At 66.7% G+C, this 54941-nt stretch carries 58 protein-coding genes (1 of these 58 only partly in view); 10 read left to right on the top strand and 48 right to left on the bottom strand.

The window, feature by feature from the left end:
• A protein-coding gene (gene cobT / locus AC1DR6_RS09500; protein WP_476828948.1) for a nicotinate-nucleotide--dimethylbenzimidazole phosphoribosyltransferase crosses the window boundary here: on the bottom strand, positions 1–600 show its 5' portion. It extends 420 nt beyond the left edge of the window; 600 of the gene's 1020 nt are visible here — the first part of the coding sequence; its start codon is at positions 598–600; its stop codon lies beyond the left edge, outside the window.
• A 110-nt stretch (positions 601–710) separates the two neighbouring features.
• Here cobT and AC1DR6_RS09495 point away from each other — a divergent pair, with 110 nt between their 5' ends.
• Positions 711–1556, top strand: coding sequence for an adenosylcobinamide-GDP ribazoletransferase (locus tag AC1DR6_RS09495; protein WP_476828947.1), 846 nt, complete (start codon positions 711–713; stop codon positions 1554–1556).
• Positions 1541–1753: a DUF1289 domain-containing protein gene (locus AC1DR6_RS09490; protein ID WP_476828946.1), complete on the top strand. Its 213-nt coding sequence runs from the start codon at positions 1541–1543 to the stop codon at positions 1751–1753. Before AC1DR6_RS09495 ends, AC1DR6_RS09490 begins: the two co-directional genes overlap by 16 nt.
• A 73-nt stretch (positions 1754–1826) precedes the next feature.
• On the opposite strand, the gene AC1DR6_RS09485 is transcribed toward AC1DR6_RS09490, so the two are convergent.
• The 7 genes from AC1DR6_RS09485 to AC1DR6_RS09455 all read right to left on the bottom strand — a co-directional run bounded on the left by AC1DR6_RS09485 (position 1827) and on the right by AC1DR6_RS09455 (position 8945).
• Complete coding sequence (locus AC1DR6_RS09485; RefSeq protein WP_476828945.1) at positions 1827–2660, bottom strand: sulfite exporter TauE/SafE family protein; 834 nt, start codon at positions 2658–2660, stop codon at positions 1827–1829.
• Between the two features lie 91 nt (positions 2661–2751).
• A complete protein-coding gene (dusA, locus tag AC1DR6_RS09480) occupies positions 2752–3744 on the bottom strand; it encodes a tRNA dihydrouridine(20/20a) synthase DusA (RefSeq protein ID WP_476828944.1) in 993 nt (330 codons plus the stop codon).
• A gap of 135 nt (positions 3745–3879) precedes the next feature.
• Entirely contained in the window at positions 3880–4788 is a 909-nt protein-coding gene (locus AC1DR6_RS09475; protein WP_476828943.1) for a DUF72 domain-containing protein, read from the bottom strand.
• Between the two features lie 81 nt (positions 4789–4869).
• Positions 4870–5700, bottom strand: coding sequence for an ABC transporter permease (locus AC1DR6_RS09470; RefSeq protein ID WP_476828942.1), 831 nt, complete (start codon positions 5698–5700; stop codon positions 4870–4872).
• Positions 5701–5703: 3 nt separating this feature from the next.
• On the bottom strand, positions 5704–6594 hold the full coding sequence (locus AC1DR6_RS09465) for an ABC transporter permease (RefSeq protein WP_476828941.1): 891 nt from the start codon (positions 6592–6594) through the stop codon (positions 5704–5706).
• Positions 6591–7658 (bottom strand): ABC transporter ATP-binding protein, encoded by a 1068-nt coding sequence (locus AC1DR6_RS09460; RefSeq protein ID WP_476829006.1) that lies wholly within the window; start codon positions 7656–7658, stop codon positions 6591–6593. The genes AC1DR6_RS09465 and AC1DR6_RS09460 overlap by 4 nt, the downstream gene beginning before the upstream one ends.
• Positions 7659–7754: 96 nt before the next feature.
• A complete protein-coding gene (locus AC1DR6_RS09455; RefSeq protein WP_476828940.1) occupies positions 7755–8945 on the bottom strand; it encodes an ABC transporter substrate-binding protein in 1191 nt (396 codons plus the stop codon).
• Positions 8946–9108: 163 nt separating this feature from the next.
• On the opposite strand from AC1DR6_RS09455, the gene AC1DR6_RS09450 reads away from it, so the two are divergent.
• Complete coding sequence (locus AC1DR6_RS09450) at positions 9109–9804, top strand: GntR family transcriptional regulator (protein WP_476828939.1); 696 nt, start codon at positions 9109–9111, stop codon at positions 9802–9804.
• Between the two features lie 61 nt (positions 9805–9865).
• Positions 9866–11062 carry a mannonate dehydratase gene (uxuA, locus tag AC1DR6_RS09445; protein WP_476828938.1) on the top strand — a complete coding sequence of 399 codons (1197 nt, stop codon included), beginning with the start codon at positions 9866–9868 and terminating at the stop codon, positions 11060–11062.
• 69 nt (positions 11063–11131) lie between these two features.
• On the opposite strand, the gene AC1DR6_RS09440 is transcribed toward uxuA, so the two are convergent.
• From AC1DR6_RS09440 to AC1DR6_RS09420, 5 genes are all read right to left on the bottom strand, one after another.
• Positions 11132–11719 carry a HupE/UreJ family protein gene (locus AC1DR6_RS09440; RefSeq protein ID WP_476828937.1) on the bottom strand — a complete coding sequence of 196 codons (588 nt, stop codon included), beginning with the start codon at positions 11717–11719 and terminating at the stop codon, positions 11132–11134.
• Positions 11720–11875: 156 nt separating this feature from the next.
• Complete coding sequence (gene ureG / locus AC1DR6_RS09435) at positions 11876–12508, bottom strand: urease accessory protein UreG (RefSeq protein ID WP_476828936.1); 633 nt, start codon at positions 12506–12508, stop codon at positions 11876–11878.
• Positions 12505–13179 (bottom strand): urease accessory protein UreF, encoded by a 675-nt coding sequence (locus AC1DR6_RS09430; RefSeq protein WP_476828935.1) that lies wholly within the window; start codon positions 13177–13179, stop codon positions 12505–12507. Before AC1DR6_RS09430 ends, ureG begins: the two co-directional genes overlap by 4 nt.
• 11 nt (positions 13180–13190) lie before the next feature.
• Positions 13191–13949, bottom strand: a complete 759-nt coding sequence (locus AC1DR6_RS09425) for an urease accessory protein UreE (RefSeq protein WP_476828934.1) — start codon at positions 13947–13949, stop codon at positions 13191–13193.
• Between the two features lie 108 nt (positions 13950–14057).
• Positions 14058–14513, bottom strand: a complete 456-nt coding sequence (locus tag AC1DR6_RS09420; protein WP_476828933.1) for a winged helix-turn-helix transcriptional regulator — start codon at positions 14511–14513, stop codon at positions 14058–14060.
• A 40-nt stretch (positions 14514–14553) separates the two neighbouring features.
• Here AC1DR6_RS09420 and AC1DR6_RS09415 point away from each other — a divergent pair, with 40 nt between their 5' ends.
• A complete protein-coding gene (locus AC1DR6_RS09415) occupies positions 14554–15174 on the top strand; it encodes an FMN-dependent NADH-azoreductase (RefSeq protein WP_476828932.1) in 621 nt (206 codons plus the stop codon).
• A gap of 60 nt (positions 15175–15234) precedes the next feature.
• On the opposite strand, the gene AC1DR6_RS09410 is transcribed toward AC1DR6_RS09415, so the two are convergent.
• The 8 genes from AC1DR6_RS09410 to AC1DR6_RS09375 form a co-directional block, all read right to left on the bottom strand.
• A complete protein-coding gene (locus tag AC1DR6_RS09410; protein WP_476828931.1) occupies positions 15235–15492 on the bottom strand; it encodes a hypothetical protein in 258 nt (85 codons plus the stop codon).
• A 72-nt stretch (positions 15493–15564) separates the two neighbouring features.
• Positions 15565–17301, bottom strand: coding sequence for an urease subunit alpha (gene ureC, locus AC1DR6_RS09405; RefSeq protein WP_476828930.1), 1737 nt, complete (start codon positions 17299–17301; stop codon positions 15565–15567).
• A 129-nt stretch (positions 17302–17430) separates the two neighbouring features.
• Complete coding sequence (locus AC1DR6_RS09400; RefSeq protein WP_476828929.1) at positions 17431–18342, bottom strand: DUF1003 domain-containing protein; 912 nt, start codon at positions 18340–18342, stop codon at positions 17431–17433.
• A complete protein-coding gene (locus tag AC1DR6_RS09395) occupies positions 18339–18959 on the bottom strand; it encodes an urease subunit gamma (RefSeq protein ID WP_476828928.1) in 621 nt (206 codons plus the stop codon). Before AC1DR6_RS09395 ends, AC1DR6_RS09400 begins: the two co-directional genes overlap by 4 nt.
• Positions 18956–19285 (bottom strand): hypothetical protein, encoded by a 330-nt coding sequence (locus tag AC1DR6_RS09390; RefSeq protein WP_476828927.1) that lies wholly within the window; start codon positions 19283–19285, stop codon positions 18956–18958. Before AC1DR6_RS09390 ends, AC1DR6_RS09395 begins: the two co-directional genes overlap by 4 nt.
• 10 nt (positions 19286–19295) lie before the next feature.
• On the bottom strand, positions 19296–20144 hold the full coding sequence (locus tag AC1DR6_RS09385) for an urease accessory protein UreD (protein WP_476828926.1): 849 nt from the start codon (positions 20142–20144) through the stop codon (positions 19296–19298).
• 126 nt (positions 20145–20270) lie between these two features.
• A complete protein-coding gene (locus tag AC1DR6_RS09380; RefSeq protein WP_476828925.1) occupies positions 20271–21161 on the bottom strand; it encodes a PfkB family carbohydrate kinase in 891 nt (296 codons plus the stop codon).
• 4 nt (positions 21162–21165) lie between these two features.
• Positions 21166–21615, bottom strand: a complete 450-nt coding sequence (locus AC1DR6_RS09375) for a VOC family protein (RefSeq protein WP_476828924.1) — start codon at positions 21613–21615, stop codon at positions 21166–21168.
• A gap of 186 nt (positions 21616–21801) precedes the next feature.
• Here AC1DR6_RS09375 and pepN point away from each other — a divergent pair, with 186 nt between their 5' ends.
• Both pepN and AC1DR6_RS09365 read left to right on the top strand, forming a co-directional pair.
• On the top strand, positions 21802–24447 hold the full coding sequence (pepN, locus tag AC1DR6_RS09370) for an aminopeptidase N (RefSeq protein WP_476828923.1): 2646 nt from the start codon (positions 21802–21804) through the stop codon (positions 24445–24447).
• Between the two features lie 276 nt (positions 24448–24723).
• Positions 24724–26946, top strand: coding sequence for a PAS domain-containing sensor histidine kinase (locus AC1DR6_RS09365; RefSeq protein ID WP_476828922.1), 2223 nt, complete (start codon positions 24724–24726; stop codon positions 26944–26946).
• Between the two features lie 114 nt (positions 26947–27060).
• Here AC1DR6_RS09365 and AC1DR6_RS09360 read toward each other — a convergent pair whose 3' ends face one another.
• The 4 genes from AC1DR6_RS09360 to AC1DR6_RS09345 all read right to left on the bottom strand — a co-directional run bounded on the left by AC1DR6_RS09360 (position 27061) and on the right by AC1DR6_RS09345 (position 33592).
• Positions 27061–30018 (bottom strand): bifunctional [glutamine synthetase] adenylyltransferase/[glutamine synthetase]-adenylyl-L-tyrosine phosphorylase, encoded by a 2958-nt coding sequence (locus tag AC1DR6_RS09360; RefSeq protein ID WP_476828921.1) that lies wholly within the window; start codon positions 30016–30018, stop codon positions 27061–27063.
• 12 nt (positions 30019–30030) lie between these two features.
• Positions 30031–31569, bottom strand: coding sequence for a sensor histidine kinase (locus AC1DR6_RS09355; RefSeq protein ID WP_476828920.1), 1539 nt, complete (start codon positions 31567–31569; stop codon positions 30031–30033).
• Positions 31553–32236 (bottom strand): winged helix-turn-helix domain-containing protein, encoded by a 684-nt coding sequence (locus AC1DR6_RS09350; RefSeq protein ID WP_476828919.1) that lies wholly within the window; start codon positions 32234–32236, stop codon positions 31553–31555. The genes AC1DR6_RS09355 and AC1DR6_RS09350 overlap by 17 nt, the downstream gene beginning before the upstream one ends.
• Before the next feature lie 171 nt (positions 32237–32407).
• Positions 32408–33592, bottom strand: a complete 1185-nt coding sequence (locus tag AC1DR6_RS09345) for a trypsin-like peptidase domain-containing protein (protein ID WP_476828918.1) — start codon at positions 33590–33592, stop codon at positions 32408–32410.
• A gap of 237 nt (positions 33593–33829) precedes the next feature.
• Between AC1DR6_RS09345 and AC1DR6_RS09340 the strand changes: the two genes are divergently transcribed.
• Positions 33830–34297 carry a hypothetical protein gene (locus tag AC1DR6_RS09340; protein ID WP_476828917.1) on the top strand — a complete coding sequence of 156 codons (468 nt, stop codon included), beginning with the start codon at positions 33830–33832 and terminating at the stop codon, positions 34295–34297.
• On the opposite strand, the gene AC1DR6_RS09335 is transcribed toward AC1DR6_RS09340, so the two are convergent.
• From AC1DR6_RS09335 to AC1DR6_RS09250, 18 genes are all read right to left on the bottom strand, one after another.
• A complete protein-coding gene (locus AC1DR6_RS09335; RefSeq protein WP_476828916.1) occupies positions 34287–34763 on the bottom strand; it encodes a cytochrome c-type biogenesis protein in 477 nt (158 codons plus the stop codon). The two genes, AC1DR6_RS09340 and AC1DR6_RS09335, sit on opposite strands and share 11 nt — an antisense overlap.
• 5 nt (positions 34764–34768) lie before the next feature.
• Positions 34769–36745 (bottom strand): heme lyase CcmF/NrfE family subunit, encoded by a 1977-nt coding sequence (locus AC1DR6_RS09330; protein WP_476828915.1) that lies wholly within the window; start codon positions 36743–36745, stop codon positions 34769–34771.
• Positions 36746–36752: 7 nt separating this feature from the next.
• The gene (gene ccmE, locus AC1DR6_RS09325) at positions 36753–37214 is read right to left on the bottom strand and encodes a cytochrome c maturation protein CcmE (RefSeq protein WP_476829005.1); all 462 of its coding nucleotides are present in this window, start codon (positions 37212–37214) and stop codon (positions 36753–36755) included.
• A 41-nt stretch (positions 37215–37255) separates the two neighbouring features.
• A complete protein-coding gene (gene ccmI, locus AC1DR6_RS09320; RefSeq protein ID WP_476828914.1) occupies positions 37256–38359 on the bottom strand; it encodes a c-type cytochrome biogenesis protein CcmI in 1104 nt (367 codons plus the stop codon).
• 61 nt (positions 38360–38420) lie between these two features.
• Entirely contained in the window at positions 38421–39833 is a 1413-nt protein-coding gene (locus AC1DR6_RS09315; RefSeq protein ID WP_476828913.1) for an ATP-binding protein, read from the bottom strand.
• 9 nt (positions 39834–39842) lie between these two features.
• Complete coding sequence (locus tag AC1DR6_RS09310; protein ID WP_476828912.1) at positions 39843–40511, bottom strand: response regulator transcription factor; 669 nt, start codon at positions 40509–40511, stop codon at positions 39843–39845.
• Positions 40512–40548: 37 nt separating this feature from the next.
• Positions 40549–40875, bottom strand: a complete 327-nt coding sequence (locus AC1DR6_RS09305) for a PepSY domain-containing protein (protein WP_476828911.1) — start codon at positions 40873–40875, stop codon at positions 40549–40551.
• Positions 40876–40939: 64 nt separating this feature from the next.
• On the bottom strand, positions 40940–44857 hold the full coding sequence (locus tag AC1DR6_RS09300) for a baseplate multidomain protein megatron (RefSeq protein WP_476828910.1): 3918 nt from the start codon (positions 44855–44857) through the stop codon (positions 40940–40942).
• Complete coding sequence (locus tag AC1DR6_RS09295) at positions 44857–45288, bottom strand: NlpC/P60 family protein (protein WP_476828909.1); 432 nt, start codon at positions 45286–45288, stop codon at positions 44857–44859. The genes AC1DR6_RS09300 and AC1DR6_RS09295 overlap by 1 nt, the downstream gene beginning before the upstream one ends.
• Positions 45285–46166 (bottom strand): DUF2163 domain-containing protein, encoded by an 882-nt coding sequence (locus tag AC1DR6_RS09290; protein WP_476828908.1) that lies wholly within the window; start codon positions 46164–46166, stop codon positions 45285–45287. The genes AC1DR6_RS09295 and AC1DR6_RS09290 overlap by 4 nt, the downstream gene beginning before the upstream one ends.
• Before the next feature lie 7 nt (positions 46167–46173).
• Positions 46174–46812 (bottom strand): phage distal tail protein, Rcc01695 family, encoded by a 639-nt coding sequence (locus AC1DR6_RS09285; RefSeq protein ID WP_476828907.1) that lies wholly within the window; start codon positions 46810–46812, stop codon positions 46174–46176.
• Positions 46813–46829: 17 nt separating this feature from the next.
• Positions 46830–47423 (bottom strand): phage tail tape measure protein, encoded by a 594-nt coding sequence (locus AC1DR6_RS09280; RefSeq protein ID WP_476828906.1) that lies wholly within the window; start codon positions 47421–47423, stop codon positions 46830–46832.
• Positions 47424–47458: 35 nt separating this feature from the next.
• Positions 47459–47659 carry a phage tail assembly chaperone gene (locus tag AC1DR6_RS09275; protein ID WP_476829004.1) on the bottom strand — a complete coding sequence of 67 codons (201 nt, stop codon included), beginning with the start codon at positions 47657–47659 and terminating at the stop codon, positions 47459–47461.
• On the bottom strand, positions 47656–48000 hold the full coding sequence (locus tag AC1DR6_RS09270) for a gene transfer agent family protein (protein ID WP_476828905.1): 345 nt from the start codon (positions 47998–48000) through the stop codon (positions 47656–47658). The genes AC1DR6_RS09275 and AC1DR6_RS09270 overlap by 4 nt, the downstream gene beginning before the upstream one ends.
• A gap of 10 nt (positions 48001–48010) precedes the next feature.
• Positions 48011–48421 carry a phage major tail protein, TP901-1 family gene (locus AC1DR6_RS09265; RefSeq protein ID WP_476828904.1) on the bottom strand — a complete coding sequence of 137 codons (411 nt, stop codon included), beginning with the start codon at positions 48419–48421 and terminating at the stop codon, positions 48011–48013.
• 28 nt (positions 48422–48449) lie between these two features.
• Positions 48450–48860: a DUF3168 domain-containing protein gene (locus AC1DR6_RS09260; protein WP_476828903.1), complete on the bottom strand. Its 411-nt coding sequence runs from the start codon at positions 48858–48860 to the stop codon at positions 48450–48452.
• Positions 48857–49162, bottom strand: coding sequence for a phage head closure protein (locus AC1DR6_RS09255; RefSeq protein WP_476828902.1), 306 nt, complete (start codon positions 49160–49162; stop codon positions 48857–48859). The genes AC1DR6_RS09260 and AC1DR6_RS09255 overlap by 4 nt, the downstream gene beginning before the upstream one ends.
• Before the next feature lie 32 nt (positions 49163–49194).
• Positions 49195–49764: a head-tail connector protein gene (locus AC1DR6_RS09250; RefSeq protein ID WP_476828901.1), complete on the bottom strand. Its 570-nt coding sequence runs from the start codon at positions 49762–49764 to the stop codon at positions 49195–49197.
• 66 nt (positions 49765–49830) lie between these two features.
• On the opposite strand from AC1DR6_RS09250, the gene AC1DR6_RS09245 reads away from it, so the two are divergent.
• Positions 49831–50592: a S1 family peptidase gene (locus AC1DR6_RS09245; protein WP_476828900.1), complete on the top strand. Its 762-nt coding sequence runs from the start codon at positions 49831–49833 to the stop codon at positions 50590–50592.
• A 64-nt stretch (positions 50593–50656) separates the two neighbouring features.
• Positions 50657–51505, top strand: a complete 849-nt coding sequence (locus AC1DR6_RS09240) for a S1 family peptidase (RefSeq protein WP_476828899.1) — start codon at positions 50657–50659, stop codon at positions 51503–51505.
• Here AC1DR6_RS09240 and AC1DR6_RS09235 read toward each other — a convergent pair.
• Genes AC1DR6_RS09235 through AC1DR6_RS09215 form a run of 5 tightly spaced genes read right to left on the bottom strand, consistent with a single transcriptional unit; the run spans position 51502 to position 54827 of the window.
• On the bottom strand, positions 51502–52749 hold the full coding sequence (locus AC1DR6_RS09235; RefSeq protein ID WP_476828898.1) for a phage major capsid protein: 1248 nt from the start codon (positions 52747–52749) through the stop codon (positions 51502–51504). The two genes, AC1DR6_RS09240 and AC1DR6_RS09235, sit on opposite strands and share 4 nt — an antisense overlap.
• Positions 52750–52772: 23 nt before the next feature.
• Positions 52773–53282 carry an HK97 family phage prohead protease gene (locus AC1DR6_RS09230; RefSeq protein WP_476828897.1) on the bottom strand — a complete coding sequence of 170 codons (510 nt, stop codon included), beginning with the start codon at positions 53280–53282 and terminating at the stop codon, positions 52773–52775.
• The gene (locus tag AC1DR6_RS09225) at positions 53279–53452 is read right to left on the bottom strand and encodes a hypothetical protein (protein ID WP_476828896.1); all 174 of its coding nucleotides are present in this window, start codon (positions 53450–53452) and stop codon (positions 53279–53281) included. The genes AC1DR6_RS09230 and AC1DR6_RS09225 overlap by 4 nt, the downstream gene beginning before the upstream one ends.
• Positions 53449–53649 (bottom strand): hypothetical protein, encoded by a 201-nt coding sequence (locus AC1DR6_RS09220; RefSeq protein WP_476828895.1) that lies wholly within the window; start codon positions 53647–53649, stop codon positions 53449–53451. The genes AC1DR6_RS09225 and AC1DR6_RS09220 overlap by 4 nt, the downstream gene beginning before the upstream one ends.
• A complete protein-coding gene (locus AC1DR6_RS09215; protein WP_476828894.1) occupies positions 53646–54827 on the bottom strand; it encodes a phage portal protein in 1182 nt (393 codons plus the stop codon). The genes AC1DR6_RS09220 and AC1DR6_RS09215 overlap by 4 nt, the downstream gene beginning before the upstream one ends.
• Positions 54828–54941: the final 114 nt, after the last annotated feature.

Raw genomic sequence — 54941 nt, 5'->3', positions numbered from 1 at the left:
CTTCAGGCCCTCATCGTCGAGCCCGGTGCCGCGGCCGCACCATTGCGCGGCGTCGCCGCCATACAGCGCGGCATAGATGGCCGCAGCCGATGTGGTGTTGCCGATGCCCATCTCGCCGAGGCAGAGCAGATCGGCTCCGCCGGCGAGCGCTTCCATGCCGAAGGCCATGGTGGCGACGCAGGCGCGCTCGTCGAGCGCCTCAGTCTGCGTGAAATCGCCGGTCGGCAGGTCGAGCGCGAGATCGAACACCTTGAAGCCGAGATCATAGGCGGCGCAGATCTGGTTGATCGCGGCGCCGCCGGCCGCGAAATTCTCCAACATCTGGCGCGTCACCGCCTGCGGAAAGGCCGAGACGCCCTGCGCCACCACGCCGTGATTGCCGGCGAAGACGCAGACCAGCGGCCGGTCGACACGCGGAGGCGCCTTGCCCTGCCAGGCTGCCAGCCATTCGGCGATCTCTTCCATGCGGCCGAGGCTGCCGGCCGGCTTCGTCAGTTGGGCGTCGCGCGCCCGCACGGCATTGGCGGAGGCCATGTCGGGGCCCGGCATGGCGGCGATCAGCTCGCGGATATCGTCGAAGGGCAGTCCCGAAGCGGCCATGTCTCGTTCCATCGCGGATGCAGCACCGGCGCGCGACCATGGCGGCGCGGTTGCCCCTGCTGCTATAGGCTCAGGGCTGGGATGACAATCGAGGGGAGCAGCGAGCGGCCATGGCCGAAGCCGAGGACAGGGCCCAGAAGGCCGCGCCGTATTGGCCGGGCTGGCTGATCGCGACGGCGATCTGCCTGCGCTTCTGGTCGCGGCTGCCCGTACCGAAGCTGCCGGGCGAAAGCGAGCTGCACGGCCTGCCGGACTTCAGACTGATCCCGCGTGCCCTGCCCTTCGCGGCTCTTCTCATCGTGCTGCCGGCCGCTCTTGTCGTGCTTCTCGCGGGGCTGGCGCGGCTGGACGGTCTGGTCGTCGCGGGACTGGCGCTGGCCACCCTCGCATTGACGACCGGGGCTTTCCACGAGGACGGCCTGGCCGATACCGCGGACGGGTTGTTCGGCGGGCATACGCCGGAGCGGCGGCTGGAGATCATGAAGGACAGCCGCATCGGCGCCTATGGCGCGATGGCGATCGGCCTGTCCCTGCTGCTGCGGGCAAGCCTGATCGCGATGATCGTCGATCGCGCGGGTCCCTGGGCCGGCGCGGCGGCCGTGCTGATCGCGGCGCCGTGGTCCCGCGCTCAGGGCGTGCTTCTGCTCGCCAAGGAGCCGCCGGCCCGCAGCAGCGGCGCCTCCGCCGCCGTGGGGACGCCGCAGGCGGCAACGGCCTATCTCGGGCTCATTCTCAGCGCCCTGCTGGGAGGCGCATTGACGCTGGCGGCCCGGATTCCACCGACAGGGCTGCTTCTGGGGTTGTTGCTGGCGATCTCGGTCGCGGCCTGGCTGACACGGCTGGCGCGCCGACTGATCGGCGGTCAGACCGGCGATATCGTCGGCGCCATGCAACAGCTGACCGAAATCGCGGTCTATCTCGGGCTTGCGCTGGCTATCGGATGGAGCGCGCGATGACGGCGCTCTCCACGCCTTGCGTCCACATTTGCGTGATCGATCCGGCAAGCGGCCTGTGCGAGGGCTGCGGCCGCACGCTCGCCGAGATCGCGCAATGGTCAAGCCTGAGCGAAGCAGAGCGGCAGGCGATCATGGAGCTGCTGCCAGAGCGACTGCATTTAAGGGCGAATGATCCGGGGCATCATGTTCGGGTTTGACCCGAGCATCTCGGACACCAGCGCCCTTTCGTCATGAGATGCTCAGGTCAAGTCCAAGCATGATGCGCGGCCTTCAATGCAGTAGCGACCAAAGGAAGCGGCCGGCGACCACCAGCAGAAACAGGCCGAATGCGACCTCCAGCCGTCGCTTCGACAGCCGATGCGCCATACGGGCGCCGATCGGCGCCATCCAGACCGAGGTCGGGATGAACAGGACCATCCCGATCAGCGAGACATAGCCGAGCGAGAGCGGCGGCAGAACGTCCATCTTCGGCCAGCCGGCATAGATGAAGCCGAGCGCGCCGGGAATCGAGATCAACACGCCGAGACCCGAAGAGGTCGCGACCGCCTGATGAATTGGGCGGCCGTAAAAAGTCATGAACAGGCTGGAGAGCTGCCCGCCGCCGATGCCCATCAGCGCCGACAGCACGCCGATGACGCCGCCATAAGCCACCATGACCGGCTTGCCCGGCATCTCCTCGCCGAACTTCCAGCGATCTGCAGCGAAGAGCAGACGCAGCGCCGAAAGCGTTGCGACGACGACGAAGACGATCTTGAACAGGTCGGCTGGAGCGAAACGAGCGATGTAACTGCCGACAAGCACACCCAGCACCACCGGCAGCGCCCAGATTTTCAGAATCGAGAGGTCGACCAGCCCCTTGGCGCGGTGCGCGTTGAAGGAGCGGATCGAGGTCGGAATGATGACCGCCAGCGAGGTGCCGACGCTGAGCGGCATCCGCACCTCCTCGGGCACGCCGATGACGCGAAAGACCTCGAACAGCACGGGAACAACGACAGCCCCGCCGCCGACGCCAAAGACGCCGGCCAGCAACCCCGTCGCCGCGCCGGCCAGCACGAGCGAGACGGCAAGGAAGGCGAGATCGCCGAGAGGGATGCCAGCAAGCATGGAACATTCCGGTGGGCAGTTGTTCCGTTTGGGTCATTTCCCCCGCCGAGGCAAGGGCTTCGGCTCATGCCGGAACGACGCGCGTTGCCCGTCAGGCAGCCTCCGCGTCGTGGCGCGAGACATGCGCCGTTGCCGCCCGGAGATCGGCGAAGGTCGCATCGGCCTTAACGCAATGTTCGGCGAGGTGTCGGCGGAACAGGCGCGCGCCCGGCCGGCCGGGGAAAAGCCCGACAAGATGGCGGGTGAAGGCGTGCAGCCTCCCGCCGCGCTCCAGATGCGCCGCGATATGCGGCTCGAGCGCTTCCAACATCGCGAAGGCGTCCGGCACCGGCGCGTCTTCGCCGAAGAGCAGCGGGTCGACCTGCAACAGGATTTCCGGGTTCTGGTAAGCCTCGCGGCCGATCATGACACCGTCAAGCCTGTCCAGATGCGGTAGCCATTCCGCAGGCGCCTTGATGCCACCATTCAGGCTGACCGGCAGATCGGGATTGGCGGCTTTCAGGCGATAGGCGCGCTCGTAATCGAGCGGCGGGATCTCGCGGTTTTCCTTGGGCGAGAGCCCTTGCAGCCAAGCCTTGCGGGCATGAACGACCAGCGCATCGACATCGGCGGTGCGAATTGCTGCGGTCAACTCGTCGAGCGCGGCCTCGGGATCCTGATCGTCGACGCCGAGGCGGCATTTCACCGTGACGGGGATGGGAACCGCCGCCTTCATCGCCGCGACGCATTCGCCGACCAGCGCCGGCTCGCGCATTAGGCAGGCTCCGAAGGCGCCGCCTTGGACCCGATCGGAGGGGCAGCCACAATTCAGATTGATCTCGTCATAGCCGAAATCGGCGCCGATCCGGGCGGCCTGAGCCAGCAGCTTGGGGTCGTTTCCGCCGAGCTGAAGGGCCAGCGGGTGCTCCATCGGGTCGAAGCCGATGAGGCGCTCGCGGTTGCCGTGGATCACTGCCAGAGCCGTGACCATCTCACTGTAGAGCCGGGCGTGGCGCGACATCGTCCGGTGGATGATGCGGCAGGCGCTGTCGGTCCAGTCCATCATCGGCGCGACGGAAAAGCGATGGGGCGAGAGCGGTGTCATGAATCCAGGAACTCGGCATTGCCGATCGAACGCGAAGCGCGCCTCATAGCGCAATCGACCCGGCGATGCGAGGCCCGGCGCGGATCGTTGTGACCGCGTCCGGTCGGACGCGTACCGATGTGGCTGCTCGATGCCTCACCGCCTGACGAGAGAGGCGGCAGCCGCCTCGTCCGGCTCCAGGCCCAGCCGCTTCATCAGCGCCAGAGCATCGCGTGGCGCGCGCGGCGTCATCGTGTTGTCGAAATAGACATAAACATCGCGCGGGCGGCCGTCCGGCCCGGCAGGGTCGATACGGTCGTCCCGGCCGGCATCGCGCCCTTCGGCCCAGGCCGAGATCAGCGCAGCCCAGTGGTCGAGCGCCCGATCGTCATAGCCGCTGCGGTAAAGCTGTTGCGAGCCGTGAAGGCGGATATAGGCGAAATCGGCCGTGAGATCGGTCCAGAGTGGCCAATCGACGGCATCGGCGCAGACGAGCGCGATGTTGTGGGCGCGCAGCAGAGCGATGAAGACCGGGTCGCGAAAGCTCTCATGCCGCACCTCGACCGCATGGCGTAACGCGCCGACGCCGTCGCTCTGAAGCCAGGCCGGTGCCTTGAGATGATCGTCGTGCTGCCGCGCACAGGCGCCAGCGGCCCCGGCGGTCTGGGGCAGCATAGTGAGAAAGGCGCCGAATCTCTCCGGGTCGAAGGCGAAGCTCGCAGGAAATTGCCAGAGGATCGGCCCGAGCTTACTGCCCAGCCGCAGCAGGCCCGAGGCGAGAAAATTGGCCAGCGGCGTTTCGATACCTTTGAGGCGCAGGATGTGGGTGAGGAAGCGCGGCCCCTTCACTGCAAAGACGAAGTCTTCCGGCGCCTCGTCCGCCCAGCGGGCAAAGCTTCCGGGCGTCTGCAGGCCGTAGAAGGTGCCGTTGATCTCGATGCTGGGAAAAAGCGCGGCGACATAAGCCAGTTCGCGCTTCTGTGTCAGGCCTTTCGGGTAGAAGTCGCCGCGCCAGGGCGGATAGGCCCAGCCGGATATGCCGATGCGGATACTGCCCGTCGCCATTCACGCCTCCATGGGCGTCCGTCGTCGACCCATGGAGGAAATGCCGAGCCAGCGCGGCCGGTTCCGGCCGCCGCGTTGCGCCTACTTCTTGGCGCGAGCCACGATCTGCGTGGGGTTGACGAAGCGCAGCGCGATGATGAGCCAGATCAGCGTGGTCACCATGTAGATCACCGCCATGGCGTCGATCGACTGCACGGCGCGCACGCCGGCGGCGAAGACGGCATAATAGAGCGCCACGACCAATGTCTGGCTGGTCGGCCCGGCCGTGAGGAAGGTCAGCTCGAACATCGCGAGCGTGCGCACCAGCACCAGCAACAGCGCGGCCAGGATGCCGGGCAGCAGCAGCGGCAGCAGCACATGGACGAACAGCTTGAAGGTGTTGGCTCCGAAAACCCGCGCGGCGTGCTCGATCTTGGTGTCGATCTGCTCGATGAAGGGGATCATCACAAGGATGACGAAGGGGACCGTCGGCACGAGATTGGCCAGCACCACACCCGACATCTGGCCGGCAAAGCCGGTCTGGTAGAGCACCGTGGCAAGCGGGATGCCGAAGGTGATCGGCGGGATCATCAAGGGCAGCAGGAAGAGCAACATCACCAGCCGCTTGCCCGGAAAGTCCCGTCGCGCCAGCGCATAGGCCGCCGGCACGCCGATCAGGCCCGAGAGAAACACCACCAGGAAAACGATCTGGAAGGTGACGAGCAGCACGTCATACAGCTGGAACTCGTTCCAGGCAGCCGCATACCAGCGCGTCGTCCAGCCGGCCGGCAGCCAGGTGCCGAGCCAGCGCGTCGAGAACGACGAGACGACCACGGTGCCGATCATGGCGAAGAGGTTGACGATGAAGAAGCCGATCAGCGCCCAGTTGGCGGCTGCCCAGATCTTGGTGGAAAGGCGCGTGTCCTTGACCATGTCTCAGCCCTTTCCGCCGCCGGCCGGGCCGCGATACAGCAGGCCGCGCGCGGCCAGAATCAGCACCACGATGCCGAGCTGGACCACGCCCATGATCATCGCGACGGCCGAGGCCATCGAGTAGTCGTATTCCTCGAAGGCGGCCTGATAAGCCGCGATCGAGATCACGCGCGTCGGCCCCGAAGGCGCGCCCAGCAAGACCGCCGAGGGGAACACCGAGAAGGCCTGCACGAAGCTCAGGCAGAACGTGATCGCGAGCCCCGGCAGGAGCAGCGGGAACAGGATGTGCTTGAAGCGTTCCCACGGCCCGGCGCCAAGCGTCGCGCCGGCATTTTCCAGCGCGGGATCGATGCCGGAGAGGTAGGACAGCGTCAGCAGGAAGGTGAAGGGGAAGCCGGTGATGACCAGCGAGAGCATCACGCCCCAGTAATTGTGCAGCAGCTTCACCGGCGTCGAGATGATGCCGAGGGTCAACAAAGTGCGATTGAACCAGCCCTGCGGGCCGAGATAGTTTAGCAGGCCCTGCGCGACGAGCACGGTGCCGAGCGTGATCGGGATCACCAGGATCGTCGTCAACAGCCGCTGGTTCTTCATCAGGCGGACGCGAAAGGCGATCGGAATCGCCAGCGCCAATGTCGCGACCGTGACGGGAAGCGCGAGCCAGAGCGTCGTCGCGATCGTGCCGTACAGGAACGGATCGGAGAAGAAGCGCTGATAATTGGCGAAGACGCCGCCCACCTTCGGCTCGAAGGAGAGCAGGAGCCCGTACAGGAACGGGTAGATGAACAGCGCCAGCAGGAACAGCACCGCCGGAAGGACGAGCAGGGTCAGCCCGTCGACACCGCGCGCGGCCAGCCGCTGCCTGAGGGGGATGGAGGAGACCGCCGTGCTCACGCCGCGTCTCCATAAACCAGAACGCGGTCAGGCTCTGCGGCGAGCGTCACCGTCTCGCCCGGCGTCAGCTTGTCATGGGCGAGGAAGGACAGGTCGGTGCCATCCGTCATGCGCGCGAAGCCGACGAATTCGCGGCCGCGGAACTCGGTCGAGACAACCTGCGCCTGAAGACCCGGCTGGCCGGCCGCGACGGGGTGCATGTCCTCGGGGCGGATGGCGATCGCGGCGTTTGCGCCGACGCTCACCGCATTGCGGGTGCGTCCGGTGATCTGCGCCGTTCCCACCGCCACGACCGCGCGGCCCTCCGCCACCGAGACGACCTTGCCGGTCGCGCGGTTGCGGAAGCCCATGAACTCCGCGACGTCGAAATGGTCCGGCCGCATGAAGAGATCTTCCGGCGTGCCGACCTGGCGGACGACGCCGTCACGCAGCACGACGATGCGGTCGGCCAGCGAGAGCGCTTCTTCCTGATCGTGCGTCACGTAGATGGTGGTGGCGCCGAGCGTGTTGTGAATGCGGCGGATCTCGGCGCGCATCTCCAGCCGCAGCTTGGCGTCGAGGTTCGACAGCGGCTCGTCCATCAGGACCAGCGGCGGCTCGACGACGATGGCGCGCGCGATCGCGACACGTTGCTGCTGGCCGCCCGAAAGCTGGCCCGGCAGTTTCTCCGTCTGGCCCTGCAGCCTGACGAGCGCAACCGCCTCGGCCACGCGCTTATCGATCTCGGCGCGTGCGATGCCGCGCATCTTGAGGCCGAAGCCGATGTTCTTCGCCACCGTCATATGCGGAAACAGGGCGTAGTTCTGGAAGACCATGCCGAAGCCGCGCTCTTCCGGCCGCAGCGGGTCGATGCGCTTTTCATCGAGCCAGATGCCACCGCCTGTGGCGGGCAGCAAGCCGGCGATCAGGTTCAGCGTGGTCGACTTGCCGCAGCCGGACGGGCCCAGCAGAGCAATGAACTCGCCCTTGCCTATCGTCAGCGAGACGTCCTTGAGCGCGTTGTGGGTGCCGAAGTCGCGGCTCAGGCGGTCGAGCTTGAGCTCGCGAAAAGAGGCTGCGTTGATGGTCATGGCTTCCGGATTCCGGGGGCGATAGCGTGACGATGCGCGGCGGCGGGCGAGGCTTTCGCGCCCCGCCCGCCGCCGGCCATGAGGTGGAGATTACTTCTTCTTGGCGCCGCCGATCTGCTCGTCCCAGATGCGGAACGCGACGACCATCTTCGCCGGATCGAGCGGGGTCTCGAGCGGATTATCGGAGATCAGCTTGTCGTATTCGGCGCGGCCGAATTCCTTGATCGCCTTCTGGCTGTCTTCCGGCGCCATATCGAGCGTGACGCCCTTTACGGCCGGGCCCGGATAGAAATAGCCCTCGTCATAGGTATAGGCCTGCTGCTCCTTGGTGAGCACGAAGTTCATCATGTCGATCAGCACGGCGAGCTTCTCGTCCGAGACGCCCTTCGGGATGCACATGTAGTGAGCGTCGGTGACCCAGTGGAAGCCCTTCAGCGCCGCGACCTTCGCCTCCTTCGGCACGACGCCGAGGACGCGGGGGTTGATGTCCCAGCCCGTCGTGCTGACGGTCATGTCGCGCGAGCCGTCGCCCAGTTCCTTCATCACCGCAGCGGTGCCGGCGGGATAGTACTCGATGTTCTCGCCGAGCTCCTTGAGAAAGGCCCAGGTCTTGTCCCAGCCCTTCTCCGGATCCTTGGGATCCTTGTCGCCAAGGATGTAGGGCAGGCCCATGATCCAGGTGCGGCCGGGGCCAGAGTTCGCCGGACGCGGATAAATGAACCGTCCCTTGTTCTCCTTGGTCCAGGCGAGCAGCTCCTGAGCCGTCGTCGGCACGGTCTTGACCTTGTCGGGCATGTATTCGAGCAGCGGGCCCGAGGGATAATAGGTCACGACGACGCCCTGCCCGCTCGCCAGGCCCTGCATCTTCCAGGCGCCTTCGAGGAAGATGTCCTCGAGCTTCGGCAGGTTGCCGGCCTGCTGCGGCAGCAGCGGCACCCAGAGGTTCTGCTCGACACCGGCCGAGAGCGCGTCCGTGCCGGTCAACACCATGTCGATATCGACGCGGTTGGCGGCCTGCTGCGCCTTGATCTTGCCCGGCAGCTCGGGAGCCGGTGCCTTGGTGAAGGTGATGCGCGAGACGACGTTCGGCTTGGCCTTGCGGTAGTTCTCGAACGCCTTCTGCGTCAGCGCGAGGTTGCCGGCCACGTCGACGATCGAGATCGCGATGGGCGATGTCGGCAGCTTGAGAGCTTGCGCGAACGCGCCCGGTGCCTGGGCCGCGAGGCCGAGGCCGGCGACGCCGCCGATGAAATGACGCCGATTGATGCTGTCCTGAGCCATGGTATCTCCTCCGAACGCGGATGGTTCCGCTTCTTACCCTTGGTGATTTTTTGCCGGTGCAGCCGCAGCTATCCGGTCCGTTTTTTGTGGCCGGACACCTGCCAAGTTGACGCAGGACCGGGTTGATCGGTATCCTAGTATACTAGTCGTCAAGAGCTTGGCAATGGCCCATCCCGCAACCCGACATAGCACGGATCAGATCTACAGCGCGCTGCGCACCGACGTCATCAGCGGCGGGCTGAAGCCGCGCGAGGCGATGTCCGAGGCGCGGATGGCGCTGCGCTTCGGCGTCAGCCGGACGCCGGTGCGCGAGGCGTTCAAACGGCTGGTCGAGGAGGGGTTTCTGGTGGCCGTGCCGCAGGTCGGGACCTTCGTCGCGCCGATCGATCTCGCCGCCGTGCACAACAGCCAGTTCGTCCGCGAGACCCTGGAGTGCCGGACCGTCGTGCTGGCCGCCGAGCGCATCGGGGACAGCGACCGACGCCGCCTGGACGCTCAGATTCAACAACAGGCCGAAGCGGTGCTGCGGCAGGACAGGCCCGAGATCTTCCGGCTGGACGAGGTTTTCCATGCCGAAATCTCGCGCATTGCCGGGCACAGCACGGTGTGGAGCCTGATCGAGAGCCTGAAGGCCCAGATGGACCGCGTGCGTTGCCTCTCGCTGGAGACGCCATCCTGGTCGGAGGTGATCCTGCACGAGCACAGGGTCATTGCGGCCCATATCATCCAGCACGACACGGCCGGCGCCGAAGCGGCGATGCGGGCGCATCTACGCACCGTCTTCGCGACGATCGACGCGATCGCGAAGGATCACGCCGACGCCTTCGACGATTCCAGGCTTTCCCCGGACCGATCCTGATACCGGGCGCTTTTCAAGCAGCGCCTGTCCACGACCCGAACTGCCCAAAGGATATGAGACTATGGAACAATGCTGGCGCTGGTTCGGCCCGGACGACGTCGTGACGCTGGCCCAGGCCAGGCAGGCCGGCGCTTCAGGAATCGTCAACTCGCTGCACCAGATCCCCTATGGCGTGGTCTGGAGCGTCGAGGAGATCGAGAAGCGCCAGGCCCTAGTCCGGGCTGACAAAAGCCTCGGCCTCGAATGGACGGTGGTCGAGAGCCTGCCGATCCATGAGAGCGTCAAGATCGGCGAAGGCGACCTCGAAAGCGTCTTCGAGAATTACCGCCAGTCGATGCGCAACCTTGCCGCCTGCGGGCTGCAGGTGATCTGCTACAATTTCATGCCGGTGCTGGACTGGACGCGCACGCAGCTTGCCGAGCCTCTGCCGGGCGGCGGGACGGCGCTTCGCTTCAATCTGCATGAATATGTCGCGCTCGACCACTTTATGTTGAAGCGCCAAGGCGCTGATGAAGGCCATTCGGCCGAGGTGATGGACAAGGCGAAAGCCTGGTTCGAGAACTCCAGCGAAGCCGATCGCGACCGGCTGCTGTCCAGCGTCATGGCCGGCTTGCCCGGCGCTTTCGACCGCTATGACCTGCCCGGCCTCGCCCGCATCCTCGAGCGTTACAGCGGCATGACCCATGAGAAGCTGCAGGACAATCTGAAGCGCTTTCTCGAGGCGATCATCCCCACTGCAGAAGAGGTCGGCATCCGGATGTGCATCCATCCGGACGATCCGCCGCGCCCATTGTTCGGCCTGCCGCGCATCTGCTCGACGGAAGACGACATCGCCTCGATTCTGGGCGCGATCGACTCGCCGGCGAACGGGCTGACACTGTGCTCGGGCTCGCTAGGCGCGAACCCGAAGAACGACGTGCCGGCGATCGCGCGCCGTTTCGCCGACAAGATCTGGTTCGCGCATCTGCGCAATGTCGCGAAGGACCCGGACGGCTCGTTCATGGAGGCCGAGCATCTCGGCGGCGATACCGATATGGTCGCGCTGGTCGATGCCCTGATGGCGGAAGAGACGCGCCGCAAGGCCGCCGGCATCGCCGCCTGGCAGATTCCGATGCGGCCGGACCATGGCCACGAACTGCTCGACGACGCCGGGAAGGGCTCGTTTCCGGGCTATCCGGCAGTCGGCCGCCTGCGCGGGCTGGCGGAGCTGCGCGGCGTCATGAAAGCGCTCGCCAGCGTCAAGGGCTATGAGTTCTGAGCTTTAGCGCTCGGCAGATGAAAAGGGGCGAGCTCGAAGCTCGCCCCTTTTCATTCGCATTTTTTCAGCTCAGCCGGCCAGGAAGGCGACGCCCGCCACGGCCATCGCGCCGCCTGCCAGTCGGGTCAGGCGCGGGGCGTGGGTGGCGAGCAGCGTTGCGAGAACCAGTCCGATGCCGTGCAAGGACATTGTGGCCACCACGAAACCGGCGGCGTAGGTGAAGCCGCTCGCGTCCTCCGGTAGCTCCGCGCCATGGGCATGGCCATGGAAGATCGCGAAGAGCGCGCAGACCGCCACGCCGGCCGCGAGAGGCGGCGCCACATTGAAGGCGATGGCGAGACCCAGCGCGACGACCGAGAGGCCGATACCGATCTCGACGCCAGGGAGCGGCATGCCGCTCATGCCCCAAATGCCGGCCAGCACCATCGTCCCGACGAAGGCAGCAGGGTAGGCGAAGCGCGCCTTCCCGCCGACCAGCCCGGCCCACAGGCCGACTGCGACCATGGCCGTGAGATGGTCCAACCCGAACAGCGGGTGAGAGAACCCGGCCGTGAAGCCGTGCACCGAACCGACGCCGGTGTGGGCGAAGGCAGAGGTCGCGGACAAGGTCGCGGCAGCGGCCAGTCCCCATATCTTCATGATCTTAGCCACCGTCATCTCCTCATCTCATGGTCACGCGAAGCAAAGTTCATTTCGTCATTGCGAGCGCAGCGAAGCAATCCAGGAAGACTGGCTTCCACCGTTCAGCCAGTCTCCTGGATTGCTTCGTCGCTTTGCTCCTCGCAATGACGGTCTAGGCCAGAGTCCATTCATTCAAGCCGCCGAGGCGGCCTTCAGGCCCCCAGCCGTCTCGATGAAATCGATCACCACATCGACGCCTTCTCCAGCGCGGGTGTTGGTGAAGACGAAGGGGCGCTTGCCCCGCATCATCAGGGAATCCCGCTCCATCACGCCGAGATCGGCGCCGACATGGGGCGCGAGATCGGTCTTGTTGATGACGAGCAGGTCGGAGCGCGTGATGCCGGGCCCGCCTTTGCGCGGGATTTTCTCGCCAGCCGCGACATCGATCACGTAGATCGTCAGATCCGCCAGCTCGGGCGAAAAGGTCGCGGCGAGGTTGTCGCCGCCGGATTCGATCAGGATGAGATCGAGTGCCGGAAACTTGCCGCGCATCTCCGCGACCGCTGCGAGGTTGATCGAGCAATCCTCGCGGATCGCGGTGTGGGGGCAGCCGCCGGTCTCGACGCCCATGATGCGTTCCTCCGCGAGCGCGCCAGCGACCGTCAGGAGCCGCGCATCCTCCTTGGTGTAGATATCGTTGGTGATGGCGCAGAGGTCGTACTCGTCCCGCATGCGCTTGCAAAGCACCTCCATCAGGGCCGTCTTGCCGGAGCCGACGGGGCCGCCGATGCCGACGCGCAACGGGCCGTGGGGAGAACGTGTCATGAGCGAAACAGCCTCGAATACTGGGTTTCGTGACGCAAGGACGCGATATCGGACCGCATCGTGCAGCCGCCGAGGTCGTCGAGCGTGGTGCTCTCCGCGCCCGCGGCCGCTTTATGCAAGGCCGGGACCAAGCCGGCCGTGATCCGCTGGCCGTCGGTCTGGCCGACGATACCGAGCCTGACGGCGGCCGAGACGAGGTTGGCGACGAAGGCGAGGCCATAGGCCTGCAGGCAGGCGGCCAGCGGCAAGTTGTGCCCGGCGCTGGCGACGGCAACCGCGACCGGATAGGCAACCTCGCCTTCCCATGTCTCGCCCAAGCGGGCGATGGCCTCGCAGGGCCAGGCTGCCTTGACGGCCGCAACGAAGGCATTGCCCTGCGTCACCGTCTCCAGCCTTCGCTCGGCGGAATTGGCCAGCGCCAACGCGAGGTCCGCGACCTCGTGCAAGGCAGCGTCGTCTCGACCCTGCACGGCCCGGAAGGCAGCCGCGAACAGGATCAGATCGTTGCGAAGCGAGCCGTGAGAGACGAGCGCTTCGAGCCAGTCGCCCAGGCTCGCGGCATTATGCAGGTCCCCGGCCTCGAAGGCCCATTCCAGACCGTGAGAATAGGCGAAGGCGCCGACGGGAAAAGACGGCGACAACCAGATCATCAAGGGGAGATGGGCGTTCATGCCCTGCCCGTTCAGTGATCGTGCGAGTGGCCCTTGTGACCGTGCTCGGCGTCGTGGCGATGGCCGTGGTCATGCTTGTGGTGATCGTGGCCGCAGCCGCAGGAGGCGGCATGCTCGTGCGCCTCGGCATGGCTATGGGCATCGGCATGGCTGTGCGCGTGAGCTTCGGCGTGTGAATGCGCGTTTGCGTGAGCATGCTTGTGATCGTGCCCGTGGTCATGATCATGACTGCCGTGTCCGTGCTCCTCATGGCCGTGGCCGTGTTGGGCATGGCCGTGATGGGCATGGCCGGCATGATCGTGGCCGTGATGATCGTGGCCGCAGTCGCAATCGTCGCCATGGTCGTAGGCGCCGCGCTCCGGCTGGAAGGGGCGTTCCACCAGCGTCATGGTGCAGCCCTGCCCGCGCACCATCTCGGCCAGGACATGATCGTTCTCGATATAAACCGCATCGGCGGTGATTTCGGCCGGGGTGTGGCGGTTGCCGATGTGCCAGGCGACGCGCATCAGCCGGAGCGGATTCTCGGCCCGGATTTCGAGCAGGCTCTGCGGCGCGGCCTTGATCTGAACGAGGCGGCCGTCTTCCAGTTTCACGGCATCGCCATCCCCGAGAGCCGTCGCCTTGTCGAGATCGAGCAGGATATCGAGGCCGCCATCGGCCTTCAGTGCCAGGCGGCGGCGGTTGCGGTCGTCATGGTCGAGGGTCAGCGTGTCGGCCACCCGGTCGGCCTTGACCGCAGCCTTGCGAACGACGGAAGTGGCGCGAAGCATGATGTTCAATCCGTAACGATGATGGGCAGTGGCGAGCCTGGGTCGCCGTGCTCACTTCGACCACCGCAGCGGCACGGATGCAAGCCCGGACGAGCACGCTCGCTCTCGTCAAGCCATGCCGACCGCCGGAATGCGGTGCCGGGCCATCTCGTCGGCTGCGGCTGCGGCGCGCTTGTCGAAGGCTTTCTGGGCGCGGCCGATCTCCTCGGCGTTCAGAGCCGCCCATTGGCCCAATGCGGCGACCGGCTCCCACAGTGAGCGGCCGAGATCCGTCAGCTCGTATTCGACGCGCGGCGGGACGGTGGGGAAGACGGTACGGCTGACCAACCCGTCCCGCTCGAGCCCTCGCAAGGTCAGCGTCAGCATCCGTTGCGAGATGCCGTCGACAGTCCGCTTGATGTCGTTGAACCGGCGCGGCCCGTTGCCGAGCAGGCGCACGATGAGGATGCTCCATTTGTCGCCGACGCGCGCCAAAATTGGGGCGACGATACGACAGGCTTCGGTCACATGCGTGTAACCCTGTTCCAAAAATGTGCCTCCTTGCAGGGCCTTAGACAGGCTCATAATCATCCCTGGTATCAAACATATACCACGGAGCCTGATCATGAAACTGCTTCATCTCGATTCCAGCATTCTCGGTGACAACTCGGCCAGCCGAGAGATTTCAGCCGCAGTCGTAGCCCGGCTTCGCGAGACCGAAAACGATCTTGCCGTGACCTACCGCGACCTTGCGGCGGACCCCGTGCCGCATCTCTCGGCAGGCTATCTCGCCGCTGGGGCCGGCGCCGGCGATGTCGGGGCCTATGCCGAGGAACTCGCCGACGGTGCTGCGATCATGGATAGCTTCCTCAGCGCCGACATCGTCGTCATCGGCACGCCGATGTATAATTTCGGCGTGCCTTCGCAGCTCAAGGCCTGGATCGACCGCATCGCGATCGCCGGAAAGACCTTCCGCTACACCGAAACCGGGCCCGAGGGTCTCGCGGGTGGGAAGCGCATCATCATCGCCAGCTCGCGCGGCGGAATCTATTCGCCGGGCGCACCACACGAACCCAACGACTTCCAGGAGAAATATCTGCGGGGGGTTTTCGGATTCCTCGGCGTGACCGACATCGAGATTGTGCGCGCCGAAGGGCTCGCTTACGGGCCTGAGCAAAGGCAGGCATCGGTGGGTGCCGCCAAGGATTCGGCGAAAAAGCTTACGCCCTTGCTTCAGGCAGCCTGAGCTTCGCCGTCCATAGCCGTCGGCGCGAGCGTTGGCTCGGTACTGCGGCAACGACGACGGTCAGGCCGTGTCGCGGGTGCGATCCGGCAACGCCTCGACGGCTTCTTCGGCGCCCTCGTCCTTGCCGGTGACGCCTTCGCGCAGCACTTTCGTCGCTGCCTCAGCCTTCTTGTCCGGGGAGGTCGGCAGCGCCGCCGTCTCGGCCGTGGCGTTCAGCCCGATAGCATCGGGTTTGACGCCATCGCCGCGCGCTGCGGCCGCGAAGGTCGCAAGCGCTTCCGGCTGGCCTTTGCCTACCTGATCGTCATGGTTCGACATGGTTGCCTCCCTTACGTCATCGTTCAGAACGCTGGAGAGACGGGCGCTGTTCCTGCCGGCGCGCCTCAGGCCTTAAAAGAGGAAATAGCGCTGGGCCAGCGGCAACTCCTTGGCGGGCTCGCAGACCAGAAGCTCGCCATCGGCCACGACAGCATAGGTTTCCGGGTCGATCCGGATATCGGGCGTCGCATCGTTGTGGATCATGCTTTTTTTGGAGATGCCGCCGCGGGTGTTCTCGACCGCGACCATCTCCTTGTCGGTGCCGAGCCGCCCTTTGAGCCCGTTGGCTAGAGCCGCCTGCGAGACGAAAACCAGCGAGGTCGAGGTCACCGCCTTGCCGAAAGCGCCGAACATCGGCCGGTAATGCACCGGCTGCGGCGTCGGGATCGAAGCGTTGGGGTCCCCCATCGGGGCCGCCGCGATCATGCCGCCCTTGATGACGAGGTCAGGCTTCGTCCCGAAGAAAGCCGGCGACCAGATGACAAGATCGGCGAGCTTGCCGATTTCGATCGAGCCGATATGGCGCGAAATCCCGTGGGCGATGGCCGGATTGATCGTGTATTTCGCGACATAGCGCTTGGCGCGGAAATTATCGGCGCCGGTGCCGACATCCTGCGGCAGGGCCCCGCGCTGAACCTTCATCTTGTGCGCGGTCTGCCACGTCCGGGTGATGACCTCTCCAACGCGGCCCATGGCCTGCGAATCCGAGGACATCATCGAGAGCGCCCCGAGATCGTGCAGAATATCCTCAGCCGCTATCGTCTCCTTGCGGATGCGGCTTTCGGCGAAGGCGAGGTCCTCCGGGATCGACGGCGACAGGTGATGGCAGACCATCAGCATGTCCAAATGCTCGTCCAGCGTATTGACCGTGAAGGGTCGGGTCGGGTTGGTCGAGGAGGGCAGCACGTTGGGCAGGCCCGCCACCTTCATGATGTCGGGCGCGTGCCCGCCGCCAGCGCCTTCGGTGTGGAAGGCGTGGATGGTGCGGCCCTTGAAAGCGGCGATGGTGTCCTCGACGAAGCCGGATTCGTTCAGCGTGTCGGTGTGGATCATCACCTGCACGTCGTAATCGTCGGCGACGGAGAGGCAGTTGTCGATCGCGGCCGGGGTCGTGCCCCAGTCCTCGTGCAGCTTCATCGCGCAGGCGCCGGCCTCGATCATCTCGGCGAGCGCACCGGGCAGCGCGGCGTTGCCCTTGCCGGCGAAGGCGAGGTTCATCGGGAAAGCATCGGCGGCGCGGATCATCTGGCCGAGATGCCAGGGGCCGGGCGTGCAGGTCGTCGCCAGCGTGCCGTGCGCCGGGCCGGTGCCGCCCCCGAGCATGGTGGTGAGCCCGCTCATCAGCGCATCCTCGATCTGCTGCGGGCAGATGAAGTGGATGTGGCTGTCAAAGCCGCCGGCGGTGACGATCTTGCCCTCGCCGGCGATGACCTCGGTGCCGGGCCCGACGATGATCGTCTCGGTCGGATCGAAATTGCCGAAACCGTCCTGGATGTCGGGATTGCCGGCCTTGCCGATGGCGCAGATGCGCCCGGCCCTGATGCCGATATCGGCCTTCACGATGCCCCAATGGTCGAGGATCAGCGCGTTGGTGATGACGGTGTCGACCGCGCCGTCGGCGTTGCGCACCTGGCTCTGGCCCATGCCGTCGCGAATGACCTTGCCACCGCCGAACTTCACCTCCTCGCCATAGGTGGTGAAGTCGCTCTCGACCTCGATCCAGAGTTCGGTGTCACCCAGCCGCACCTTGTCGCCCGTGGTGGGGCCGAACATCGCGGCGTAGGCGTTGCGCGGGAAGGCGAAAGGCATGGGGCTGGCCTCAAGGACGACGAGTGCGGGACCAAACGGAAACGGGCGAAGCGACAGCAAACGCCGGCCCGCCCGTCGATGCAAGATTCAGCGCAGTCAGCCGCGGCGAACCGGCTGCTTCGGTCTCGCTCAGCCTTCCGCCGTATCCGGCTTGGCGGGCTCCGCGCTCTCCGTGCCCGCTTCGTTCAGCTCGGGCGCTGGCGCAGCCAGACGCGGCTTGGCCTTCGGCTTTTTCCTGACCTTCTTGACCACGACCTTGGGCCGGGGCGTCCTCCGACCCTGCGCGTCCTGCAGCAGCTCAAGCTGGACCTGCTGGATCTCGGCCAGGCGCTGCCACTGCTTGGTGACGAGATGGTCCATCTTCTCGTGCAGGTGGCGGATTTCTAGCTCGGCCTTGAGGTTGACCTGATAGTCGTTCAGCGACCGCAGCCGATCCTTCGATTCCTGGCGCTTCTGGCTCATCATGATGATCGGGGCCTGGATCGCGGCGATGCAGGACAGGACCAGATTGAGCAGGATGAACGGGTAGGTATCGAAAGCGCGCTGCTCGCCGAGCGCGATGTTGAGACCCATCCAGCCGACGAGAACGACGCCGAAGCTGATCAGGAAGGCCCAGGAACCGCCGAAGGTGGCGAGGCCGTCCGAGAGCTTCTCGCCCAGCGTGCGGTGCTCCTCGAAATCATCCTCGACGTTTTCGGCGATGGTCTCCTGCCGCGCGATGCTCTCGGCGACCTCGCGGTCGAGATCGGAATATTCGCCGTGCTCCTCGCGCAGGATCTCCTCGACATAGCGTGTGCGATAGCGCGCCAGCTCCTTGACGCTGATCAGGCTCTCATCCGAGATTTCGGGATAGTCGCGCCTGATATGGTCGGCCAGCGCGGGGCGTAGCGTACCGACCTCGACCAGGTTCTTGCGCGCCGTTTCGTGGCCGGAAATGGCGCAGATGGCTCGCTTCTTGCCGACAGCGCCCCGTTCGGCGGGCTCCAGCGGCGAATAGGGCGGGGTGCCGAATCTGTCTTCGGCGTCGTTCGGTGTCGTCACAGTTTACCCATCACATCCTGGCGGAAGCCGTAGACTTCGCGCTTCCCAGCCAACGCCACCAGCCTGACCTCGCGCGTCTGGCCCGGCTCGAACCGAACGGCCGTGCCTGCCGGGATATCCAGACGGAAACCGCGGGCAAGACCGCGCTCGAAGGCGAGCGCCGGGTTGGCTTCGAAAAAATGATAATGCGAGCCGACCTGGATGGGCCGGTCGCCGGTGTTCGAGACCGTCAGCGTCAGGCTCTCGCGCCCCTCGTTCATGACGAGATCGCCCGGCAGGGTGTCGATCTGGCCGGGCCGCAGACGCCCCGAAGCGCCGCGGATCGGCTCGTGTACGGTCACCAACTTGGTCCCGTCCGGGAAGGTCGCCTCGACCTGCACGTCGTGGATCATCTCGGCGATGCCGTCCATGACCTGATCGGCGCTCAGCACATGCGCGCCGGCCTCCATCAGATCCGCGACCGAGCGGCCATCGCGCGCACCCTCGACGACCGTGTCGGTGATGAGCGCGATCGCCTCTGGGTGGTTGAGCTTGACGCCGCGCTCCAGGCGTCGTCGCGCGACCATGGCGGCCATGGCGACGAGCAGCTTGTCCTTTTCGCGCGGCGTCAGGTTCATGCCTTGTCCTTTCCGTCGTCCTCGTCGGAGGCGTCTTCCTCGGACGCGTCGTCTTCGTCCAGATCGTCGTCGTCGAGGTCGTCTTCATCCTCGTCCTCGTCGTCGAGGTCGAGATATTCGTAGCCGAAGACGATCTCGCCGGTCTCGGGGTCGAAGGTGCTGGCGGAGGAATTCTCGAAGGCGTCGATCAACATCTCGGCGTCATCGGCGCTATCGACCTCGAAACGACGCAAAAGCTCCTCGCCATCGGCCTTGACGACCAGCTCGATCGCCCAGCTGCGGCCGGCGGTGTCGTAAATGCACTTCAAACCCTGGATCGGCAGCATGTCGGTTTCCTCAGGTTGACCAGGTGCGCGGCAACGCACGACCGGTCACTTGACGCAGGAGCATGACGAGAACGCGACGTAAAGCGTCCGCTCGCGTGGAGACGAGGCGGACCACGAGACAATCCGCAACAAGTCCTGCACCGCCCTCCACATCCGCCTCGCGGGACAGCAACTCGCGCACCGCGTCGCGTTGCTCCGCCAGGCCCGGGCCAGCCATCAGCAGCATCGCCGCAGCCTGTGCGCCGCCGCCGATCGCCGGCCGCTCCAGCAGCCGGTCGATCGGGCCATCGAGGCGCATATCATCTGCGAAGACGAGCCGGCCGCCGCGATGCAAGCGCCAACGGTCCCTCAGAAAGCCGCGTTCGAGCCTCTCGCCCATGGCGCTGCGCCCGAAAAAGACGGATTCGCAGGCCACGAGCCGTGCATCCCCGGCAAGGTCGATGGTCAGGGAGCGGCGCAGCCGGCTGCCGGAGAACAAGATGCTCTCCTGCGGTATCCAGCTGCAGCTTGCGCCGCGGCCGATCGTCAGCGCCGTCTCGATGCCGGTTTCGAAGCCTTGGCTGCGATAGATCTTCTCGGCCGCCTGGGTGGTGATGATCGCGTCGGCGGCGTCGCCGACATCGATGGCGACACGCATCCGGTCGCCGCCAGCCATGCCTCCGCCCGTATTGATCAGGACTGCTTCGCAGGACGACGTAAAGGTATCGGGGAAGCGGGCGCGATAACCGCCGGCTTCGGCGACCTCCATCCGGACGGTTCGCTCGCCCCGGCGCTCGAAACGCAGCCGCACGCCCCCATCCGCGCGGATGGAGGCCGGGACGAGCGGGTCATCGGCAGCCGGGACAAGCGGCGCGTACATCGGCACTCCCAAGCAAGAGCCTCATTGTCATGCTGCCCGTTTATTGAGCAAGCGTCTTGCCGGCGACGGGGGATCAAATGATGGGCATCGCCTGCCCACGGCTTGATCTTCGAAAATCCTCGAGCCTCAGCCATGGCTTGCAAGAAAGCGCTCGACCTCCTCGCGGCCAGGCGCGCCGCTGCGGCCGCCAAAGCGTGTGCATTTGATCGCGGCCGCCGCCGAGGCAAAGCGGATCGCATCCGGCTCGGTGCGCCCTTCCGCGAGCGCCAGCGCAAAGGCGCCGTGCCAGACATCGCCGGCGCCCAGCGTATCGACCGTCTCGACCGTGAAGGCGGCGCTGTGGCGCACCTCGCCATCCCAATACAGCACGCCCTCCTTGCCCAGCGTGACGGCGATCCAGTTGCGCGCCCCGCGTGCGAGCTTGGCAAGGCCAGTGCCGGGATCATCCTCGCCGGAAACCTCCCGCAATGCCTGCTGGCTGAACGCGACATGGCTTGCCGTCTCGACCAGGTCGGGATGCGGCGGCTTGCGGTCACCGTCCAATACGCCGGGCACGCCAGCCTTCCGCGCGAGCTGAAGCGCCGCCAGGGCGCCCTCCCCCCAGCGGGTATCGGCCAGTACGGCACCGGCACCGACCGGCAGCGCCTTGGGAAGCCAGGCGACATCCTCGGGCATCGCCGGATCGGAATGGGAAATCACCATTCGCTCGCCCTCGGCATCGACGAGGATCGCCGAAACCGGGGACGTCAGACCCGCCACGCGCCGGGCGAAGCGGGTTTCGACCCCGTCCGCCTCGAGATCGGCGACGATACGGTCGCCGGTCAGGTCGTCCGCGAGGCGCGTCGCCAGCCAGCAGGCGCCGCCGAGCCGGGCGATCGCGACCGAGGCATTGCCGGCGCAGCCGCCGCCGACGATGGCGAGCCCGCGCGAGCGATATTTCTCGCCACGGGTCGGCATCGTCTCGACGCTGTAGACATAGTCCAGCGTGGCGATGCCGAGACAGAAGACTCCGGCCAAGCGCTCACCACTCTCCGGTGTTTTGCATGCTGGCCCAGGGCTCGGCCGGGGCCTTCGCATCGCCCTTCTGCAGCAGCTCGATCGAGATGTTGTCGGGCGAGCGGATGAAGGCCATGTTGCCGTCGCGGGGCGGGCGGTTGATGGTGATGCCGGCCTTCATCAGCTTCTCGCAAGTCGCATAGATGTCGTCGACCTCATAGGCGAGATGGCCGAAATTGCGGCCGCCGGTATAGGTTTCCGGGTCCCAGTTATAGGTCAGCTCCAGCGTCGGGCGTCCGCGCGAGGCACCAGCCTGCGCCTCGGCCACGTCATCGGAGGCGGCGAGGAAGACCAGGGTGAAGCGGCCCTTTTCGCTCTCGATCCGGCGGGTCTCGACCATTCCGAACTTGGTGACGTAGAAATCCAGTGCCTGGTCGAGATCGGTCACGCGCACCATGGTGTGGAGATATCGCATCGGTCGTCCTCGTTGATCGGGAATAGAGCGCTGCCGCAGCCGGCTGCGCGTCCGGGCAGCCATACAGGACGAGGCCGCGCGGCATGGCAAGCCCGGCCGCTCGGCGCCCGCCTGCCGCCCTCCGGGGTTCCGGCCCGGAGACGCAGCGGCTAAAGATTGGCTTTGCCTGCCGCCAGCAAGGTTCCCATGAATACCGAAGACGCCCCGCTCATCCGCCTCGAGGATTATCGCCCGTCCGATTGGCTGATCGACACCGTCGATCTCGACATCAGCCTGCATCCGACGCGGACGCGGGTGCGCTCGCTGCTGGCGCTACGGCCCAACCCGGCGGGAAGGCCCGGCCAGCCGCTGGTGCTGGATGGCGACGACCTCAACCTGCAGGGGATCAGCCTGAACGGGTCCGCGCTCGAGACGCAAGCCTATGCCGCCGGCCCTCAGACCCTGACGATCCATGAGCCGCCCCAAGGCGCATTCACGCTGACGATCGAGACCGAGCTCGACCCGTCCGCCAACACCAAGCTGATGGGACTCTACCGGTCCTCCGGGGTCTACTGCACGCAATGCGAGGCGGACGGGTTTCGCCGTATCACCTATTTCCTCGACCGGCCCGACGTGATGAGCGTCTACACCGTGCGGCTGGAAGCCGAGAAGGCGCAGGCGCCGGTGCTGCTCTCCAATGGCAATCTCGTCGCCTCCGCCGAGATGCCTGGCGGCAGCCGGCATTTCGCGCTCTGGCACGATCCGCACCCCAAGCCCGCCTACCTCTTCGCCCTGGTTGGCGGGGCGCTGGACCATGTCCGCCAGGATTACCTGACGGCGGACGGCCGCAAGGTCGAGCTCGCGGTCTATGTCGAGCCGGGCAAGGCAAGCCGGGCCGGCTGGGCGCTGGATTCGCTCGTGCGGTGCATGCGCTGGGACGAGCGCGTGTTCGGCCGCAACTATGATCTCGACGTGTTCAATGTCGTTGCCGTGTCGGATTTCAACATGGGGGCGATGGAGAACAAGGGCCTTAACATCTTCAACGACAAATACGTCCTGGCCGATCCGCTGACAGCGACGGACGGCGACTACGCCTCGATCGAGGCGATCATCGCGCATGAGTATTTCCATAACTGGACCGGCAACCGCATCACCTGCCGGGACTGGTTCCAGCTTTGCCTGAAGGAAGGGCTCACGGTCTTTCGCGACCAGGAGTTCTCCTCCGACGAGCGCTCGCGGCCGGTGAAGCGCATCGCCGATGTACGGACCCTGCGCTCGACCCAATTCTCGGAGGATGCGGGGCCCCTCGCCCACCCGGTCAGGCCGCGCGCTTACAAGGAGATCAACAACTTCTACACGCCGACCGTCTATGAGAAGGGCGCGGAGATCATCCGCATGCTCAAGGTGCTGATCGGCGACGAGGCCTTCAAGCACGGCATGGAGCTTTATTTCGAGCGCTGCGACGGCACTGCCGCGACGATCGAGGAGTTCCTGGCCTGCTTCGCCGAGGCCGCCGGCCGCGACCTCGCCCACTTCGCCCGCTGGTATGAGCAGGCGGGGACGCCGACCATCGTCGCCTCCGGGCGCTATGACGCCGCAACCCAGCGTTACACGCTGGAGCTGGCGCAGAGCACACCGCCGACGCCGGGGCAGAGCGAGAAAGAGCCGATGGTCCTGCCGATCCGGCTCGGCCTCGTCGGCGCGCAAGGGGACCTGCCGCTGAAGACCGGCGCTGCCGCCTATGCCGGCGACGGGCTCGTGATCCTCGACGGCGCCTCGCTCTCGATCGATTTCGACGATGTCGCCGAGCATCCGATCCCTTCGCTGCTGCGCGGTTTCTCGGCCCCCGCACGTCTGGAACTCGACCTTTCGGACGCCGAGCTCATCCGGCAATTCGCCGATGATCGCGATTCCTTCAATCGCTGGCAGGCGCTGCAGAGCGTCGCGACCCGCGCGCTCACGGTCGCAGGCCGACCGAATGCGGATCGTCTCGCTTTGTCCGCTACCGCGGCAGAGCTTGGCCGGGCGCTGACGGGCTTTCTGGAGCGGGATGCGCTCACCGACCCGGCCTTTGCCGCGCAGGTTCTGCGACTGCCGGCTCCGGCCGATATCGCGCGCGAGATCGGCCGCGACGTCGATCCGGACGCCGTCTTCGCGGCTCACCGCGCCCTTTCGGTCGCGATCGGCCAGGCGCTGCTGCCTCTTCTGCCCGCCTTGCGCGCGGCGCTTTCCAGCCAGCGATCCTTCAGCCCGGACGCGGCCTCGGCCGGTCGGCGCGCCCTGCGCAACGAGTTGCTCGGGCTGACCGCTCTGGCCGCGCCGTTTGAGGCCGCCGCACTGTGCGAAGATCAGTTCGCCAGCGCCGACAATCTCACCGACCGGCTGGCGGCGCTGGCCGCGATGACGCTTATTCCGGGCGAGGCTCGCGAGGCTTTGCTGGGACGGTTCGCAGCGACGTATGCGGGCGAGCCTCTCGTGCTCGACAAATGGCTGATGGCGCAGGCGCTGATCCCGGAAGCGGGCACGCTCGACCGGGTCAAAAGCCTGATGCAGCATCCCGCCTTCTCGCTGGGCAACCCCAACCGCATCCGAGGGCTGATCGGCGGCTTTGCGGCCAACCTTACCCAGTTCAACCGCCTCGACGGCGCCGGCTATGCCTTCATCGCCGACATGGTCGTGGCGCTCGATCGCACCAATCCGCAGGTCGCCTCGCGCCTGCTCGGATCGTTCAAGAGCTGGCGGATGCTGGAGCCTGTCCGGAAGCGTCTGGCACGGGATGCACTGGGGCTGGTGGCGCGAACCGCCGGCCTGTCGCGCGACGTTTCCGATATTGCCGAACGGGCTCTGAAGTGAGCGCAGACGCTCGCCTGCCCAATACATTAACGGTTCATTACGCGCGCAGGATTCATTCGATAAGCACCACAACCTTAAGGAGAATTCTGCACTCCTGACTCAACTCAGGGCTGGACAAAGGGCGCCGTCCGGATTCAATTGGGGGTGATTCGGAGATGCGGCACGTCTCCCGATCTTGCTGACGGTATAGTTTCCGAAGGGGGAGCGGGCATGTCGCGTGCCAACGCGGAGTGCGCAACTGCGCGCGCCGATACGATTCTGGGTGTGGCAAGGTCTATGACCCACCCCCTGTATCAGCGCTTCGAGACTTTGGAGCCCGCCTTTCGCAAGGCGATCCCGATTCTCGTCGGCTTCTTCATCGTCATCCTCAGCGCCGGCGCGTTCGTTCAGAACACCGCCATGCGGGACGACGCCGTGCTCGACGCCACGAGCGAAATGGAAATCCTCTCGGCGCTCATGGCGCGAGATCTCGATGCCGCATCCCAGGCTGGCCAGGCACCAGCCACCGTTCTGGCCTCCTTTGCCGCAAAGCACCTCTCCGGGAGAGGCCGCACCGTCTACGTCAGCGATGCCGATGGCCATGTCATCGCCAGCGAGCCGTCGATCGGCGAGACGCCGCGCACCCTCATCGACTTCCTCGGCCAATCGCAGCCGCTGACCGTCTTCGGCGAGCGCGCCGGCGTCCTGCGCATCACCCTGCCCGGTGGGCTCGAAGTCCTCGCGACGGTGCGCAATCTCGCCGGCCCGCTGGGCCAGGTTGCGGTGATGCAGCCGGTGTCGCGCGCCTTGTCGGCCTGGCGCGAGCGCAGCACGAGCCTGAGCATCCTGTTCGGCGCCGCCGGCCTTGTCCTCGCCACGACCACGCTGGCCTTCATGCTGCAGTCCAAGCGCGCCAGCGCGGCGGATCAGGATTGCGACTGCGTGCGCGAGCGCATCGACACGGCGCTCAACCGCGGCCATTGCGGCCTGTGGGACTGGGACCTTGCGCGGGGACGCATCTACTGGTCGGATTCGATGTATGCCCTGCTCGGCCATGATCGCGCCGGCGAATACATGTCCTTCGGCGAGGTGATGGGGTTCATCCATCACGAGGACGTCGATCTCTACGCGATCGCCGACGCGATCAGCCGTGGAGAAGCGAATTATCTCGACCAGGAATTCCGCGTCCGCGCCGCCACCGGTGAATGGCTCTGGCTCAAGGCCCGCGCCGAACTCGTGATCGATCGCCGCACGGGGTCGCGCCATCTGGTCGGGATTGTCGTGGACATCTCCGAGCAACGCCGCATGGCCGAGCGCACGGCCACAGCCGATGCCCGCCTGCGCGACGCGGTCGAGGCCATTTCCGAGGCGTTCGTGCTGTGGGATTCCGAAAATCGCCTGATCCTCTGCAACGCCAAATATCAGCAGCTTCACCAGCTTTCATCGGATCTGCTCGTGCCCGGCACCTGTCATTCCGAGATCATGGGTGCCAGCACCCAGCCGCAGATCGACCGCGACCCCGCCCGCTCGCAGCGCGGCACGGCCTCCTACGAGGCGCGCCTGTCGGACGGGCGCTGGCTGCAGATCAACGGACGCCGCACCAAGGATGGCGGTTCGGTTTCGGTCGGCACCGACATCACCAAGCTGAAGCAGCAGGAAGAGCGGCTCACGCAATCGGAGCATCAGCTCCTGATGCACGTCACCGATCTCAAGGCCTCCCGTCAGAAGCTGGAGGCCCAGGCGCAGCAGCTCGCCGACCTCGCGGAGCGCTATCTCGAACAGAAAGCCACCGCCGAAAGCGCAAACCGCGCCAAATCCGAATTCCTCGCCAATATGAGCCATGAGCTGCGCACGCCGCTCAATGCCATCATCGGTTTTTCCGAGATCATGGAGAGCGGCCTTTTCGGCCCCCTCGGGGAAAAATACGCCGATTATGTCCATGATATCCGCTCCAGCGGCGGCTACCTGCTCGGGATCATCGACGACATCCTCGACATGTCCCGCATCGAGTCGGGCCGGCTGCGGCTGGAGCGCAGCGAGGTCGCGCTTGGGCGGGTGCTCGACGAGGCCGTCCGCAAGGTTCAGCCTGAACTCGACCGCAAGCAGCTCGTCTTTACCGTGGAAGGCCCGACCGACACGCATATCGACGCCGACCCGCACGCGCTCTACCAGATCCTCGGGAACATCCTCGACAATGCCGCCAAGTTCACGCCCGAAGGCGGCCGGGTCGCGGTGCGCACACGGCTGGTGCCTGGCGCGGTCAATATCTTCATCGAGGATACCGGCATCGGCATCCCAAAGGAAAAGCTGGAGCGGGTCGGCCGGCCGTTCGAGCAGGTCGAGGGCGATCTCGTGCGCCGCTACCAGGGTTCGGGGCTGGGTCTGGCCATCGCCCGCTCGCTCACCGAGTTGCATGGCGGCTCGCTCAGGCTGCGCTCGGCCATCGGTGCCGGCACGATCGTGATGATCCATCTGCCGCTGGATGGTGGCGTCGGACGCGTGGTCGCAAAGGCGGCCTAAGGCTTACTCGTTCCGCATTCCTCGTCATGCGGAGCCCTGACTCAAGCCTATCCTTTTAAAAGAAGCGGCCGCACTCTTCTCGATGGATTCTCGGGTCGAGCCTGTGAATGACGGCTAGCCCACCTTCCTCGCCTTGCCCAGCACGCGCGTGAAGATCGCCCTGACCGCGTGGCGGACTTCGTCGAGCTCGGCTTTCAGCACCTTGGCATCCGGCCGGCCGACTGCCGTCGCGATACGCTTCAGCACGCGGGGCGGAACGGCCTTGGGGTCGAACGCATCCTCGACGGTGAAGCGCTGCCAGAGCTGAACGTCTCCGATCAGGCGGTGCGCCTCCCCAAGCACCGAGGCATCAGCCTGCGACAGCAATCCCGCAGCCCGCGCGGCGACGAAGACAGCGGCCGTGTCGTTGACCAGGAGCGCGGGGTGATCGGCGGCGTGGGCCAAGACGAGGAACTGAGCCAGGAAGTCGAGATCGGTCAGGCCGCCGGCTGCGAGCTTCAAGTCCCAGCCGTCCTTTTCGCCCTTCTCGCTCGCGATCAGGGCCCGCATGTCCGCCACCGCCGCCGCGACTTTGGCGGGGTCGCGGCGCCGCGCCAGAATGGTCCGGATCGCTTCCGTCGCCCGGTGTGCGAGGGCGGGATCGCCTGCGACGATGCGGGCACGGGTCAGCGCCATCTCCTCCCAGATCTCAGCCTCGCCATCGTGATAGGCCGTAAAGCCCGAAAACTGGGTGGCCGCCGGGCTCTTGTTGCCCGATGGGCGCAGGCGCATGTCGATCTGAAACAGCGTGCCGCGCCGCGTCGGCACGGTCAGTGCCGCAACAAGGCGCTGGGTGAAGCGCACATGCCAAGTAACGGGATCGAGACTTTTGCGTCCGTCGCTCATCCCGGCATCTTCGGGGCGATCGTAGAGCAGGATCAGGTCGAGGTCGGACGAGGGCGTCAGCGCGCCCGCGCCGAACCGTCCCAGGCCGAGCACCACCGTTTCCGCGCCGGCGACGATGCCATGATCGGCGATGAAGGCAGTGCGGGTGTCATCAAAGGCCACATGCAGGCAGGCCTCGGCCACGGCCGAATAGGCCTCGCTTGCCGCCTGCGCGTCATAAACGCTCGACAACAGACGCGCCCCGACCAGAAAATTCTCCTGCCGGGCCGCATCCCGCAGACGGTCCAGCCCATCCTCGACGCTCGGAGGAGGCGCGCCGACATGGGCGCGGATTCGTCGCTCCAGCGTTTCGGTGTCCAACGCCGCCTGGCCGAAGGCCGGATCGATGACGCCGTCCAGCACATGCGGATGCAGCGCCGCGACCTTGGCGAGGCGTGGCGCGCTGCCGAGGATCTCGGCGAACAGCGTCAGCAGCGAACCGTGCGAGCGCAGCAGCGTCAGAAGCTCGACCGCTGCCGGCATCCGCACAAAGGCATTGTCGAGATGGGCCAGCGCGCCGTCAGGATCGGCCGTGCGACCCAGTGTGACGAGGAGCGCCGGCGTTAGCTCGGTCAGCACCTCGCGGGCGCGGGCACTGGTGACCGCCGGTCGGCGCCCAAAATGCCAACCCCGGACCGTCTCGGCAGCGGTATTAGGGTCACGGAAGCCGAGCTTCCGCAAGGTTTCGAGCGTCTCCGGGTCGGGCTCCGAGCCGGTGAAGCTGAGGGTACCGACCTCCGAGGCAAGGCTCGGCCCCTCCTCGAAAAGCAGGGCGTAATGGCCTTCGATCCGCCTGGCGTGTCCGGTCAGCGCTTTGCCGAAGGCGGCGGCATTCGCAAACCCGCAGAAACGGGCGAAGGCATCGAGATCGCCGGCCGCCTTGGGCAGCGTCTGCGTCTGCTCGTCATGCCGCATCTGGAGACGATGCTCGATGGTGCGGAGCCAGCGATAGGATTGTGAGAGTTCGTCGCGCGCCTGCGGGGTGATCCAGCCCTCGCTCGTCAGCTCCTTCAGCATGTCGAGCGTGCGCGGACCGCGAAGAGCCGGCCGCCGCCCGCCGAAGACGAGTTGCTGGGTCTGGACGAAAAACTCGATCTCGCGGATGCCGCCTCGCCCGAGCTTCACGTTATGGCCGGCGACCGCGATGGTCTCATGCCCCTTCACGGTCTGGATCTGGCGCTTCATCGCGTGGATGTCGGCGATGGTCGCGAAGTCGAAATATTTGCGCCAGATGAAGGGGGCGAGATCCGCAATGAAGCGCCGCCCGAGCGCGATGTCGCCCGCAACCGGCCGCGCCTTGATCATCGCCGCGCGTTCCCAGTTCTGACCGACCGTCTCGTAATAGGAGTAGGCCGAGGGCAGCGACACCGCGACATGGGTGGAGGCGGGGTCCGGCCGCAGGCGCAGATCGACGCGGAAGACGTATCCGTCGGGCGTCCGCTCCTGGATGATGCGCGCGACCTGCTGCGTCAGCTTGACGAATAAGCTCGACGGTTCGGCGACGCCGGCGGCTTCCGCCGCGTCCGGATCGAAAAAGACCACGATATCGATGTCGGAGGAGTAGTTCAGCTCGCCGGCGCCGTGCTTGCCGAGCGCGAGCACGACGAGGCCGGAACCCCGGCCCGGGTCCGCGGCATCGCCGAGCGCAATGCGGCCGAGACCGGCGGCCTGGCGAAGGACGTGGTCGGTCGCCAGGCGAACGGCTTTGTCGGCCGTCGCGGTCAAGGCGCCGGTCACGGTTTCTACGTCCCAGACGCCTCCGATATCGGCAAGCGCGATCAGCAGCGCCATGGAGCGACGGAAGCGGCGGAGTTCGCGCATCAGATCGGCTGTCTCGCACCCGGCAGCCGCAAAAGCCTCCATCTCGGCGAGCAGGGCATCGCGCCGCATCTCGGGAGCCTGGGTAAGGCAGGCCAGGAGCGCCTCGGGGTCGAATCGCATGATCTGGGTCAGGAAGGGCGAGTGTGCGAGCACGCCCGCGATCAGGGCGGCACTGTTCGGATGAGCGGCGAAATGGCCCGACAGCGCGTCGACGACCGCATCATCGCGAAGACGCTCGAGCAGCTCGCGTGTCAGGAGCGCGGCAGCTGTGGCCCGCGCCGGCAGCACGGGTGCCGCGTTCAGGCTTTCGCAGAGCGGCACGGCCATAGCATTCCCCCGTTAGACGGAGGGCAAGCGAGCAGGGTTCGGCGGCTCTGTCGAGGCGGCCGGCAGGGTGAGCCCGGTTGTTTCCACAGGCTCTGGCGCCGCCAGCAGTTTCGGATCGGCGGCCGCCCGCGCTTCGGCGGCGGGCAGCGAGATCACGACGCGCAGCCCCGGCGCATTGTCCTCCAGCCGCAACTGCCCGCCATGCAACCGCACGATTCCGGCGACCGTCGAGAGTCCCAGTCCGAAGCCGGGTTTGGTGCGGCTCGCTTCCAGCCGGACGAACCGGTCGAGCACGCGCCCGCGATCCGCCTCCGGAATGCCGGGACCATCATCGGCGACGCCAAGCGCGATTTCGCCAGCCTCCCGCTTGGCCGAAACCGTCACGGTTCGCATCTCGGCGCTCTCCGGCTGAGCGTATTTCAGCGCGTTGTCGATCAGATTGGCCAGCGCCTGACCGATCAACTCGCGGTTTCCGACGACCCGCAGACCCGGCGCGACATCGCCGACCAGCGCCAAGCCCGCCTCCTCGGCGAGCGGCTCATAGAGTTCGGCCATGCCGGAGACGATCTCGGACAGGTCTAGTTCGGTGATGTTTTCGCTGATTTTCCCGGCCTCGAGCCTCGCAATCATGAGCAAAGCGTTGAAGACGCGGATCAGGTTGTCGGCCTCATCGATCGCGCCGTCGAGCGCGGCGCGGAGCTCGTCGGGGGAACTCGCATTGCGCAGCGCTTCCTCGGCCTTGTTGCGCAGGCGGGTCAGCGGCGTCTTGAGGTCGTGTGCGATGTTGTCGGTGACCTGCTGCATGCCGGCCATCAATTCACCGATACGGTCGAGCATGGCATTGAAATTGAGCGCCAGACGGTCGAGCTCGTCGCCGGTGCCGGTGATCGCGAGGCGTCCCTTCAAGTCGCCTTCCATGATGCCGTGCGCGGTCTCGCTCATGCCGTCGATGCGCTGCAGCACGCGGCGCGCCACGAACCAGCTGGCAAAACAGCCGAGCGTGAAGACCAGCGCCAGCGACCAGCCAATGGCCCGCCAGATGACGCTCCCGAGCCGCTCGCGCTCTTCCAGATCCCGACCGACCAACAGCCTGAAGCCAGCCGGCAGCACGAAGACGCGCACGATGGCATGGCTCGGCGCCTCGATCGCATCCTTGGTGCGCGCGTATTCGATCTCGCTTTCGCCGGTCTTGTCGAGGGTGCCGGGTGGAATCGCCTCGACATTGCCGGCGATGCGCTCGCCGACCGGCGTCGTGACGAGATAGAGCGAGGCACCCGGCCCGCGCGAGCGCTGCTCGACGATGTTGACGAGGCGGCGGATGCCGCCGAGCCGCTGCTGCTCGGCCAGTCCCTGGATTTCTGCGTCGATGGTCGAGCGGATCTGGTCGGTGAGCAGCCGCTGCGCGTTCCAGGCGACATAGCCCAGCACGAAGGCTGCGAAGAGCGCGAAGATGAGAAGATAGACGGCCGTCAGCTTGAACGCGGTCGTGCGGACCAGCGTGGGCAGAAATTTCGGGCGTTTGCGCTCGGAGGAATTAGCTCGTGCCGTCACGGACCATGTATCCGGCGCCGCGAACGGTGTGGATCATCACGGGCTCGAACCCCTTGTCGACCTTGGAGCGCAAGCGGCTGACATGGACGTCGATGACGTTGGTCTGCGGGTCGAAATGATAGTCCCAGACATTCTCCAGAAGCATGGTGCGGGTCACGACCTGCCCGGCATGCTTCATGAGATATTCCAGCAGGCGGAACTCGCGCGGCTGCAACGGGATGTCCTTGCCTTCGCGGGTGACACGATGTGCGAGGCGGTCGAGTACGAGGTCCCCGACCTTGTAGGTCGTGGGCTCGGAAGCGGGAGCGCCACGGCGGCGGGCCAGCACTTCGACGCGGGCGAGCAGTTCGGAAAAGGCGTAGGGCTTCGGGAGGTAATCGTCGCCGCCGGCGCGCAGGCCCTTCACCCGGTCGTCGACCTGGGCGAGCGCGGACAGGATCAGCGCAGGCGTATCGTCCTTCTGCTCCCTGAGCGAGCGGATCAGCGAAAGCCCGTCGAGGCGGGGCAGCATGCGGTCGACGACCAGCACGTCGTAGCCGCCGCCTTCGGCCATGGCGTAGCCTTCGAGGCCGTCCACGGCATGGTCGGCGATATGGCCGACTTCGCGGAAAGCCTTGGTCAGGTAGGCCGCAGCCTCGGCATCATCTTCGACGATCAGGAGTCGCATGGGCCAAGCCTAGCGCAAGAAATGAAAAAACGGCAGGCCGGACGATACGCATCCGACCTGCCGCCGCGACGGCGAAGTCCCTCGGCTGGGGCGACAGGAAACCGACGGACCAAGCCTGCCCTGCACCCGGCCGGAAAGCTGAGATCGCTCTCCGACCGGCTGTCTTTGCGTTCAGGCCGCCGGCTGGCGGCCGACCTCGAAGGACACGTCGCGGGAACGACCTTCGCGGAAAAGAGTGAGCGAGACCTTGGAGCCGGGCGCGACATTCGCGATCCGGCGCGAGACATCGCGCGCATCCTTCACCTGCTCGCCGTTGATCGCGGTGATCGTGTCGCCGCGATGGATACCCGCCTTGGCGGCCGGACCGCCGGACTGAGCTTCGGCGACGAGCGCGCCGTTGGTGCCGTTGAGCCCGATGGCCGCCGCCAGCTCGTCGGTCACCGGCTGGACCTGCACGCCGATGAAGCCGCGAGCCACCTTGCCGCCGTTCTTGAGCTGATCGATGACCTGCTTGACCGTCGAGGCCGGAATGGCGAAAGCGATGCCGACATTGCCGCCGGAGGGCGAGTAGATCGCCGTGTTGACACCGACGACCTCACCATTGCCGTTGAAGGTCGGGCCGCCCGAATTGCCCTTGTTGATCGGCGCGTCGATCTGCAGGAAATCGTCATAGGGGCCGGAGCCGATATCGCGGCCCTGGGCGGAGACGATGCCGGCCGTGACGGTGCCGCCGAGGCCAAAGGGATTGCCGATCGCCAGGACCCAATCGCCGATGCGGGGCTTGCCATCCGCCAGCTTCACATAGGGAAAGTCACCGCCGTCCTTGACCTTCAGCAGCGCGAGATCGGAGCGAGGATCGGTGCCGATGACCTTGGCATCCAGCGTCTTGCCGGCATCGGTGACGAGCTGGACCTCGACGGCGTGCTCGACGACGTGGTTGTTGGTCACGACGTAACCGTCTTGGCTGACGAAGAAGCCGGAGCCCTGCGCCATACCGATCTGCGGCTTCGGCTTGGCCTGGCGGCTGCCGCCCTCCTCGCCGCCGAACTCGCGAAAGAACCGGCGCAGCTGCGGGGGCAGGTCGTCGAGATTCTGGCCGCCATCGGAGGCCGCGGCCACCTCGGTCTTGACGCGCACCGAGACGACGGCGGGCTTCACCTTGTCGACGAGGTTGGCGAAGGAGGGGAGCTGAGACTGCGTGCCAGAGAGTTCGATCGGCTGCGCGATGGCGCGGTCGTTCTGCATGAAGGCGCTGTCGGCGATACCGGCCGCGAGGCCGATGCCGAGAACGGCCGTGCCTGCCAGCAGCGCGCCGCGCCGCAAAAGGGTCTTCCGGTTGGTGTGATGTGTCGTCATGGCCTGAGAACCTCATTCAGCGACAGGGTTCCTCCCTGCTCGTGAGGAGCACCATGGGACCCGGCGCCTTACCCGGCCTTGGCCTGAAGATGACGATTTCGTAAGACTTTCGGGCCGAACCCGTGATGCAGCCCTCCCGCGGCTTGACGTGTGGTCGCCGATGAACAACCCATCGCCTCGCGGCTTTGGGGATGAGCGATGCGTTTTAGCTGGATTGTTTCGCTGGGATTGGTCTGCGTGGCAGGCGAAGCGCACGCGCAGAACCGAACCGCCTATCAATCCGGCCTACGCGTCGCCGAAACGCGCGGCTATCAGAATGCCGAATGCTATGCGCGGGTTTTTGCCAAGCACGCGGTCGTGGTCGAGGCGCCTGGCGGGCGTCGCTCATGGTATGCGGCATCGACGCCGGCTTATAACGCAGAGCAGCGGTCGCGTTGCGGCATCGATCGGCTCAGCGACATTGCGGCAAGGCGAGAGGCCGCTCGATCAGGACCCGCTACCAGCCGGGTCGCACAGCGCCTCGGGTTCAAGCTGGCGTCCGAGCGGGGTTATCGCGGTGCCGATGCGATCTGTTTTGCGCGCGTCTACGCCAATTTCGCGTCGCCTCAGCCTGCGCCTAGCGGCAATGTCAGATATGCCATCGCAGGCGAAAGATGGCTTTCCTATTCCCAGGAGCTGTTCAGGGCGTGCAAGCTCAGCGGCTAGGGTGATCCTGCCGATCGATCAAGGCGGCGAGCCTCGCTTGCTCCTCTGTGGAAAGCGCTGCGGTGGAGGCCAAAAGCTGCCGCTGACGACGCGCGCGGCGCCAGACGAACCCGATCGCCAGCGCCAGGATAGCGAACGGCGCGCCCCATAACACCGCGGTGTGGGCATTGAAGGGCGGCTTCAGCAGCACGAAGTCGCCGTAACGCTGAACGACGAAGCCCGTGACCGCCTCGTCGCTGTCGCCAGCCGTCAGCCGCTCGCGGACCAGAATGCGCAGATCGCGGGCGAGCGGGGCATTGGAATCGTCGATCGACTGGTTCTGGCAGACCAGGCAGCGCAGGCCGCTGGAGATGCCCCGCGCGCGCTGCTCCAGCGCCGGGTTCTTCAGCACCTCGTCCGGCTGCACCGCCTGCGCCGGCATAAGCGGCAGCAAGGCAAGCGCGAGGATGAGCGCAAGGCGGCGCATCAGCTTCACTCCGCCGGCTGGGGGGCGGCGATGGGCGCAGCGCGGCGGGGGGCCGCGAGGCGGAAGCGGCGGTCGGTCAGCGACAGCCCTCCCCCGAGCGCCATCACGATCGCACCGATCCAGATCAATAGGATCAGCGGCTTGTCGTAGAGACGCACCGCCAGGCCGCCATCCTGAACCTCACCGAGACTGACATAGGCCTGGCTCAGCCATCGCGTGCGGATGCCCGCCTCCGTCGTCGGCGTAGCGCGAGCGGTATAGACCCGCTTGGAGGCCTCGAGTGGCGCCAGCTCCTGCCCGCCGGCATAGAGCTGGAAACGCGCGACATCGGCTCGGAAATTGGGGCCGCTGCGGGGGGTGATCGATTCCAGCACGACGGTGTAACTGCCCGCCGTCAGCTTATCGCCCGGCTTCAACGTTCCGATCGCCTCGCTGCTCCAGGCGGAGGCTGCTATGCCGATGATGCTCAGGCCTACACCGGCATGCGCGAAGGCCGAACCCCAGGCGGAGCGCGGCAGGCCCTTGGCCCGCGACAGAATGGCCGGCCAGCCGCTCGCCCGCGCCACAACGCGCTCGCCGATGTCGAAGCCAGCACCGAGAACAAGGAAAAAGCCCAGCCCGACGCCGAGCGGCGCCAGCACGGGACCCCCGCGCGTGAAGGCGATCAGTGCCAGCGCAATAACCAGCGCCAGTCCGAAAGCGGCGGCGTTGCGTTGGGCAGCGCCGAGCAGATCTCCCCGCTTCCACGCCAGCGACTGGCCGATCGGCAGGATCAGCAGCAGCGGCACCATGATCGGCACGAAGGTCGCGTCGAAAAACGGCGCGCCGACGGAAATCTTGTCGCCCGTCAGCATTTCCAGCGCGAGCGGGTAGAGCGTGCCGATGAAGACGGTGGCACAAGCGGTCGCCAGGAAGACATTGTTGACGACCAGCGCGCTCTCCCGCGAAACCGGCGCAAACAGGCCCCCCTGCCGGAGCAAAGGCGCCCGCCAGGCGAACAAGGCGAGAGAGCCGCCGACGAAGGCGACGAGGATCAGAAGGATGAAAAGTCCGCGCGCCGGATCGCTGGCGAAGGAGTGAACCGAGGTCAGCACGCCGGAGCGGACGATGAAGGTGCCAAGCAGGGAGAGCGAGAAGGTCAGGATCGCCAGCAGGATCGTCCAGACCTTGAGCGCGTCGCGCTTCTCCATGACGACGATGGAATGAAGCAGCGCCGTGCCCGCGAGCCAGGGCATGAAGGAGGCGTTCTCGACCGGGTCCCAGAACCACCAGCCGCCCCAGCCCAACTCGTAATAGGCCCAGTACGAGCCCATTGCGATGCCGAGCGTCAGGAAGATCCAGGCCAGCAACGTCCAGGGGCGCACGGCGCGTGCCCACATCGCGTCGATGCGCCCGTCGATCAGCGCCGCTACCGCAAAGGCATAGGTCATCGAGAACCCGACATAGCCGACGTAAAGCAGCGGCGGGTGGATCGCGAGGCCGAGATCCTGAAGGATGGGGTTGAGGTCCTGCCCCTCGGCCGGAGCAGGCACGAGCCGCTGAAACGGGTTCGACGTGAAGAGGGTGAAGGACAGAAAAGCGGCCGCGATCAGACCCTGCGTCGCCAACGCACCTGCCCGCAGCCGTGGCGGCAGAGAATTGCGCGATAGCGCGACCAGCGCCCCGAACAGGGTCAGGATCAAGACCCACAGCAACAGCGAGCCCTCGTGATTTCCCCATACCGAGGTGAATTTGTAGAGCAGCGGCTGGGCCGAATGCGAGTTCGCGACGACGTTGCCGACGGAGAAATCGGAGCGAACATAAGAGATGACCAGCGCGGCGAAGGACAGTGCGACCAGCCCGAAACTGACGAGGGCGGCGCTCGCCCCGACCGATGCCAAGGCGCGATCGTGCCGCGACAGGCCCCAGAGCGGCACCAGCGCCTGGATGATGGAAACTCCAAGCGCCAGCGCCAGCGCATAATGGCCGATTTCGACGATCATCGCCGACTCATGGTCTTGCCGGCGCTGGAGCGCCGGCTTCGCCCTGCCAGTGGCCCTGCTTCTTCAGCGTATCGGCGACTTCGCGCGGCATATATTTCTCATCGTGCTTGGCCAGCACTGAATCAGCCTTGAAGCGTCCCGCCCCCTCGAGCACACCTTCCGTCACGACGCCCTGTCCCTCGCGGAACAGATCGGGAAGCAAACCGCTATAGCTGACCTGAACGGCATTCTTGCCGTCGGTGACCGCGAAGGAAACCTGCTGGCCAGGGCCGCGTTTGACGGAACCGGTCTCGACCAGACCGCCCAGCCGCAGACGCGCGCCAGGCGCGAGGCCCTTCTCAGCGATCTCGGTCGGCCCATAGAAGAACACGATCGTGTCGCGCATGGCGAACAACACCAGCCCGAGGGCCAAGGCAAGGACAGCTCCCGCGCTTGCAATCAAGGCAAGACGGCGCTGCTTGCGCGTCATCCGCCGTTTGGCCTGCATCGGCCGAGCCGGTTGTGCCATCGTCATGGGCTGGCCTCCTTCAAGGCCAGTTCATCGGTCAAGGCATCGATCGCCGCAAGAGCCGGAGGGTCGCCTGCCAGACGCTTCCGCGCATCGCGCACGCCCGCCTGAGCCTGCGCAGTCTGTCCCAGCACAGCGCGGGCACGGATCAACCGCGTCCACTCGTCCAATGTGCCGCCACCGCCTTTCAGTCGCTCGGCGAGGCCATCCACCATGCCCCTGATCGCGACCTCGCGCTGCTCCGGCGGCAAAGAGGCGATCGCGTCACGGCTTGTGCCGCCTTCGAGCTTTTCGATCCTGGCCTGAACCATCGGGGCCCAGTCCGCGCCGGGTGGCGCACTTTCCAGCAGCCCCCGCAAAGCCGTCACGGCGCCGGCCTGGTCGCCATCCTGCTCCTTGGTAATGCCCAGGTAAAAGCGGGCGCGGGGGTTCGCGGGATCATTGCCCAAGGCCTTCGAAAACGCCTCGCGGGCGGCGGCGGTGACGACGCCGGCTGCCGCGAGCGTCCGAGATTCGCCGAGGCCGGCCAGAATGTCGGCATCCGCCACGCCATACTGGATCGCGGCGGCGTACGACCGCTCGGCGTCCTCGTAGCGGCCCTGCCGCATGTAGATCGGGGCGGCCAGGGACCAACCCTTGGCGTCGGTCGGATGAGCGGCCAGGTGTGCTTCCATCCGCGCGAAGACGAGTGCGAAGTCCTGCTGCGGTCCCGCTGCGACCAGCCGCTCCGCGAGCGGCTGGTCGGGCACGTTCGGAGACCCGTAGATTCCATAGACGACCAGCGCGAGGAGCGGCACGACCGACAGCATCAAAGCCGAGCTTGCCCGCCGGCGCCGCAGGGAAGGCTCGGTTTCGCCGGCTGGCTGCGTCTGGTCCGCTGCCGACCGCAGCAGACGCCGCGCCGCTTCGGCGCGCGCTGCCTCAGCCTCCTGCGGCCCGATCAGCGACCGCCCCAGATCCCGATCGATCTCTTCCAGTTGCGAGCGATAGAGGCTGGCGGCGTCGGCCGTATCGGCGAAAGCAGGCTCGGCGCCGTGGCTCAGCGGCCAGAGCAGCGCGAAAATCGCCGCCCCCGTCAGCACTGCAAGGATCGCCCAGATCATCATGCGGCGTTCTTAGCCAATTGCGATGGCCGGTTCATGGTGACAAAGGGTCACGCAGTCTCATTCAGATAGACGGCAGCGCCAGGCGCGCGCGCAATCCGCCGAGAGGCGAACGGTGCAAGGTCACAGCCCCGCCATAGAGCTTGGCGAGATCGACGACGATCGAGAGGCCGAGCCCCGAGCCCGGGGTCGTCTCGTCCAGACGCCGGCCACGCTTGAGGACTTCCGCCATCGCATCCGAGGGCAGGCCCGGGCCGTCATCGTCGATCAGGATCGCCATCGGCTTGCCGGCCTCTCCGCTTCCGGGCTCGATGGAAACGTCCACGCTCTCCGACGCCCATTTGAAGGCATTGTCCAGCAGGTTGCCGAGCATCTCCTCGAAATCCTGCTTTTCGCCTTGAAAACGCAGCGACGCCGGCACGCTGTGAACCCCGCGGATGCCCTTATCCTGGGTGATTTTCATAAACGTGCGCAGCAAGGCTTCGAGCGAGGGCACGACCTCCGTCATGCCGCCAAGGGCGCCCGATAAAGCCGCCGCCCGGGCACGATCGAGATAATACTGCACCTGATCGCGCATGATCGCGGCCTGGGTTCCGACGGTCTGGGCCAGATGCGTATCCCGGGGCTGCGCCTCGGCCTCGTTCAGCATGACGCTGAGCGGCGTCTTCAGCGCATGAGCGAGATTGCCGACCTGAGTGCGGGCGCGTTCGAGAATTTCGTGATTGGCGTCGATCAGCTGATTGAGTTCGCCGGCGAGCGGAGCAAGGTCGGGCGGGTATTCCCCGGCGATGCGCGGCGCCTGCCCCGTCCTGACCGCGCCGACGGCCGCCCGCAGCCGCACCAGCGGGCGCAACCCGAAGCGGACCTGCATCAGTGTCGAGGAGACGAGGATCAGCCCGAGCAGGACGAATGTCAGCGTCAGCGCCAGGCGGAAATCCTGGATATCGCCTTCGATCTCGTCGGCCGGTGCGGCAACCGCGACCGTGAACCGTCCGTCCTCGCCGACGTCGATCTCGCGCTCCAGCACCCTCAGCATCCGGTCGTCGGGGCCGGAGACGTAACTTTCGCGCAGCCCGCGATTGTTGGGCGCGATGCCCTGGTCGAGAAGCTTCGGCAACTGGCCGCCGACGAGCGAGCGCGAGGCGCGGACGTTGGGTTTGTCGCCGTCGAGACGCAGAATCTGCCAGTACCAACCCGAAAGCGGCAGGTCGAAGCGTGGCTCGCCCAGATCGCCGATCGCCTGCCGTTCGGTCTCGGGCGGCGCCGCGAGGTCGGCGACCAGCTCCTTGATATAGACCGAAAGCCGCTCATCGAAGCCGCGCTCGGCAGAGCGGCGATAGAAGGTGGTTAGACCGAGGCCGGCGAGGACAAGGATGAGGATACAGCTCAGAGCCGCCGACAGGAACAGCCGCGTGCCCAGCGAATAGCGGCGCTTCCTGAGCGGCATGTCCTGCAGCGGCATGTCTCGCAGCGGCATGTCCTGCGATCAGACCTTTTCGGGAGCGGCTGCGATGTAACCGAGGCCGCGCACCGTCTCGATGATGTCGACGCCGAGCTTCTTGCGCAGTCGGCCGACGAACACTTCGATCGTATTCGAATCGCGATCGAAATCCTGGTCGTAAAGATGCTCGACCAGCTCCGTGCGCGAAACCACGCGGCCCTGATGATGCATCAGATAGGATAGCAGGCGGTATTCGTGCGAGGTCAGCTTGACCGGGTTGCCATCCACGACGACGCGGCTCGCGCGGGTGTCGAGGCGCACCGGCCCGCAGACGAGTTCGGATGTCGCATGGCCAGCGGCGCGGCGCAGCAACGCCCTGACGCGCGCCAGCAATTCCTCGACGTGGAACGGCTTCACGACATAGTCGTCCGCGCCGGCATCGAAGCCGCCGACCTTGTCCGACCACCGGTCTCGCGCGGTCAGGATCAGAACCGGCATGGTCTTGCCGGCCCGGCGCCAGGCCTGCAGCACGGCGACACCGTCGACCTTGGGCAAGCCCAGATCGAGAATGACCGCGTCATAGGGCTCGGTCTCACCGAGATAGAGCCCTTCTTCGCCGTCCAGAGCCTTGTCGACGGCATAGCCGGCGTTCTCCAACGCGGTGACGATCTGGCGATTGAGGTCCTTGTCGTCCTCGACGACGAGCAGTCTCACAGTGTTCGCACTCCCGTTTTACGAAATCGGCCCGCCGTCAGCGGATGGTGGCGACCTTGCCGGATTGCCCTTCCAGCGTCACGCGCGCAACCCGGCCGTCGCGCTTCATCGTGGTGACGACGTAGACATAGTCTTCACCCTGCCGACAAAGCCGAATGCGGAGCAGTTCTCCCGGCGCCGCATGACGTGCGTTTCGCGAGGCCTCCGCGGGCTGGATCACCTTGCCGTCGGACACTGCGTCGCGCGTCTCCTCGGACGACAGACAGGAGATCGGAGCCGGATCATCAACGCGCAGCACCGGCGCCGCCGGCTGCGAAGCCAGCAATGCAAAGGCGAAAAGAGGTTCGGCCGGCATCATCGACATCGGGCTAACCTTGCACGCGTGAACGCGTCATGAATGTCCACGCAAACCCTGCCTTCAGCCTAGTTCAGCGGATGGCGACCCGTCCACGCCATTCATGGCCGGCGCCGACCACCGCGCTCAGTTGCCTGAGCGAGAGGTCGATCGCGGCCAGCGGCACCCCGAAATCGGCGAACTCCTGTTCGTTCGAATAGTGCCAGCGCGATTCGGTAATGGTCTCGGACCTGACGCTGCCGGTGCCATCGAAGATATCGAGGAGATAGCGTTCGGTCTCCTCGCCAAGCGGCACTTCGCTCAGTTCCCAGCTATCGCCATCGACTCTGGTCCGTCGGAGCCAGTTCAACGCGATGCCCGTCTCCGTGCGGCTTGCCGTCACCTGCACGGGCGAGAGGGGCTTCAATGCGGACCCTTCGACCGGGACAGTGATCTCGACCATGGTCGTGTCGCCGACATCGTGGCGCGCGGGGCCGATCCGCAACCGCAAGGTCCGGCCGATGTCCGCGAGATCGCTCGTCAGGGACAGCGCCGACCCGTCGAGGACCACGACGCGGGCGCCTGCGCCGAGATGCCGGCCGGCCGCGGCCTCGGAGCCACCCAGCCCGCGCACGAAACCGGAAAGACGGAAGCGCTGCGGGCCGATCAGTTCGACATCAGCCACGGTGACAAGTTCGATCTCGCCGGCATCGTCGACCAAAGCCAGAGCATTGGAGCCGGCCAGCGCTGCCTCGAGCGGGACCGAGGACAGCACACCGCCCCGCAGCCGGACATCCACCGCCGCATGCCGATCGCTGCGCCAGATCGGCCCGGGCGGAAGCTCGGTCAGCGTTTCCCCGACGATCGATGGCGCCTCCACGAAGCTGCGCGGCTCGAACAAGCCCGTCTCGCCGGCCAGCCAGACGGCGAGCGCGCCGGGCCATGGGGACGCGAAGGCGGCGAGGGAGACCAGCGTCGGCGGCTGGCCGACGACGAAAGGCAGCGCCATCGGCACGATCAGCGGTCGGCCAGGCAGGGGCGGCGGCAGTCGGATGGGCCTGTCGCCTCCCTTCGCCCCCGAGCTGCTATAGATCGCGGGTTCGACAAGCCGAGCCGAGATGCGTCGGGTCGGGCCGTCCGCGATGCGGGTGATGCGGAACAGTCTTTCACCCGCTCCGACCTTTAAGGCGATGACATCGCCCGGCTCCAGATCGAGGCAGCGCGGAGAGATCTCGCACTCCAGGGTTTCGCGTGCCGCCCAGGCTTCCTGAAGCCGCTGATCGGCGAGGCGGCCGGCCTCCGCCTGACGGGTCACGATGGCCGTTTCGACCGCAACCTCGCGCCGCGCCGCGCCCGCCAGACGCCGCGAACGAGCAGCCGCGCTGCGATAATCGTTTTCGCTATCGGAGAAGCCGAGCCGCAATTCGAGCGGCAGTTCGGTTTCCTGAGCCCGGCGCAGTGTGAACGCCTCACCATCGCGATCCAGGATCAGGTCATCGGACCCGAGTTGCCGTTTGACGGTCCCCCCGCGCCCCTCGAAGCGCAACCGGCCGGAGCTCATCACCGCGTCGAAGCCGAACGTCTGCGCCAGAGGCTCCAGCGCTTGCCGCGCGGAAAGCGGCCTGTCGAGGACATAGCCGTCGAGAAAGCCGTCCACCGCGATGCGGTCCGCCGCAGGCAGCCCGAAATCGGCGAGCAGTTTCGCGACCAGCCGGTCGACGGGCGTGCCTTCGAGCCGCCCGTTCAGCCAATGTCCCGTCTCGAAATTCCCGCCATCGGCCCAGATGGTGGACAGAGCGGGAAAGGCCGGGAAAGGCCGCGCATCCCAGTTCCAGACGAAAATATGCGACGGATCGACCATGCGCAGCCCGGTTACGGGATGGACCGGATTGCGCGCCGCATCGAAGCCGCTCGAGGCTGGATCGAACCCGGAGATGATCGCTTCAAGGCCGCGCGCCTGCACGAGATCGTCACGCGCGCCGCTTGAAAACGGCGGCAGTCCGCCCTCGGTGGATTTGGGATCAGGAAAGACATTGGGCGCATTCGCGCCCTTGTCGGCGGCGGGAACGCCGATTTCCGTCAGCCAGATCGGTTTTTCGCCCGGCACGAAAGCCGTTGCCGTGGTCTCTGTGCCGGCGAAGCGCCGAATATGCGGATGACTCCACCAGCCGACGAGATCCTTCGGGCGGAAGAGCCAAGGTTTTCCGTAGGCGCCATCGGCGATCGGCAGGCGCTGCTGCGCGACCCGTCCCGCCTCGTCGGCATAGTACCAGTCATAGGCCTCACCTGCGGTCAGCCGCGAACGGAGATAGTCGAGGTCGGCCGGCCCCCGCGTCATCTCGGCATCGGCATGATCGCCGGAATCGCGCCAGTCCGACAGCGGCGGGTACCAGTCGATGCCAATCGCGCCGATCGCCGGGTGCGACCAGACGGCGTCGAGGGGGAAGTCGATATCCTGCCCGCCGTTGCGGACATCGGCGCCGTACTCGGTCCAATCCGCGGCATAGGTCAGCGTCGCGGCAGGCAGGATGGTGCGGACATCGGCCGCGATCGCGGCGAGGTGGCCGGCCATCGGATAGCCGCTCGCGCCCCGCAATCGCGTCAGCCCGACGAGTTCCGAGCCGATCACGAAACCCTCGACCCCACCGGCAAGCTCGGCCAGCTTCGCGCAGTGCATGACGAGGCGCCGGAAGGACCACTCCTCGGGCTTGGTACAGGTCACGACGCTGCCCGAGCCGCCGATATCGCCCGGCGTGACTGAGCCGATGAAGGCTGCAACCTGGGCATCCGCCTCCACCGAGCCTTCAGGAGTGCCGGCGCGCTCCGGCGACGGATCACAGGTGATGCGACCGCGCCAAGAGTAACGCGGTTGCCCCGAGACGCCGGAATACGGGTCCGGCAGCGCGTTGCCGGCCGGGATATCCATCATCAGGAAGGGGTAGAGCACGACCTCCAGCCCGTAATCGAGACGCAGGCGGCGGATCAGGGCGACGATGCTTTCATCCGAAGGACTGCCGCCAAAGGCGGGGCGGCCATCGACCTGGCTGACGAGGCGCGCCGTGCTGCGCGTCAGCCCGGCGACCGACCATTCCGCGCCGACCGTCGGCTTGTGGGAGACCTCGACGCGCGGCGCGACCGTGCAGGCGCTCGCACGCAGATCGTCGCCGAACCAGGACACGACCAGCGAGACCCGGCGCAGATTGGGGCAGAGCGCCACGAGATGGCCCAGCGCGGTGTCGACGTCAGACCCGCCATAGAGCTGGTGGCGGGTCAGGCTCTCGGTGACGCCCGGCTCCGGCTCGTGGCTGACAGGACGGATGTCGTAGACGAATTCGCCGGCGCCCGGCGTCAGGGTGACCGCGCGGATCATGCCGCCAAGCCCCTCGACTTCGCGCACGACTTCGAACTCGAACTGCGGAATGCGGTTGCCGTAATCGGCCAGCGGAAACCGCTCGAACACCACATAGGCGAGGCCGCGATAAGCCGGCGCTTCGCCCGCCTCCTTGGCAAGAATGAGCGGATCGGCCTCCTGCGTTTCCTCGCCCCGGTGCACACGCATCGCTACCGTCTGCACGTCGAGTTCCCGCCCATCGGCCCAGATCCGCCGGACGAAGGCGATCTGGCCTTCGCAAAGGCCGATCGCGAGATTGGCGTGGTAACTGTAGGTCGTCTCGTAGGTTTTCTGCGCCTTGCCGCCCTTGCCGCCGCTCTTGGTGCGGGTGATCGAGAGCTTGACCTCCTCCTCGAACCGCGTTGCCCAGATCAGCTGTCCGCCGAGCCGCGCGCGCCCATAGACGCGCGGGATTGCGGCGCCCTCGGTGGCGGCGAGGCCGTTCACCTCCTTCAGCCGCGGCCCTTCGACGGCTTTGGAGCCGCCCGAGCCGCCGAGCCAGGCCTGGTCGAGGCTGGCGCCGGCCAGGCCGCCTAGCGCTTGACCGATGGCCCCGCCGACGGGCCCGACCAAGGCGGTGCCGAGAGCGGCGCCGGCCACCTGCAGAAGAAGCGTCGCCATCAGTCGCTCACTCCGGGAAATGAAAAGGCATGGCTGAGATGGCGCCGCCACCAGCCTGTCAGCGCAACCTCGGTCACCGCCGCCCCGTCATGGGCGTGGATGATCCGGGTATCCGCGCTCAGGATCGCGCAATGCTTGGCGGGCAGATGCTCTCGCCAGCGAAAGAGCAGGATATCGCCGGGCTTCGCCTGTTCGGGCGCCAGCGGCACCAGATGGCGCGCGGCGGCAAGCGCCAGCGTTTCCTGTCCGAGGCTTTCTGCCCAATGCGGCGAATAAGCCGGCGGCGCTTCCGGCTCCGGACCACAGAGGTCGCGCCAGACGCCTCTGACGAGCCCCAGGCAGTCGCAACCCACGCCGCGCAGCGAGGCCTGATGATGGTACGGCGTGCCCAGCCAAAGCCGCGCGGCGGCGACGATATCCACGCGCCTCATCGAAACAGGCTCCCGCCGTCGAGCGCTCCATCGCCGGGCCTGACCCCGCCAATGATGAAATCCGAGGTCGGCATGTGCGGAAAGCCGCGAAAATTGGGGCCGTTTCCGAACTTGGTCCGGCAGGTGGCGAAGCTCTTGTCGCAACCGGGCGTCACGCTGAAGCCAGCGGCTTCCACGATGGGCGCAGGCGGCGCCTGCCAGAGCTGGAACACCGCCCGGTCGCCCTCGACGCCGTGCAGTTTGATCTCGGTGACGAAGCCGGCATTCGCACCGGAGGTAAAAACGAGGCGACCGCCTGTGAAATGTCCGTCCGGGTAGCCGCCGAGGCTTGAGGCGGATAGCGAGAAGCGACCGTCGCTCGCCTCGGCGAAGGCCTGAGCCGGCGCCACCGCGACGCCGCAGCGCGCATCGCCCAGATCGGCGGCACAGCTGCGCAGATAGAGCCGGCCACGCTCCTCGTCGAAGGCCTTGGCGGTGCTGCGCACTTCGGCGGTGAAAGCGGTTTCGCCGCGCCTCACCTCGCCAACGAAGCCTTCGTCCAGCAGAACACGCTGCTGCGGATCGGCCCAATTCACCAGCCAGATGCGCAACCGCGCATCGTCGAAAAGGCCGCGAGCCAGATCGGTCTCGTTTAACCCAGCCGCGGCGAAGGCCCCGGTGACCTCCCCGCCGCCAATCGCGAACCCGAGCTCGCCAGTGGCTTCGGCTGCATCCAGGCCCGTCGCGGCGGCAAAATCGACGCCTTCGAAGGCAAGCGCGCGGTCGTGATCGGTGAAGCCCAGGACCAGACCGTCGCGCCGCGCCAGGCTCCAGCAGCGGCACATAGTGGTGGCGACACCTTCGAGATGGGCGGCAAGAGCTGCGGGAATGTCGCGCATGGGCACCTCAAGGCAGGATCTCGACCACCGGGATGCGTGGGATCTCGCCAGCCTCGAAGGCGGACAGATCGACCTCGATCGCATCGGTGTCGAAACGGACGGGGATGTCGAAGGTGAAGCCGGCTGTAACGCTCGCATCGGCCGGCGGAAGATGCCCTGCACCAAAGGTGACGAGGCCGGTCGTCGCGTCGCAGGTGAAAGCGCCCGGCGGCTGGGCCACGCCATCCACCGCAACAAGCACGGTGTTTTCGACGGGCTTGGCGATGTCGCGCCGGTACGCCTGCTGGCCGCTCCCGTAGTTCTTGCAAAGCTGGAAGCTGGCAGTCGCCCCGTCACCGGTCCCGATCAGCTGGTCGGTAGAGGTGGGCGCCTGCGAGGGCGGGCAGCTCTTCCAATCGAGCTTGTCGCGCCAACGGAAGCCATAGAGCCTGCCGCGCCGCTCCTCGAAGAAGCTGACCACCGCCGCCAGCGCGTCGAACGAGCGCACGCCAAGCCCGGCATCGTAGCGTCGGCGCGAATGAGCCCAGCGGCTGTTTCGGATTTCGCGCCCGGAGGCGAGCGTGACGATCTGTGTCTGCCGCTCGGGGCCGCCGCGGGCACCCCGGGCGACATCGAGCGGAAAGCGAACCTCGTGAAAATCGGTCATCGCAACCTCCCCTCACCTCAGAGTGCACGGCTGCCACGGGCAACGGCCCGCACGATCGCGGCCGAGACCTGCGCCTCCGAGCGTCGGAAGCTTTCAGCATCGGGCGTCGAGACCTGCACCGTGACGGCCAAGGGACGAGCGGCACCGCCGCCGGCACGCACGCCCAGACGCCCGTCCGGGCCGCGCAACAGCGGCATGATGGCTTCGGCGCCAGCCTCGCCCATCAGGCCCAGGCCCCGTCCGGTCGGGAAATAGGAGGGCGAGGCGACGATGCCGCCCTCGGCGAAAGGCGCGACCGGGACGCTCGCGCCGCCGCCACTGCCGAACCCGCCGCTGAACAGACCGGACAGACTCTTGATGCCGCTGCCGAGCAGGTCGGAAATACCGCTCTGCAGCGGCTTCAGGGCGGTCTTGAGCAGGCTACTGCTCATCGAGCGACCCACGCTGCGCAACACGTCCTCGAAGCGCTTGCCTTCGACCACGCCACGTGAAAACGCGTTTACGATCGATTTACCAAAGCTTTCAGACGAGCGGCTGAGAGATTGAGTCAGGCCGTCCATGGCCTTGAAGTCGGCCAGTCGGCCGGTGTCGAAAACGTCGTCATCTGCCATGGCATCCTCTTCAGAGATTGATTCAAGTCACCGGGTCAGCCGTCGGGAAAGGCTGCGATCAGAGCCTGGAGCGCGAGGCGGTCAGGTGCTGCCGGGCCGCGCGACCGGAGATGCGGTCGCATCGCGGCCGCGAGTTCTCGCGGTGTCGCGGCCCAGAAGCGATCGGGCGGCCAGCCGAGCCTGCCGAGGCCGAACGCCATCGCCTCGGCCCACGGAAATGCCGCCGGGGCGCTCAGTGCTCCGGCGGCTGCGGAGGGCGGGCCGTTTCGCCGTCGCCGAAGGTCGCTTCCAACAGGCCGATCGCGGCCTTGATCGCGCCGGAAAGCCCGCCGTCGAAAGGCAGGCCTGCGACATCCTCGTCGCGGATCGCCTTTCCCGCTCCGCGCAGGCCGGCTGCGATGATGCGAATGATATCGCGCGCCGAAAGCTGCCCGCCGACGAAGCGCTGCCCCAGCGCCGGCAGGCTGTCGACGGCGAAAGCGTGCTCGAGTTCGGCCAGCGCGCCCAGCGTCAGGCGCATCGGCAGCGCCTCTCCCTCGACCATGAGCGCGGTTTCGCCGCGGTGACGATTGACCATCGTGATCTCCTCAGAGCGCGGTGAAGGCGAGGATGCCGGCCGATTCCAGCGAGAGATCGAAGGTGACCTCGGCCGCGTGGTCGCCCCGGTATTCGAGGCTGGTGAGCTGGAAGGCCCCCTGGATGATGCCGAAATCCGGCACAATCAGCTGCCATTCCCGGATCGTGCCGTCGAAGAACGTCTGGCGGACCAGCGCGTCCGATGCGCCGTCCTTGAAGATGCCGGAACCGCTGACGGCGGCCCGCCTCACGCCGGCTCCCTGCAGCAGTTCGCGCCATCGACCGGCCGATTCGGAATGGGTGACGTCGACCGTCTCGGCATTGAACGCGATCTGCCGGGCGCGCAGCCCTCCAACCGTGACGAAAGCCCCCTCCCCGTCCGCCGCCTTGAGCAGCAGGTCCTTGCCCTTCTGTGCCGTCATGCGGCTCTCCTTTGGTCGTTGAGTTGAATCAGGCCGGCTCGGTCGCCGCACGGAAACGCAGCGTGACGCTTGGCAGGCCGTTGCGCGGCTCGCGCGCCAGGCGGCTCGACAGCCAGCGCAGATTGACGAGGGCGTGGCCGTTCAGTGCCAGATCGGCATCGTCCAGCGCGGTGACGATCAGGCCCGCAGCTTCCAGCGCCTGTCGGGACGAACCGCTCTGGCCTGCCCAGACGACCAGCGCGAAATCCTGCTCGCAGCCCGGTTCGGTGCCGGTCGACCAGTCGCGCGCTTCGACCTCGCCATGCACCACGTAAAGGCCCCGCTGAGCGCGCGGCGCCTCGTCGAAGATGCGGTCGGCGCCGATCAGCGCGGTCAGGGCAGCGTCGGCCGCGAGCCGCGCATGGACGGCAGCGCGCAATGCCGGGATTGCGTCGCTCATGGCGTCACCTCCTCGGCCAGACAGAGCAGTCGCCGACGGGCTCCATCGGGGTCGGCAGCGGCGCGGATCTCGAAAATTCGGGCGCCGTCGCGCAAACGCTTTCCGGCATCGACATCGCCGCGCCAGCGCATCGTGATGCGGTAGCTGCCGGTCTGCTCGGCGCGACCCTGCCGCCAATGCTCGGCGCCGTTCAGCCACTCGACCTGGGCCCACAGCGCCGCGACGGTGGTGAAGCCACGCGTCGCCCCGCCCAGCCCGTCGGCCGTCTCCACCGGCGCCTCCAGCATGAGCCTTCGCCGCATCCCACCAAGGCCGGGCTGCCCTCGCCCCGCCGTCACAGCCTGGCTCGTCGATAGGGGGCGACCAAAGCAGCAATAGGCGCCGGCAGAGCTTGAGCGTCCCGGCTTGCGACATCGCCACGCTCCTCGAACCAGCGCGCTGCGAGACGCAGAACTGCCTGTCGCAGCGGCGCCGGCACGTCGGCGGCCGTCGGCCCGAATCCGGCGACCACATCGATCTCGATCGCACCGTGATCGCGGCCGGTTTCGGGGGCCGGGCCTGCGACGCGGATCAGTGGCGGATCCGCCAACCGGTCCAGCGCCAGCGCTCCCGCCCCCACCGCCTGGGCCAGGCCAAGCGTGTCGTAGACACGGGCGGCGACCATCGCGCTGACAGGCGACAAAGGCAGGCGGATCTGACCGGCCTGCGGCCAACGGTTGAGGACGATGCGCCAATGCTGGTCGATCAGGCAGCGACCCGAGGCGGCCTCCACCATCAGCCTCGCCGCAGTGATCAGCATCGAAAGAAGGTCGTCCTCGTCGGTATTGTCCAGGCGCAGGAATTGCCGGGCTTCGGCGAGCGAAACCGGCTCCTCGGCCGGCGGCTCCAGGGCTAGCGGCGTCATGATCGCTCCGTTGCGGGTTCAATTGCGGCGGGCGACGCGCTATCTCCGCTCTAAGAGGAGCGTTCGATGCACATCGCGAAATGGGTTTTGGGTCTCGCCTGCGCGCTCTCGGCAGCGCCGGCGCAGGCGGTGGTGGGTGGCCGCGAAGGCGGGCCGGCCGAAGCCTCGACCGTGATGGTGCTCAATGCCCGCGGCGGCGTTTGCAGCGGCGTCGTGCTATCGCGGCGGACGGTGCTGACCGCAGCGCATTGCGCGGCAGGCGGGACGGAGCTGCGGGTTCACTGGCGCGAGGCCGGCGAGCCGATGCTGGTGACGCCAGCCGCGACCAGCCTCCATCCGGAATTCAATGCGAAGGCCGTCACCAACAGGCGCCGCTCGATCGATCTCGCGCTGATACGCCTTGCCGAACCCTTGCCGGGCCGCTTCGCGCCGGCCACGCTCGACGGCGCGGCCGCACCGCGCGAGGGCACAGCGCTCACGCTTGCGGGATATGGCGTTTCGCAGGAACGCGAAGCGAAAACGACCGGCACCTATCGCTCGGCACGGTTGCAGGCGATCGAGCCCTACGGCCCCGGCAAGATCCTGATCTGGGCGGCGGATCCGACGGGCGCAGGAAAGAGACCTGGCGCCGGTGCTTGCCAAGGCGATTCGGGCGGGCCGATCTTCGACAATATGAGCGTCGTCGCGATCAGCAGCTGGTCGACCGGCCCGGCCGGCCGCGAATGCGGCCTGCTGAGCCAAGGCGTGCTGCTGGCGCCGCAACGTGGCTGGATCGACACGGTCCTCGGCCAATGGGGCGAGAGCGCGCGTTGGTCGCCGGGGTCCTGACGGAAACGCTGGACTGCGGCGCGGTCTGTTCTAGATTGGTCTGCCGTTGTCAACGATGTGGCCCATGCTGTCGCGCTCGCTTGGTTTTCTCGGTTTTTCTCTTGCGATGGCGGCTGCCCAGCCGGCTCTCGCGGTCGTTGGCGGCGTCACTCCGCGTGACGTCCAGGGCACGCGGGCCTCGACCGTCCGTGTCGAGACCAGCCGCGGCGAGCTTTGCACCGGCGCGGTGATCGCGCCGCGGATCGTGCTCACGGCGGCCCATTGCCTGATGGATGGTGGATCGATCAGCGTGGTCAGCCTCGATGCGCGTTTCAAGGCGCGCCGACAGCTGGTCATCGCCGTTCTGCCGCATCCGAGTTTCGTGCCCGGCACGACGCCACGCACCCAGCCCGGCACCGATCTCGCTTTGCTGCGTCTGGCCCAGCCTCTGCCCGACGATATGGAGCCGCTCTCGCTCGGCGGCGGGCTTTGGCAGGGCGAGACAGTGACCATGGCGGGCTACGGCCTCTCCTCCGAAAACAACAAGCGCAGCGCCCGGCAGCTACGCGAGACGCAACTGGTCAATGTCGGCAACTACACCACGCAGAACACCGTAAAGGTCGCTGTCGACGTGGACTCGCGGGGCGAAACGCCCGGAGCCGGCGCCTGCCGGGGCGATTCCGGCGGGCCCGTCATCCGGGGCGATGCCCGCTCCCGCGATCTCGTGGGTATCGTGAGCTGGTCGAGCGGCCCGCTCAAGACGCGGGCCCGGCTGATCTGCGGCGGCTTCACCGCGATCACGCCGGTCGGCGATTTCCGCGACTGGATTTCGCAGGGCAGCGCCCGCCTTCTCGCGCTCGGCAGCGAGACACGGCCGGACGAAAACGCCCGGCCGCAGGCCAGCTCCGAATGGAGCTGGTGGTTTTCGCGTTAGACCGCGAACTTCAGACCCTTGATCGCCGCGAAGTCCTGGACGCCGCCGCCGACGCGCTTGGTCGTGTAGAACAGCACGTAAGGCTTGGCGGAATAGGGGTCACGCAGGATGCGCACGCCCGCCCGGTCGACGACCAGGTACCCGCGGCGGAAGTCGCCGAAGGCGATCGAAACCGCGTTGGCGGCGATGTTGGGCATGTCTTCCGCCTCGACCAGGGGGAAGCCAAGCAGCGTCGCCGGCGCGCCGGCCGAAGCCGGCGGCTGCCAGAGATAATTGCCATTCGCGTCCTTGAACTTGCGAATAGCGGCCTGCGTCTTGCGGTTCATCACGAAGGAGGCGTTCTGGCGATAGCCGGCCTTCAGCGCATAGACGAGGTCGATCAGAACATCGGATGGGTTCGACGTGAGGAAAGCGCCGGCAGCGCCGCTGTTCAGCACGCCGATATTGCCCCAACTCCAACTCGCATCGGCAACCGTCGGATAGGCCAGGAAGCCCTTCGGCTTGTCGACGCCATCGCCATTGACGAAGGCGGCGCCCTCCTGCTCAGCGAAGGCGCTCTCGACCTCCTCGGCGATCCACTGGTCGATGTTGACGATGGCGTCGTCGAGCAGGCTCTGCGTCGCCGCCGGCATCGCGTAGAGTTCCATCGCCGGAAATGACAGCTCGGCCAGCGTCGGCGAAGCGCTCTGTGCGCGAACCGCCGTCTCGCCGACCCAACCCGAGGCCGGCCCGGTGGTCGAGAACGCCTTCTTGTAGGTGCCGGACGAAATCATCCGTACCGTCGCCAGCGAGCGGATCGGCGAGACGTTGGCGAGGCGGCGCAGGATCTCCCCTTCGACGGTCGACGGCGCCAGATAGCCGCCATCGGGGCCGGAGCCGGTCGAAAGGGCCTTGGCTTCGAGCCGCTTCAGGCCGCCGGCCTCGCCGGTGCGGACATAGGCGGCGAAGGCGGCCTTGTGCTCGGCGACGAGCGGATCGCGCGAGCAGCCCTCCTGCCCGAGCGCAGGGCGGGAGCGGTCCAGAGTCAGGCGGTCGATCCGGCGCATGGCGTCGTCGAGCGCGCCATCGATGCGGGTGAGCTTCTCCTCGGTCAGCGGATCGGCGCCATGGCGAGCCTCGAGCTCGGCCAGGCGCTCGTCATTGGCGGCGCGATAGCTTTCCAGCGTGTAGCGCAGATCCTCGAAAGCCAGCGAGACGTCGGCGCCGGCGGCCTTGCTTTCGGGAGCGTGATCGAAATGGGTCATGGATTCTCCTTGGGGGTGAACATTCAGGCGAAAGCGACGGGTTGGTAGGCGGCCTTGACCGCGCTGATCCGCGCCTGCGGCAGCATCGGGAAGGTGACGATCGAGACCTCCCAGAGGTCGACACGCTCCAGGCGGCGCAGGCCGGTGCGGGGCTCGTTTCGCGATTTTTCAGGCCGGAAACCGATCGACAGCCCGTCGATGGCTCCATCCCGCATCAGGGCGTGAATCTCGCGGGCGCGGGCGACGGCGAGCGAAAGCCGGCCTCGGACGAACAGGCCACGGCTGTCCTCGATCAGGCCTAACCAGCGGCCGAGCGGCTCGGCCGGATCATGCTGCCAGAGCAGCTTGACGCCGGCCGCACCGCGCCGCGCCAGGCTTTCGCGGAAGGCGCCGGGCTCGACCACATCCTTGCCAAGGTCGGGCACGCGGAACAGGCTGGCATACCCCTCGAACGTGCCGTCGAGGGCGATGCGGGTCGGCTGCAACGGCAGAAGCTTGGCTTCGATCGGAAGGCGATGCGTGAGGTTCGTCACCGGCGCGCCTCGCCCTTGCCGGATCGCGCCCGCTCGCTTTCCAGTTTCGCCAGATTGCTGACAAAGCGGCTGAAGGTCTCGCGCGTTCCGGTGGTGGGTCGCGTGGTATCGGACTGCTGGCGCGGCGCACCCGGCCGCGACGGAGGCCTGCCCCGTTCGGTTCCCTTCATGGCTTTTCTCCCTCGTGACGTGCATTGAAGCGATTGAGTTCGCGGACGAAATCGTCGAAGCGACGGTTCGCCGCCGTCAACTCGCGCAGGACCAGCCAGGCGAGGCCCGATGCGCTGGCGGCCCACAACAGCAGGCCGAGGTGGCCCACATCGGCGCGGCCGACAAAGGCCGTGATGACCTGTTCGAGCAGGTTCATGCGGAGCCCTCGCCTGCGTCGCGGCGACCGTAGCCGACCGCCTCGCGCTTCTCGTTTTCGTCAAGGAAGCTCGCGGCCCCGAGCCGGCGCCACAACGATTCCCGCTCGTCGGCCAGTGCCTCGACGGCGTCGAGATCGGGCTCGAGCACAAGGTCGTCGCCGAAAGCCGGCCCGAGCCACTGCGCCATGGACTGCGCCGTGCGCCTGACCAGCGGGATGACCGTCTGGCGCCAGAGCGCGCGGTTGGCTTCGGCGAAATTGGCGTGGGTGTTGTCGCCGGCCATGCCGAGCAGCAGGGGCGGCACCCCGAAGGCCAACGCGATCTCACGCGCGGCGACGCCCTTGGCCGCGACGAAATCGAGCTCGGCCGGCGTCAGCGAGAGTGGCTTCCAGTCGAGGCCGCCTTCCAGCAACAGCGGGCGGCCGGCATTGCGGGCGCCCTGGAAGGATTCCTCCAGCTCCTGCTTCAGCCGGTCGAACTGCGCCTCGGTCAGCGTCGCGCCGTCCGGCCCGTCATAAACGAGTGCGCCGGAGGGTCTCGCGGCGTTGTCCAGCAACGCTTTGTGCCAGTTGCTGGCGGCGTTGTGGATGTCGAGCGCGGTCGCGGCCGGCTCGACCGGCGAAAGGCCGTAATGGTCGTCGACCGGATGAAACAACGTCAGATGCAGGATCGGCGGCAGCGCGCTCTCATCCTGCCGGAAGCGTACGGTTTCGCCACCAACGGCGTAGTCATACGCTTCCGGCCAGCCATCGCGGCCCGGAACGACACGCATCCTGTCAGGCCGCAAGGCATAGAGTTCACGCGGTTCGCCGCCGGTCCCGACCGCTTCGACATAGGCATTGCCGGCAACGAGCAGGTGGCCGAACAGCATTTCGCGGAAAGCGATGCCGCCCTGGCGCGGGTTCGGCTTCTCGATCAACGCCAGAGCGGCATGCTCGGGGACCTCACGCTGGCCGACCTTGGCGATGAGCGGCGTCTGCGCCGCCGCCTCCGCGATGACACGGACGCAGCGATGCACGACCGGATTGCGCTCATAACCCTCGCGCGCGAGGGCGACATAGTCGCGGGGCGTCCAGACCGCTCGCCCCGCCTCATGCAGGGCGATGAGCGGCCCGACGCGCGAGCGCTTCTGGTCCGGTGCGGCGTTGCCGCGCAGGTTGCGAAGAAATTCGAACATGGGGGTCTCGCTGTTGGAGCGTGAAACGACTTTGCCGGCCGTCATCGCCAGGGCAGCGAGGCCATCCAGAAGGACCGCGTGAGACGTTCAGTCCCATGGCCCCTGGATTGCTTC

It is taken from the genome of Allobosea sp. P5_A5, from assembly GCF_056400625.1.
The sequence above is the reverse complement of the archived record's forward strand: the minus strand, read 5'-3'. Positions and strand labels throughout refer to the sequence as shown.

Excerpts from the sequence above, each read along its gene's own strand:
- AC1DR6_RS09495 (WP_476828947.1), top strand. The coding sequence starts at position 711 with ATGGCCGAAGCCGAGGACAGGGCCCAGAAGGCCGCGCCGTATTGGCCG.
- AC1DR6_RS09490 (WP_476828946.1), top strand. The coding sequence starts at position 1,541 with ATGGAGCGCGCGATGACGGCGCTCTCCACGCCTTGCGTCCACATTTGC.
- AC1DR6_RS09485 (WP_476828945.1), bottom strand. The coding sequence starts at position 2,660 with ATGCTTGCTGGCATCCCTCTCGGCGATCTCGCCTTCCTTGCCGTCTCG.
- dusA (WP_476828944.1), bottom strand. The coding sequence starts at position 3,744 with ATGACACCGCTCTCGCCCCATCGCTTTTCCGTCGCGCCGATGATGGAC.
- AC1DR6_RS09475 (WP_476828943.1), bottom strand. The coding sequence starts at position 4,788 with ATGGCGACGGGCAGTATCCGCATCGGCATATCCGGCTGGGCCTATCCG.
- AC1DR6_RS09470 (WP_476828942.1), bottom strand. The coding sequence starts at position 5,700 with ATGGTCAAGGACACGCGCCTTTCCACCAAGATCTGGGCAGCCGCCAAC.
- AC1DR6_RS09455 (WP_476828940.1), bottom strand. The coding sequence starts at position 8,945 with ATGGCTCAGGACAGCATCAATCGGCGTCATTTCATCGGCGGCGTCGCC.
- AC1DR6_RS09450 (WP_476828939.1), top strand. The coding sequence starts at position 9,109 with ATGGCCCATCCCGCAACCCGACATAGCACGGATCAGATCTACAGCGCG.
- uxuA (WP_476828938.1), top strand. The coding sequence starts at position 9,866 with ATGGAACAATGCTGGCGCTGGTTCGGCCCGGACGACGTCGTGACGCTG.
- AC1DR6_RS09440 (WP_476828937.1), bottom strand. The coding sequence starts at position 11,719 with ATGACGGTGGCTAAGATCATGAAGATATGGGGACTGGCCGCTGCCGCG.
- ureG (WP_476828936.1), bottom strand. The coding sequence starts at position 12,508 with ATGACACGTTCTCCCCACGGCCCGTTGCGCGTCGGCATCGGCGGCCCC.
- AC1DR6_RS09430 (WP_476828935.1), bottom strand. The coding sequence starts at position 13,179 with ATGAACGCCCATCTCCCCTTGATGATCTGGTTGTCGCCGTCTTTTCCC.
- AC1DR6_RS09425 (WP_476828934.1), bottom strand. The coding sequence starts at position 13,949 with ATGCTTCGCGCCACTTCCGTCGTTCGCAAGGCTGCGGTCAAGGCCGAC.
- AC1DR6_RS09420 (WP_476828933.1), bottom strand. The coding sequence starts at position 14,513 with ATGAGCCTGTCTAAGGCCCTGCAAGGAGGCACATTTTTGGAACAGGGT.
- AC1DR6_RS09415 (WP_476828932.1), top strand. The coding sequence starts at position 14,554 with ATGAAACTGCTTCATCTCGATTCCAGCATTCTCGGTGACAACTCGGCC.
- AC1DR6_RS09410 (WP_476828931.1), bottom strand. The coding sequence starts at position 15,492 with ATGTCGAACCATGACGATCAGGTAGGCAAAGGCCAGCCGGAAGCGCTT.
- ureC (WP_476828930.1), bottom strand. The coding sequence starts at position 17,301 with ATGCCTTTCGCCTTCCCGCGCAACGCCTACGCCGCGATGTTCGGCCCC.
- AC1DR6_RS09395 (WP_476828928.1), bottom strand. The coding sequence starts at position 18,959 with ATGAACCTGACGCCGCGCGAAAAGGACAAGCTGCTCGTCGCCATGGCC.
- AC1DR6_RS09390 (WP_476828927.1), bottom strand. The coding sequence starts at position 19,285 with ATGCTGCCGATCCAGGGTTTGAAGTGCATTTACGACACCGCCGGCCGC.
- AC1DR6_RS09385 (WP_476828926.1), bottom strand. The coding sequence starts at position 20,144 with ATGTACGCGCCGCTTGTCCCGGCTGCCGATGACCCGCTCGTCCCGGCC.
- AC1DR6_RS09375 (WP_476828924.1), bottom strand. The coding sequence starts at position 21,615 with ATGCGATATCTCCACACCATGGTGCGCGTGACCGATCTCGACCAGGCA.
- pepN (WP_476828923.1), top strand. The coding sequence starts at position 21,802 with ATGAATACCGAAGACGCCCCGCTCATCCGCCTCGAGGATTATCGCCCG.
- AC1DR6_RS09365 (WP_476828922.1), top strand. The coding sequence starts at position 24,724 with ATGACCCACCCCCTGTATCAGCGCTTCGAGACTTTGGAGCCCGCCTTT.
- AC1DR6_RS09360 (WP_476828921.1), bottom strand. The coding sequence starts at position 30,018 with ATGGCCGTGCCGCTCTGCGAAAGCCTGAACGCGGCACCCGTGCTGCCG.
- AC1DR6_RS09350 (WP_476828919.1), bottom strand. The coding sequence starts at position 32,236 with ATGCGACTCCTGATCGTCGAAGATGATGCCGAGGCTGCGGCCTACCTG.
- AC1DR6_RS09345 (WP_476828918.1), bottom strand. The coding sequence starts at position 33,592 with ATGACGACACATCACACCAACCGGAAGACCCTTTTGCGGCGCGGCGCG.
- AC1DR6_RS09335 (WP_476828916.1), bottom strand. The coding sequence starts at position 34,763 with ATGCGCCGCCTTGCGCTCATCCTCGCGCTTGCCTTGCTGCCGCTTATG.
- AC1DR6_RS09330 (WP_476828915.1), bottom strand. The coding sequence starts at position 36,745 with ATGATCGTCGAAATCGGCCATTATGCGCTGGCGCTGGCGCTTGGAGTT.
- ccmE (WP_476829005.1), bottom strand. The coding sequence starts at position 37,214 with ATGACGCGCAAGCAGCGCCGTCTTGCCTTGATTGCAAGCGCGGGAGCT.
- ccmI (WP_476828914.1), bottom strand. The coding sequence starts at position 38,359 with ATGATGATCTGGGCGATCCTTGCAGTGCTGACGGGGGCGGCGATTTTC.
- AC1DR6_RS09315 (WP_476828913.1), bottom strand. The coding sequence starts at position 39,833 with ATGCCGCTGCGAGACATGCCGCTGCAGGACATGCCGCTCAGGAAGCGC.
- AC1DR6_RS09305 (WP_476828911.1), bottom strand. The coding sequence starts at position 40,875 with ATGTCGATGATGCCGGCCGAACCTCTTTTCGCCTTTGCATTGCTGGCT.
- AC1DR6_RS09300 (WP_476828910.1), bottom strand. The coding sequence starts at position 44,857 with ATGGCGACGCTTCTTCTGCAGGTGGCCGGCGCCGCTCTCGGCACCGCC.
- AC1DR6_RS09295 (WP_476828909.1), bottom strand. The coding sequence starts at position 45,288 with ATGAGGCGCGTGGATATCGTCGCCGCCGCGCGGCTTTGGCTGGGCACG.
- AC1DR6_RS09290 (WP_476828908.1), bottom strand. The coding sequence starts at position 46,166 with ATGCGCGACATTCCCGCAGCTCTTGCCGCCCATCTCGAAGGTGTCGCC.
- AC1DR6_RS09285 (WP_476828907.1), bottom strand. The coding sequence starts at position 46,812 with ATGACCGATTTTCACGAGGTTCGCTTTCCGCTCGATGTCGCCCGGGGT.
- AC1DR6_RS09280 (WP_476828906.1), bottom strand. The coding sequence starts at position 47,423 with ATGGCAGATGACGACGTTTTCGACACCGGCCGACTGGCCGACTTCAAG.
- AC1DR6_RS09270 (WP_476828905.1), bottom strand. The coding sequence starts at position 48,000 with ATGGTCAATCGTCACCGCGGCGAAACCGCGCTCATGGTCGAGGGAGAG.
- AC1DR6_RS09265 (WP_476828904.1), bottom strand. The coding sequence starts at position 48,421 with ATGACGGCACAGAAGGGCAAGGACCTGCTGCTCAAGGCGGCGGACGGG.
- AC1DR6_RS09260 (WP_476828903.1), bottom strand. The coding sequence starts at position 48,860 with ATGAGCGACGCAATCCCGGCATTGCGCGCTGCCGTCCATGCGCGGCTC.
- AC1DR6_RS09255 (WP_476828902.1), bottom strand. The coding sequence starts at position 49,162 with ATGCGGCGAAGGCTCATGCTGGAGGCGCCGGTGGAGACGGCCGACGGG.
- AC1DR6_RS09250 (WP_476828901.1), bottom strand. The coding sequence starts at position 49,764 with ATGACGCCGCTAGCCCTGGAGCCGCCGGCCGAGGAGCCGGTTTCGCTC.
- AC1DR6_RS09245 (WP_476828900.1), top strand. The coding sequence starts at position 49,831 with ATGCACATCGCGAAATGGGTTTTGGGTCTCGCCTGCGCGCTCTCGGCA.
- AC1DR6_RS09240 (WP_476828899.1), top strand. The coding sequence starts at position 50,657 with ATGCTGTCGCGCTCGCTTGGTTTTCTCGGTTTTTCTCTTGCGATGGCG.
- AC1DR6_RS09235 (WP_476828898.1), bottom strand. The coding sequence starts at position 52,749 with ATGACCCATTTCGATCACGCTCCCGAAAGCAAGGCCGCCGGCGCCGAC.
- AC1DR6_RS09225 (WP_476828896.1), bottom strand. The coding sequence starts at position 53,452 with ATGAAGGGAACCGAACGGGGCAGGCCTCCGTCGCGGCCGGGTGCGCCG.
- AC1DR6_RS09220 (WP_476828895.1), bottom strand. The coding sequence starts at position 53,649 with ATGAACCTGCTCGAACAGGTCATCACGGCCTTTGTCGGCCGCGCCGAT.
- AC1DR6_RS09215 (WP_476828894.1), bottom strand. The coding sequence starts at position 54,827 with ATGTTCGAATTTCTTCGCAACCTGCGCGGCAACGCCGCACCGGACCAG.